Consider the following 56,161-nt stretch of genomic DNA (forward strand, 5'->3'; position numbering starts at 1 on the left):
GCATAGCGAAAAGGTTGTTGAAAATACAGTTAGTCGAAGTGCTCAAGTTTTCGGAATTAAATCAGATGGCGAAACAAATCTTCGTGTCCTATTAGCTCTTGCTTATCGAACTCATTATGGCGATTCAGCTTTTGATAAGTTAAATGTTCCATGTTCACACTATGAAGTTGGCCCAGATGGCAAATCAATGTGTAACCGTCATATTGAATAGAGCAGGTTGATTTAATCACACCTTTTGAGGGCAATCACTCACTTAACACATACCGAGTGCTGACCCTCGCTATTTTCATCTTTCTCACTTCATCTCAAGAGTAGACATACCTCTGTATTGATTTGTATTCAATGCCTAAGAGGGAGAGAGAAATAAATGAAACGTAGAACCTTTGACAAGCTAGTCTCATATGTCGGCCTGGGATTAGCTGTACTTCTATTGGTCTTTGGTGGAATGTTGAAGTTTGGCGCAGCATTTGCAAATGATTCAGTCCAAACGCAACTTGCAAATCAAAACATTTCATTCCCAATTGAAGCTGGCCTACCTTCCGAAACTCGCGATCAACTCGCTAAGTGGGCAGGTAAGCAAGTGACTTCTGGTGAAATGGCTCGTGATTACTCAGACTTGTTTATTTGGGAACACATGAAGGCATCAGCAACATCTGTAATGGGAAAGCCTGCAACCTACTCAGAGGTTTCATCTGCTTATCTAGCAGCACAGCGCGATAGCACTACAGATCCTGCTTACCTTCAAAAATTAGCGGATTTGCAAGACACACTGTTTATGGGAAACACGCTTCGCGGAATGCTTCTTGAGGCATACGCATTCGGAACTATGGGAGTAATCGCAGGATATGCAGCCATCGCTGCATTTGCTGGCGGAATTTTATTCCTGTTGTTAGCGATAGCTGGGTTAATGCATATTCGTCGCACTCCTGAGGATGCGACGATTTAACCCTCAACTCTCCGTGAGGGGTTAAAAAAGCGCCCCTGGGTTTTCCCAGGGGCGCTTTCTCATACAGTTTTTAAAGCTTAGCGATCAAGCTTTCCTGAGATGAAATCCTCAGTCTTCTGATGAGCTGCCTCATCTGTGTACTGAGTTGGTGGTGTCTTCATGAAGTAGCTTGAAGGTGAAAGTAGCGCTCCACCAATCTTGCGATCAAGACCGATCTTTGCGCAACGAAGTGCATCGATGATTACACCAGCTGAGTTTGGTGAATCCCACACTTCTAGCTTGTACTCAAGGTTTAGAGGAACATCGCCAAATGCACGGCCTTCGAGGCGAACGTAGGCCCACTTGCGATCATCTAGCCATGGAATGTAATCAGAAGGTCCGATGTGAACATTCTTCTCACCAAGATCATGGTGCAACTGTGAAGTCACAGAGTTTGTCTTAGAGATTTTCTTTGATTCAAGGCGATCACGCTCGAGCATGTTCTTGAAGTCCATGTTTCCACCAACATTGAGCTGGTAGGTACGGTCTAGGTGAACTCCGCGATCCTGGAACAACTTAGCCATGATGCGGTGAGTGATTGTCGCACCAACCTGGCTCTTAATGTCATCTCCAACGATTGGAAGTCCTGCATCAGCAAACTTCTTTTCCCATACAGGGTCTGATGCGATAAATACTGGCAGTGCGTTAACAAATGCAACGCCTGCATCAATTGCACACTGTGCGTAGTACTTAGCAGCAACTTCTGAACCTACAGGTAGGTAGCAAATCAAAACATCAATCTGCTCATCCTTAAGAACCTGTACAACATCTACTGCTGGAGCATCTGACTCCTTGATTGTCTCGCGGTAGTACTTACCAAGACCATCATTTGTAACACCGCGAAGAACTGGAACACCAGTCTTTGGGACATCACTAAACTTAATTGTGTTGTTCTCGCTTGCCCAGATTGCATCTGCAAGATCGAGGCCAACCTTCTTTGCATCCACGTCGAAAGCTGCAACGAACTTGATGCTAGAGATGTGGTATCCCCCAACAACAGCGTGCATAAGACCTGGGATCTCTTGATCAACAGCAGCGTTCTTGTAGTACTCAACGCCCTGAACTAATGAGTTAGCGCAGTTTCCAACGCCAACAATTGCAACACGGATGTCGCCTTTACCGGTTGTGATGTTCACTCTATTTCCTCTCGGTTTTGATCATGTCTTCCAGCCAAGCGATCTCTCGATCAGCTGTCTCCAGTGAATGACGTCGCCACTCCTCTAGATATTTGTCGATACCAACAGGTGACTTCTCGAGTTCACCACGAAGGATTTCGGCTTTCTCCTTAAGGCGACGATGGCGCCCCTCAAGAATTCTTACTCTGTTATTTGCTGAGGTTGGAGAAAAGAATGCGAAACGAATTTCGAAACCTTCATCCTCCCAAGTTTCTGGTGTGACCGATTCAGTGAGATCCTCAAATCGGCGAGCGCCCTTATCTGTAATCGCGTACACAATGCGAGAACGACGAGAGGTTGCATCGACAACCGACTCTTCAATTAACCCTGCCTCCATCATTCGACGAAGCTGTGGGTACAACACAGAAAAGGACAATGCGCGGAATGGACCGAAGATGGTTCCGATGCGCTTGCGGAGCTCATAGCCATGTAGTGGGGCTTGTGAGAGCAGGCCAAGGAGGGCGAACTCAAGTGACTCTGAACGTGAGCGCATCTGACCCTCCTGACTATGCTGAAAATTGCTCCGTCGAATGTATCCATTCGATATATCGAGCCGTAATCTATTGGGATATAGCTAGCGGTGCAACCTGGACACGCCAAGGGGTGGATCTTCACCCTTGTGAGGGTGTGGCGTACCCGCAAGAACCCCTTCAGGCGGTTCTACCCTTTTTCTCAGTGTCCTACTCCGGATACCCAGATGAAGGGAAGTTTCAAGTGTCTCTACTCTCGTGGAAACTCCATGGAAACGGTAAGTCAGTTAGCTCAGGTGAGGTTGTTTCAACCGATGAGCGCCTTACCTGGCCACGCACCATTGGTGTGGGCTTGCAACACATCGCCGCAATGTTCGGCGCAACATTCTTAGTTCCAATCATTACCGGCTTTCCCCCAACAACAACCTTGTTCTTCTCCGGAATTGGAACACTACTTTTCTTAGCTCTTACTCAGAATAAGGTCCCAAGCTACCTCGGCTCATCATTTGCATTCCTTGCTCCAATCGCTGCTGCAAAGACAAGTGGCGGAATGGGCGCAGCGCTAGGTGGCGTAGTTGTTACTGGTGTGATTCTTGCTGTCGTTGGCTTAATTGTTCGCGCGGCAGGAATCGGTTGGATCAACTGGATGCTTCCACCAGTTGTCACCGGAACAATCGTTATGGTCATCGGACTTAACTTGGCAGGAGCTGCAAAAAATAACTTTGCCGCAGGTCCAGTCGTCGGCGTGATCACATTGGCATCTATTGCTTTGATCGCAGCAATCTCACGTGGCTTCCTAAGTCGTATCAGCATCTTTGCTGGCCTTCTCATTGGATATGTATATGCATATGTCCAGGGCGATGTTAAGACAGATGGAATTACAGCTGCTAAGTGGTTTGCGATGCCAACATTTACTAACCCAACATTTGATGGCAAGGCGATTGTCTTGTTCCTTCCAGTTGTACTTGTTCTGATTGCAGAAAATGTCGGTCATGTTAAGGCTGTAGCTGCAATGACAGGCAAGGATCTTGATGATCAAATGGGAACTGCATTGATGGCAGATGGATTAGCAACAACACTTGCAGGTTTCGGTGGAGGTTCAGGAACAACTACCTACGCAGAAAACATTGGTGTAATGGCTGCTACTCGCGTGTATTCAACAGCTGCATATTGGATCGCTGGTGTAGGTGCGATTGGGCTTTCACTGTCACCTAAGTTCGGTGCAGTTCTTAGTGCAACACCAGTTGGCGCACTAGGTGGCGTTGGCGTTGCACTATTTGGAATGATCGGAGTTCTTGGAGCTCGTATTTGGATCGAAGGTAAGGTTGATTTTGCTAATTCAACGAACTTGATCATCGCAGCTTCTGCGCTAATCATCGGTATCTCAGATATGTCATGGACTCGCGGTGATTACACATTCAACGGAATCATCAACGCTACATTGGTTGCGATTCTTGGATACCGCATCCTTAACTCAATTGCTTCAGCACGAGGTAATAAGTAAAATCCCCAGATGATCATTCCTTCGCGGCTTGTTGAGTACATCATCGCTGCGATGATCATTATCTTGGCGCCTGGCCCGAGCGTATTGTTTGTAATCGCTCGGGCCATCGCGTGGGGACGCAAAACAGCGATATTCACAGTTGCCGGAAATGTTTCAGGATCCTTTGTTCTTTCAACCTTTGTTGCATTTGGCTTAGGTCCAATTTTGCAACGCTCTGATATTGCATACACCGCCGTTCAATGGGGCGGCGGTTTGTACTTAATCTATTTAGGAATTGATGCAATACGACATCGCAAAGTTCATGCAGCTGATATGACTAACCAAGGCGAAGTCGCACCGAGTGTTCGCCGATCTATACGTGATGGCTTCTGGGTTGGTGCTTTAAATCCAAAGGCGATTGTTTTCTACGCCGCCGTGCTTCCGCAATTTATTGATCGCGATCGCGGGCACATCACAGGTCAATTAATTTTGCTCGGCGCAATCTTTTCAATCCTTGCATTTATATCTGATGGCTCGTGGGGGCTTTTGGCTGGTACTGCACGCCAGTGGCTAGCTACAGATCCCAACCGTTTAGAAAAGCTCCGCGCTACAGGCGGAACAATCATGATCTTGCTAGGAATCTCGGTTTTGGTCGCCGCAATTGTCAGTGCCTAAGTACACAATTGCTTCATGATCAAACCAGCAAAACCTGCCCGCGAAAACATCTCTCCATCAGACCTAACCTTTGGACTTTCAACCTGTAAGCGATGCTTATGGATTAAGTATTGGTACAAGGTCACTATGCCTGGTGCTTTTCCACTTGTTGGAACTATGGCGGCGTTACAGGAAGAGCATTTTCAAGGCGCTGATATGCCAACGATTGATCCTTCACTTCGTCCCGGAAAGGTCACTAAGTGGGGCGAATGGGTAAAGAGCAAGCCATTAATTGTTAACGGGGTTGAAACTCGTTGGAGAATTCTTGGAAAGTACGACCTTGTTTCAACAAATGAAGATGGAAGTATCGGATTAATAGATTGCAAGGTTTCAGATAGTCAGCGCGACAGTGGTCAGTTTTACTCACCACAACTTGAGGCGTATGCATATAGCCTAGAGAATCCAGCGGCGGGTAAGTCTCAAACCGTTGCATCAATGGGTCTGCTTGTGTGGAAGCCAACAACTGCAATCGGAACATCTGTTGAAGATTATGGCTTTGGGGTATTTCAAAAGTATGTGCCTGTTGAACGCGATCAAGCTAATTTCTTAAAGGTTATTGGCGAGTTCATTCAAGTTCTAGAAGGTGAACTGCCAGATGCAGGCCCTGAATGCCAAACATGTAACTACCTAGTCGCACGAAACGCTTTGGATTAATCCTCTTCTTGGATTTCGCCAAGCTTAGCTTTTTTAGGTGCGTAGATATCGATGTACTCCTGGCCTGACATTGCGTGAATCGCGTTCATGATCTGATCTGTGACATCACGTAGGTGTTGCAGATCAGTTGAATCGCCCTCAAAGTACATAGGTGTACCAAAGCTCATCCCTACACGCTTTACATTGGGAATGACTTTTCCAGTTGGTTGAATCTTGTCGGTGTTGAACATCGCAACAGGAATTACCGGAGCACCAGATTCGATTGCAAGACGTGCGATACCTGTGCGACCTTTGTATAAACGACCATCAGGTGAACGAGTACCTTCTGGATAAATTCCAATGCAATCACCATCTGCTAAAACTTTTAATCCAGTGATCAGGGCGGCTTCACTTCGACGACCACCTGAGCGATCAACCGGTACCTGACCCAATGCGATGAAGGTCAACTTCTTGATGAATCCTTTTGGCCCTGGAGATGTGAAGTACTCGCTCTTTGCCAAGAAGGTTACTTTGCGAGGAACAACTAGGGGCATAAAGATTGAATCGCTAAATGACAGGTGGTTTGAAGCGATGATCACCGGTCCCTTAGCTGGAACGTTGCGCAACCCGCGAACCTTGGGACGAAAGGCGAGCATCAGAAATGGAGTCAGAAATGCTCGCAAGGTTCCGTATGGCAGGTTGTTGAACACGGGGCCAATTTAGTGGCTATTGACGACTATGACACTATCTGAGGGTGGGCAACGAGAAAAAAGATCGAGATGAGTTCGATGAGGAGGAGCTAATCCGCTCTGAATTCGAATCTATCGTCTCGGGCCTGTCTCTAGATGAGTCTGCTCCCACCACATATTTGGATGATCTCGATCGCATCGATCGAGAAGGATTTATCCAACCTAATCCCCCACGCCAAACTCCAAAGGGTTTCATCGCATCTGCACGCAATGCGATTAACCGTTGGTTACACCGTGGCTATCACGACGATGATGGAGCAGCGCTATGAGTAACTTTAATTGGGGAATTTTAGGTCCGGGTGGAATTGCTAAAGCCTTTGCTGAAGATTTAAAGAGGCTCGATGGACATTCAATCGCTGCTGTTGGTTCTCGAACACTGAGCAATGCACAGAGCTTTGCAAACACCTTTGGCGGAACCGCTTACGGAAGTTATGAAGAGCTAGTTGCAGATCCACAGGTTGATGCAATTTACGTTGCAACTCCCCATCCTGCCCACAAAGAGAATGTAATTCTTGCGCTCAATGCAGGAAAACCTGTTCTGTGCGAAAAACCTTTTGCAGTCAATGCCGTCGAAGCACAACAGATGGTTGATGCAGCACACAAGAACGGTGTTGCTTTGATGGAAGCGATGTGGGCGCGCTTCTTGCCTCATTACGCACAGGTTCGCGAGATTATTGCGAGCGGAGTTCTAGGAAAGATTCACACGATTCAGGCAGATCATGGACAACGCCTTGCAGATCAAAATATTCCTCGGTTGGTCGAACCTTCCCTTGCCGGCGGAGCCTTGTTGGATCTTGGAATTTATCCCGTTTCTTTTGCACATATGATTTTAGGAAATCCTTCAAAGATAACTTCTAGCGCTGTGTTGACTGACAAGGGAGTAGATGCGCAAACTTCGATGATCTTTGATTACGACGATGGCGCACAAGCGGTTTTGAATACAACGATGATTGAGCAGACACCATGTCGCGCAATAGTTGCAGGATTAAATGGCTGGCTTGAAATTGATCGTACTTTTTACAATCCAGCAAGCATGCGTGTTGTATTAAATGATGGAACAACCACTGAATACCCAAGCTCCTATGTAGGTCACGGACTTCGCGAACAAGCTGAAGTGTTTAAGCAACTGGTTACTTCGGATCAACAGCAAAGTCAGATACTTAATTGGCAAGACACTGTCGATATTATGAAAACACTTGATCAGGTACGTTCTCAGATTGGGTTGAAATACCCTTTCGAACTTTAAGCGCGAGCTAAATCAGCAACGCCAACCAGGCCTGCTTCATTTCCTAACTCTGCTGCGATCAAGGTTGGGTACGGATGCTTTCCTGCAAAGGGCATGGTGCGCTCTAGCGCTTCACGTGTTGGCTTGAGCAAGATCTCTCCGGCATCAATTACTCCCCCGCCAATTACTACACATGCAGGATCGAGTAATACTGAAAGCGAAGCAATACCTGCACCTAGCCATTGACCTGTTGTATTAAATGCTGCCAGTGCAACTGGGTCACCTTCGCGAGCAGCATCAGTGATCGCTTTGCCTGTTAAGCCGGCAACTGTGCCATCACCACGAGATAAAAGATTGCGGGCGATTTCAGGGCTTGCGCTAATAGCTTCGCGGGCGTGACGCAAAAGAGCATTACCTGATGCATATTGTTCAAAACATCCACGTGCGCCACATCCACAGAGATGTCCTTCAGGTACAACTCGCAAATGTCCAAACTCTGCTGCAATACCAAAGGCTCCGCGGTACAAATTTCCATTCACAACAATTCCGCCACCAATGCCGGTTCCAACGGTCAACATCATCATGTGATCTTGATTGCGACCTGCACCAAACTTTGCTTCACCCCATGCTGCTGCATTGGCATCATTTTCAATTACAACTGGTAAACCAATTAACTTAGTTAACTCAGAATCTAAATCAACGCCATTCCAATCGGCGATGTTTGGTGTTGCCAACATTGTTTTACGATCAGAGGAAACAAAACCTGCCGCTGAAACTCCAACAGAAGAAACTTCGTATTGGGCCATCAACTCTTTTGCAGTATCTGCAATAGTTTGAGTTAATGCAGCGCCACCTTGTCGCGGAGTGTCCTTGCGAGCGGTTGCAACAATCTTTCCAGTTTCATCAACTACGCCGCCCAGAACCTTTGTTCCACCGACATCGATTCCGATTGTGTAGGACATTAAGAAATTATCCCTCGAGGGCAGATTTCAATTGTGTTAGTGCAGCATCAATCGTTGACTTCTCAGCCTTCTGACGCATCATCGCTGGAACCGGCATTGATAGAGCTACCTCGAGTTCATAAGTAACTTCAGTCGTGTCCTCGTCGATAGCTTTAATTGTGTACACACCATCCATGCCCGTTAAAAGATCGGCTTCATCTAGTGAGAATGAGATTGAGGCTGGAGCCTTGCTCCAGTCGTAATCTAGCGTCAGGCGATCCTTCATCATGCCTGCATCGATGCTCATCTTTACCTTGGTAATGCGTCCCTGGTCATCATGGGAAAGCGCTTCAGAAGATTTGATCTGGGAAGACCACTCTGGGTACTTATCCAGTTCAAAGAGCGCCTTCTGAACGTCGGCGATTGGTGCATCAATAGTGATCGTGGATTTGCTGAATTCGGCCATGGCGCAAGGCTACCCTCTTCCGCTTTGAACCGCGCTCACGCTAGCGTTCGCCCATGAATGAAATCTCAGTCCCACCTCTCGTACCGGCTGCAACAGCTGGAAACCTCACAAATCTGATTGCAGAACGCGCATGGTTTGAACCAGAGCGCATCACTATGTCTCGTCCTTTGGGCGAGGGATGGCAACCGGTAACCGCTCGTGAAGTCGATGAAGAGATCCGAGCTACCGCAAAAGGATTGATCGCCGCAGGTGTTCAAATCGGTGACCGCGTAGCAATTATGGCTCGCACTCGATACGAATGGACCATTCTTGATTTTGCTACCTGGTTTGCTGGTGCAGTTGTTGTTCCAATTTATGACACCTCATCTGCAGAACAGATCGATTGGATTCTAAACGATTCACATTCAGTGGGAATCATTGTCGAGACACCAGCACTACGCGATCTCGTGCAGACTGTTTTGCCATCACACACACGCCACGTATGGACGATGACAGATGATGTTCTGGCAATTTTGCGTGAAGCTGGAAAGCACATTGGTGATGATGAGATCGATCGCCGCCGAAATGCGCTTGTGCCATCATCGCTTGCAACTTTGATTTACACATCAGGTACAACCGGAAAGCCAAAGGGAGTTCAACTAACACATGCGAACTTCCTTGCTGAATGTGGAAATGTAGTTCAAGGCGCAAGTGAACTCTTCCTAAAGCCTGGTGGCTCAACCCTGTTGTTCCTTCCAGTTGCTCACGTATTTGGTCGCATGGTTGAAATCGGGTCAATCGCTGCAGGTTTACATATGGCACATTGCAGCGATCCCGCTGGACGTCTGCCAATGGATCTTGCATCATTTAAGCCGACATTTGTTTTAGCTGTTCCGCGTATTTTTGAAAAGATTTACAACGGTGCAGAGGCTCGCGCTGAAGCCGCTGGTAAAGGAAAGATTTTCAAGAAGGCGGCCGATGTTGCAATTGCATACTCTGAAGCCCTTGATAGAAAGGGTATGTCTCCTATTTTGAAGATTAAGCACGCCCTTTTCGACAAATTGGTTTACAGCAAGATCCGCGCAGGTATGGGTGGACAGGTTGAGGCGGCAATTTCTGGTGGTGCACCACTCGGAGTTCGTCTCGGTCACTTCTATCGTGGTGCTGGTGTAACAATTCTTGAAGGATATGGATTAACTGAAACTACAGCGGGTGCAACTCTTAACTTGTATGGAGCACATCGCGTTGGTTCCGTTGGTCGACCAATTCCAGGTACATCGGTAAAGATTGCTGAAGATGGCGAAGTTCTGATCCGCGGTCCAATCGTGATGCAGGGTTACTGGCAAAATGATGCTGCCAATAGCGAAGTATTTGATGGAGATCGCTGGTTTAAGACTGGTGACCTTGGAAAGTTAGATGATGAAGGTTTCTTGTACATCGTTGGACGTAAGAAGGAGCTGATTGTTACCGCTGGTGGAAAGAATGTTGCACCAGCTGTGCTTGAAGATCGTTTGCGCGCTCATCCTCTAGTAAGCCAGTGCATGGTTGTTGGAGATAACCAGCCATTCATTGCAGCTCTAGTAACAATTGATCCAGATGCGCTTAAAGCGTGGGTGACAAACAACAAGAAGGATGGGGCGTCGATGAATGATCTTGTTAACGATCCTGACCTTATTGCAGTTGTTCAAACCGCAGTAGATGATGCAAATAAGGCGGTAAGTAAGGCTGAATCAATTCGTAAGTTCACAATCTTGCCAAATGATTTCACAATTGCAGGCGGCCACCTAACTGCCAAGCTTTCAGTTAAGCGCCACGTAGTTGCGAAGGAGTTTGCAAAAGAGATCGACGCATTGTTTACAAAATGAACAATGAGCGAGTAGCCCTCGCACAAGAGTTACATGATGGAATAGCCCAGGACTTAGTTGCCCTGGGCTTTTCCATTGATGCGCTTATCTCTACGACCGATTCTGCAGATACTAAAAGTTCTTTGAGATCCTTACGTTTTGCGATTACTGAACTTATAGTCAAAGTACGTAATGAGATTCACTCCCTAAGAAGCGATAGCGAATTACTAGAATCACCAGCTGATACCGATCTGACATATGAGTTACAACGGATTTTTCTCGAAATACTTCGTAATGTTCAAGAGCATTCCCAGGCAACTCTGCTTGCTGTTCAGGTGAGCGATAACGGGGTTGGCGGCGCACAGATAGAACCTGGATCATTCGGTTTAGCTGGGATACAGGAGCGAACAGAAAAACTCAATGGGGAGATCCAGATTGAATCCAGTGAAGAAGGGACGACAATAAAGTTTCAAATCCCATTGGATAGGTGATGAAACGGCTTCTCATTGTTGATGATCACGCGGTAGTAAGACATGGCTTAAAACTTGCCTGCGAACAAAACGGTTTCGAGGTTGTTGCCACGTTACCCACGATTTCTGAAGCTCGTTCGGCTATTGCGGCACTGAACCCTCAAATAGTCGTTGTAGATATCAACCTTCCTGATGGCTCAGGCTTTGAGTTAATTCAGTGGATACGAAAGATCAACAACTCTTTGCCAATAGTTGTTCTGTCCCTGAATGATTCACCTGAATATGTAAGGGCTGCACGTTCAAGTGGAGCAAATGCTTATATTGTTAAATCTGCGCCAATCGAAGAGTTAATTGCAGCAATCCAATTTGCAATTAGTAGTCCGCATTCCTTTAGCAGCAAGGTGAAAGCCTCAACATATGAGTTTGCACTTACTGCACGTGAGTTTGATGTGCTGGCGCTTATGGACAAGGGATTTAGCAACCTTCAAATCTCGGCGCAGTTGCACATAAGTCTTTCAACTGTAAAGACACATGTATCGTCAATACTTCAAAAATTATCTGCAAACAACAGGGTCACAGCGTTAAAGGTCGCGCGAGATACAGGACTACTTACTTAGCAGCGACTCAAATTTCTGAGCCCAAATCTCCCAGCGCCATTCATCAGTAATCCACTGTCGGCCCGCAACGCCCATCTGCTGTGCCTTCGATGGATCAGATAACAAGGCAATCGCAGCTTGAGCAATCTCATCATTGTTAGTTCCATCGACAACTAAACCAGTTGTTCCATCAATAACAGCGTCGGGTGCTCCCCCAGATTTACCGGCCATAACAGGTAAGCCGCAGGCACTTGCCTCTAAATACACAATTCCAAGACCCTCAACTTCAAGGCCCATTAGTCGGGACCGTGATGGCATAGCAAAAATATCTCCGCAACAGATGTATGCAGGCAGTTCTGCATATTGAATGCGACCAATAAAGGAGACCGAATCCTGCAATCCATTCTTTGTTACTAATTTAGCTAAGTGCTCCAAATAAGGTCCTTTGCCTACCAATAAAAGATGGGCATCGGGCTGCACCTTTAAAATTGCAGGCATTGATTCAATTAAGTGATCTTGTCCTTTTCGATGCACTAAACGACCGACTGAAACAATTACTTTCTTGTTAGTTAATCCCAGTTCAGCTCGAAGCGAGGCGGCATCAACTGGCTTGAAATGATCCACATCAATTCCAGGTGCGATTTTGACCATTGCATGTGCAGCCTCTTTAGAAAGTGCTGCAGAGATTGCGTTACGTGTGAATTCTCCAAGGTAGGTTAAAGAATCAACGGTTGAACCAATACGGCGCATTAAAAGATTGAATGGAAATACCTTCGCCCACCACACTTCATGGCCATGAGTAAGTGCCACTGTTCGTTTAACACCAGCTTTTTTCATCGACGCCGACAACAGGCCAAGTGGTGCAGCAGCACCAAATGCAGCTACTTCAATCCGCTCTTTTTCTATTAACTTTCGCAGCGCCCGGGCGACACGTGGTGTTGGCAGCAAAATCTTTGATTTGTCACGAATAACAGTGACGCCAAAATCCTTTAACCATCGTGCATCGTATTCAGCGCTGGCATCTTGAGCAGATGTGTAAACAATGGTTGAACCAAATGGGCGACGTTCTATTAATCCAATGACAAAGGTTTCGATTCCGCCTGCTCGAGGGCCGAAGTCATTGGTTACACATAGAAGCTGCTTAGAAACGGCGCGCTCCAACCAATCGCTTGCTACCGAGTGATCCGCTACTTGCAACCTTTACGCGCGAACCAGAACGTGGAGCATGGACCATCTTTCCGCCACCTAGATAAATACCTACGTGCGAAACTGGTCGGCCAAAGAATAAAAGATCTCCGGGCTTGAGCGCGCTGAGTGAAACCTTCTTACCCATTCGAGATTGTGCAGCAGATGAGTGAGGCAGTGACACACCCGCTGCTTGGTAAGCACGCATAGTCAATCCTGAACAATCCCAGGTTATTAATCCAGCTGATCCGAATACATAGCGGTCACCAATTTGTTTCAAGGCAAACTTCAAGGCTGTTCCTGCACGACCGGAAACACCGCTGGCGCTCTTTGCCGCCTCAAGTGATGATGCCTGATCGGCATTTTCTTGATCCTCCGCAAGCTTTGCTAAACGTTCACGCTCTGCCTTAGTTAACTTAGATAACAAGCTTTCAGCTTCTGCTAATTTCTTTTGTGCAATTGCAGATTGCGCAGCAAACTTTTTCTGCGCCGCTGCAACAAGTGCCACCTTGTCATTAACGGTTAGGGTCGTTGCGTTAAGTCTTTGTTGTGCCGCTTCGAACTTTCGAAGTTGCGCCGACTTTCTGCGGGTGATCGCGTCCAAAGCGCCAGCAGATGAGAGATACAAGGTTGGATCAGATGAAAAGAGAAGTTCGAAACTTTGTCCAAAGCCACCTGATTTGTATTGCTCAATCGCAATCGCACCCAATGATCGTTGCAGGGTGGAAACGGTCTGGCCCTGAATTTCAGCCTTTGCCTTAATTCCATTTAAGGTTTTTGTCAGCGAGGCTAACTTCACCTTGGCTTCTTGAGCACCCTCTGCAGCGGTTGTCGCCTCCTCTTCAAGCTGGCGAACCTTTGCCTGAACCTGCGCCAAGGTTTGCGCCGCATCTGCCTGAGTCGGCAGAAGTACACCTGCCACGAGGGCAAGCGCCAGCACAATGCGCACGGGAAAGGACATGGGTGCAAGGCTAACCGCGCCTATACCCACACCTCAACCTCATCGCCCTGTAAATCGCTGTGAATTACGAGGGAATCACGCTCCGCGAGCGTCAAACTGCAGCGGTGGGGTCAATCCACTGTCAGCAAGCACCGTCAACGCGGAAACAGTTCCATCGCTGATATCTCGCGCAGGTTCTAGGAAGAAGGCCACGACACATGTATTACATGCGATCGTCGCCATGGTGCACTTATTGCAATCAATGATCATGTGCATAAATGTAAAGGCGAGCACTGACAGATTCTGCTGATAATTACACCCCCGTAAGCAATAATTATGGGGTGAGCATCGTTGCAACCTTGGTTGTTGGCAGCGATGGTTCGACCTCCAAAGAGTCCAGGTCAGCCGGTGTGAGCTCGCCCCAGGATCGCCAACTATTCCTGCAACGGCGCCGCGAAGTTGATTGCATCATCGTCGGTGGTAACACCGCTCGTCATGAACCATATAACCGCACGCCAGTGCCCTTGGTTGTTATCTCGCGATCTTTGGTTAATCCAGTACAAGGAAATCACTTGGCGTTATTTTGGAACTGCTCCCCTGTCGATGCCGTTGAAAAGGCCCGTAAATTATTTGGCGAGAAAATCCTAATCGAAGGTGGAATTTCGATGATTAACGATTTGATCGACAACAATAAAATTGATCGTCTAGAACTTAGCGTCACGCCTGCAACTGGTGGCGAGGATAAAATAGATTACAAAGCATTGTTAGCTCGTTTTGCACATTGCGAATCCCGCGAAATCGAAGGAACACATTTTTACTCAGCCAGTAATTAAAAGGCTGAAATTATCGAAACACCTGTAACAGCTAGAGCGATTCCAACATACTGAACTTTATGCAATCTCTCATGTAAAAACTTAAACGCTAAAACGGCGGTTGCGATTGGATACAAACTTCCAAAGACCATTGCGATCGAAACCAGTCCCTTTGTGCATGCTATTCCAAGCAGCAAGTTGGCCAAGAAATCTGCTGCACCAATAAAGATAAGAGCGGGCATTTCCTTTTTACTAAATTTGCCAGTGGTCTTAAATTTGAAAGCTAAGGACATGGTGACAAAGAAGGTTGCACTTCGCATAGAAACCATAGTTAACAATGCGCTGCTCTGAGATCCCATTGCAATAAATGTCAACGCAAATCCAAAGCCAGCTGCCGCACCTAATGCCAGAAGTAGTGGTTTCAGTGGAAGCCCTTGGGAAAGCTCAGGACCACTCGCACAGAAAACTCCCACTAATGCGACAACAACACCAATAGATGTGATGGTTGATAATGAATCACCATTGATTAATGCATAGACAAGTGGAACAACGGTGCTCATCGAACTAATCGGTGACACAACTCCCATGCGCCCCGTTGAGAGCCCTTCGTACAAGCAGGCTAAGCCGATATAACCGCATAAACCTGCAAGTGCTCCTGTTATTAAATACCCATCAAAGCCAAGAACCTTGCCGTGCCAATCACCAGAAATTACAACGATTGCAAGGCCAACAATTAATCCGATTACCTGCGAAAAACCCAGGACTGCGAAGGGATGGTGCTTCTTACTTAATCGTCCGGCAAAGAAATCAGAGGTGCCCCACATTGCACTTGAAAGGAGTGCCAGTAGCGATGCCATTAGCCAAGGTTACCGCCCTGCCTCCCAAGAAATGCTTTGTTACTTCTTTATTCTATGCAGGTGGATGCGAATGCTTTTGAGAGATTAATTGACCATCTCCGCACCTTCACACCTCGATCTGAAATTACCCTTACCGAGGTTCCTGCTCCTCAAAAGTTAGCGACCTTTGCTTTTGCATTCTCTGCAGATGTTTCCAATGGTTTATTTGGCGAGGAAGAGGATGAGATCGCCAATGGGCGTTTTGTTCTACTTCACGAACCCGGCGGACAAACCACCTGGGAAGGCGAATTTCGCTGCGTTACCTTTGTAAGTGCAGATGTTGATCCCATAATGCAGGAAGATCCACTTCTGCCAGAAGTTGGTTGGAGCTGGTTTCTAGAATCCTTGGAAAAGAATGAATGCGCCTTCAACGCTCCTAGTGGAACGGTGACTCGAGTTTCTAGTGCATCTTTTGGAAAATTGTCACCACGCAATGATGAGGCTGAAATTGAAATCCGAGCATCGTGGACACCGCTTATTGCAGAGCCGCACGATCTAATGAAACATATCGATAGCTGGTGCAATTTAATTTCAGATGTTGCAGGCCTTGCTCCTGTACCTGAAGGTGTTTCAGCAATCTCATCTGCGCGCAAACGTTAATCATGACTGAGGAAATAACAGCTGTACCTTTGTTGCAACCAGCAAACGGAACTCCCCCAGTTATTGATACTGAATCAGCATTTGAATCGGCATTAAAGGAACTAGCGGCAGGTCATGGACCTTTTGCAGTTGATGCTGAAAGAGCATCAGGTTTTCGGTATAGCGCACGTGCATATTTGATTCAGATTAAAAGAAATGATGGTGGCTTGCACCTGATTGACCCAATTCCATTTGGACCTGGACATCAATTATTTATTCAATTAAATGACCTTCTCAATACCGACGAGGTTATTTTGCACGCAAGTACGCAAGATCTTCCATGCTTGCGAGAGCTCGGAATCAACCCACAGCTGCTCTTTGATACTGAATTAGCAGGGCGTATCGCTGGTTTACCACGTGTTGGATTAGGGCCACTTTTAGAGTCACTTATGGGCGTAACGCTTGCAAAGGAACATAGTGCAGCTGATTGGTCGGCCCGCCCTTTGCCACAAGAGTGGCTTACCTACGCCGCCTTAGATGTAGAGCTCTTAGTTGAACTTCGCGATCGTATGTATGAAATTCTTAAGGATTCCAAAAAACTTGATTGGGCGGTAGAAGAGTTTGCTTCGATTTTGAAAGCACCACCTGCTCCACCACGTGTTGATCCTTGGCGACGCACTTCAGGAATGCACAAGATTAAAAAGCGCGATCAATTGGCGATCATTAGATCGTTGTGGGTCGCCCGAGATGCGATTGCCTCTGCGCAAGATATCGCTGCTGGAAAACTGCTTAATGACTCTGCAATTGTTGAACTTGCTATTGCAGCACCTGTTACAAAAAAGGATTTTGAAAAAGCACTTCGCCCGCTGGGGCTTCGCGCACGTTGGATGGAGAATTTAAAGGTTTGGCTAGACAGCGTTGCAACAGCTGTAGCGTTACCTGAAGATCAATGGCCACAGATGCGAACAAACGCGGACACATTGCCTCCGATAAAATTGTGGCGAGATAAGTTTCCAGAAAAGTATGCGCCGCTTTCACATGCACGCGCTGCCCTCGAATTAATATCAACAGAAAACAACATCCCCGTTGAAAATTTAATTACGCCAGAACATGTGCGTCGTATTTGTTGGAACCCTCCATCAGGATCTCGGGACTCACTCTCCGTCTCATTGGTAGAGCAAGGGTTGAAATCCTTAGGTGCCCGCCAGTGGCAGATCGATCTAGTCGCCCCCGCCCTGGCCGCCGCCCTGCTTGAGACCGAGCCCATCCCCGTGGAAGTGATCGAAAGCACCCCCGAAGAGGCCTGAATTACGCAACATAACAGTTGCGTAATTCCCCATTACCCCTTAGATTCTCTCTCATGTTGAGCACATTCATAATTGCGTTGCGTGAGGGCCTCGAGGCTTCACTCATTGTGGGAATTTTGGTCGCCTATATCGTCAAAACCAACCGCAAGGGGTATTTAAAGCCTTTGTGGACCGGTGTTATCTCGGCGGTTATCGCCAGCATCGGACTCGGCGCATTTCTGACATTCACATCAGTCTCACTCAGCGATCGCGGACAAGAACTATTCGCGGGAGTTACCTCATTCATCGCAGTAGCACTTGTTACCTGGATGGTTTTCTGGATGAAGCGCACAGCTCGCAACCTTCGCAATGAGTTGCAAGGAAAAGTTGATGCAGCAGCATCTGCAGGTCCCCTAGCCCTTGCTGGAGCAGCGTTTTTCGCTGTTATTCGCGAAGGTCTTGAAACATCATTATTTGTGTACACAAACTTTCAAACAGTTGCAGATACAACAAGTTCAGCAACGGGATTGATTTTAGGTTTCGCTGTTTCGATCACTCTTGGATATTTGATTTACAAGAGCTCGATTAAGTTGAACCTTTCAAAGTTCTTTACATATTCAGGTGTTGCATTGATCATCGTGGCTGCAGGAGTTTTGTCATACGGAGTTCACGAGTTCCAAGAGCTGGGTTACCTTCCCGGCCCAGATGCATTTGCCTGGGACATCACCTCATTTATCGCTAAGGATTCAATCCTTGGGGCATCGCTATCGGGGACAATCGGCTTTGATACAACCACCTCTTGGATGCAGCTAGGCGTCTACGTGCTCTACCTAGGCGCGGTTTTGGTTCCTTACCTATCAAAGCCACGTGCAAAGGCTGTCGTTAACGCCTAATTAGGTACTGTCCTAAACCCTTACTGGCGAGTAACCTTTGGGCTAAGCCCTAGGTAAAGGAAGTTCCATGTCCCGCACAGTTGTCCTTGTCGATGCCGTCCGCACCCCTTTTGGAAAGGCTGGCAGTTTGTATGCCGGTACTCGTGCAGATGATCTGATGGTTCGCGCTATCCGCGGATTACTTGAGCGAAATCCCAAGGTTGATCCTGCATCGATTGAAGATGTTGCGATCGCAGCTGCAACACAAACTGGCGATCAAGGAATGAATATTGGTCGAAGTGCAGCGTTGCTATCGGGACTTCCAAACACTGTTCCTGGTTACTCAGTTGACCGTTGGTGCGCAGGTGCCATGACAGCGGTGACAACTATTGCAGGTGCAATCGCTATGGGAACAAATGAGATTGCAATTGCAGGCGGCGTGGAACACATGGGTAACCACCCAATCGGCGAAGGACTTGATCCAAATCCTCGTTACCTTGCAGAAAGAATTGTTGAACAAGACGCACTTGCAATGGGCGCTACCGCTGAACGTTTACATGATCGTTTTCCTCAATTAACAAAGGAACGCGCAGATCGTTACGCCTTGAATTCGCAGATCAAAACTGCAAAGGCGTATGAAGAAGGAAAGATTCAGCGCGACTTAATTCCAACCGCTGCACGTAGCGCAGAGCTTGGTTGGACTATTGCAACAGTTGATGAACCTCCACGTCCACAAACAACGATGGAGGGTCTTGCAGGACTGAAGACTCCATTTCGTCCAGCAGGTCGCGTTACTCCTGGAAACTCATCTGGATTAAATGATGGTGCAACAGCGGCGCTACTTGCTAGTGAAGAAAAAGCACTTGAACTTGGATTAACAATTAAAGCAAAGTTAGTGACCTTTGCCTTTGCTGGTGTTGAACCTGAAATTATGGGTTACGGACCGGTTCCATCAACACTGAAGGCGTTAAAGCAAGCGGGATTAAAGATAGAAGATATTGGTGCTTTTGAAATCAATGAAGCCTTTGCTGTCCAGGTTATTGCTTTCTTAGACCACTTCGGAATTGCAGATGATGATCCACGTGTAAATCCATATGGTGGAGCGATCGCGGTAGGCCATCCATTGGCATCATCAGGTGTGCGTTTAATGCTCAATTTAGCGCGAACATTTGAGGCGCATCCAGAGGTTCGTTATGGCATCACAACAATGTGTATTGGACTCGGAATGGGCGGCACCGTCATCTGGGAAAACCCTAACTTCAAGGGAGCAAAGTAATTATGAGCGCAGAGATCACACTTCCAGTAGGAGCACCTGAAGAGGTTGTTACCAACGCATTAGTTCGCGACATTGATCTATCTGCCTTTGGTGGCAAAGGAACGATGGCGTTGATTACCTTGGATAACGGCCACGATCACAACCGTCCTAACACCTTTGGACCACAATCTGTAAAGGCGTTAGATGCTGCAATCACCGATGCAATTGGACGCAAGCCTGCAGCCATCGGAATTACTGGAAAACCATTTATCTTTGCAGCAGGTGCCGATTTATCAGCGCTCTCATTCTTGAATGATCGCAGTCAAGCACTTGCTATCGGAAAGCTAGGTCACGATGTATTCCGTCGTCTTGGTGAAAGTTCAATTCCAACCTTTGCATTTATCAATGGTTTAGCTCTAGGTGGCGGACTTGAAGTTGGATTGCATTGTCATTACCGCACAGTGTCATCAACAGCGTTTACCGCTTTGCCAGAAGTATTTCTAGGCTTAGTTCCTGGTTGGGGTGGCGCAACAATTCTGCCTAAGTTGATCGGGCCAGAACGCGCAGTTCAGGTAATCATGCTTAACGCATTAAACAACAACACCATGATGAAGGCGAAGGATGCTTTAAAGCTAGGCGTTGTCGATGCGATGTATGAACCAGCAGATTTTCTAGAACGCTCCATCGGTTTTGCAGTAGGTGTTCTGAATGGCACCACAAAGATCGAGCGCGCTGATTACAGCAATGATCCTGCTTGGGAATCCGCACTTGCAACCGGTAGGGCTGCTGCTCTTAAGAAGTACGGTGGAGCAACAATCGCTTCACCTTTTAAGGCACTTGAATTAATCGCAGCTGCAAAGAGCAACACATTAGGACAGGGCTTTGATGCTGAAGATCAGGTTCTTGCCGATCTAACAATGTCTGATCCTCTACGTTCCTCTTTGTACGCCTTCAATTTGATTCAAAAGAAGCGTAAGAAGGTAGAAGGTGCTCCAAAGCCAGCACTTGCTCGTAAGGTTACAAAGGTTGGTGTTGTAGGTGCCGGATTGATGGCATCACAGTTAGCGCTTTTGATGGTTCGCAATTTGAAGTGCCCTGTTGTTATGACAGATATCGATCAAGCACGCGCCGATAAGGGTGTTGCCTGGGTTAAGAATGAACTGGCGAAGTTAGTTGAAAAGAAGCGCATGAGCGCAGAATCAGCTGGCCGACTATCGCTCTTGATTTCAGGTTCTGCAGATCAGTCGGTATTTGCAGGATGCGATTTTATTATTGAGGCGATCTTTGAAGAGCTTTCGCTAAAGCAAGAGCTATTCAAAAAGCTAGAAACAATTGTGTCTCCTGAGTGCGTGTTGGCAACAAACACCTCTTCCCTATCAGTTGAACGCATGACTGAAGGACTGAGGAATCCAGAGCGCGTAGTTGGTTTCCACTTCTTCAACCCAGTAGCTGTAATGCCTTTGCTTGAGGTTGCTCGCACATCTACTACAGATGATGCAACAACAGCTACCGCAATTGCAGTTGGTAAAGAGCTCAAGAAGACAATGATCATCTGTAAGGATGCTCCAGGCTTTGTTGTTAACCGTCTACTTACTCGCTTTATGGGTGAGGTAACAGATGCGGTTGATGAAGGAACGGCCCCAGCTGTTGCAGACTCTGCGATGATGGAGATCGGTTTCCCAATGTCTCCCTTCCAGCTTCTAGATCTAGTTGGCCCAGGTGTGGCTTTGCACGTATCTGAAACTTTGCACAACAACCTTGGACCTCGTTACCGAATCTCTCCAACTATGCAGCGCATGGTTAAGGAAGGTGTTCGCTACTTCTACATTAAGAATGAGGATGGAACAGTTACTGCAAACCCTGCAGCTCTGGCACTTGTTGAGCAAGGAAGTTCACCATCGACTGCAGAGCAGGTTCGTGCCCGCGCATTGAAGGCGCTTGCAGAAGAGGCTCGTGCAATGCTTGATGAGGGCGTTGTATCAACACCAGCAGAGATTGATCTGTGCATGTTGATGGGTGCAGGTTGGCCAATGCATCTTGGAGGAATCTTGCCGTACCTAGATCGCGAAGGAATTAGCGAATCAGTTACAGGCAAGCGCTTCCATGAAAAGGGCGTTGCATCTCTTCCTGCTTAATAACCAGCGTTATTAATTACAGAAGTGAGCGCAGTACGTACTGCATGATTCCACCGTGGCGATAGTAATCAGCTTCGCCCGGTGTATCGATGCGAACCTTTGCAGTAAATGTCTTATCCCCTGCTGTAACTGTTAACTCCTTTGGAACTCCACCGTTGTTTAACGCTGTGATTCCAGAGATTGCAAAGGTTTCAGTTCCATCAAGTCCGAGGCTGGCCGCTGTTTCGCCATCCTTGAACTGCAATGGCAAGACGCCCATACCGATCAAGTTAGAACGGTGAATGCGCTCAAAGCTTTCAGCAATAACTGCACGCACGCCAAGCAGTGCAGTTCCCTTTGCCGCCCAGTCACGTGATGAACCTGAGCCGTACTCCTTGCCAGCAAGAATTACTAGCGGAACTCCAGCTGCTTGGTAAGCAACAGATGCATCATAAATAGTTGTTTGCTCGCCGCCTGCTAGGAAGTTGCGAGTAAATCCACCTTCAACACCAGCGAGCAACATGTTCTTCAAACGAATGTTTGCAAATGTTCCGCGGATCATTACCTCGTGGTTTCCACGACGTGAGCCATATGAGTTGAAATCTGCACGATCGATTCCGTGATCTGCAAGGTACTTACCTGCAGGTGAATCAGCCTTGATATTTCCAGCAGGAGAAATGTGATCTGTAGTTACAGAGTCCCCCAGAACAGCTAGTACACGTGCACCTGAAATATCAGTTACAGGTGTTGGCTGCTTTGGCATTCCTTCAAAGTAAGGAGGCTTACGTACATACGTGGATTTTGTATCCCACTCAAATACCTTGCCTGTAGGAGTCGCTAATGACTTCCAGCGATGATCGCCTTCAAAGACAGTTGCATAATCCTTAGTAAACATTTCAGATGAGATTGAAGCATCAATCACAGTTTGAATCTCTTGAGGTGTTGGCCAGATGTCCTTAAGGAATACATCATTGCCAGCTGTGTCCTTGCCCAATGAATCAGTTTCGAAATCATGATCCATAGTTCCGGCAATTGCATAAGCAACTACTAGTGGAGGTGAAGCTAAGTAGTTCATCTTCACATCTGGGCTAATGCGACCTTCAAAGTTACGGTTTCCTGAAAGCACCGCTGTAACCGCAAGATCTGCCTCATTGACCGCTTTGCTAATTTCGATTGGCAGTGGTCCTGAGTTACCGATACAAGTAACGCAGCCATATCCAACAAGATTGAAGCCAAGTGCTTCCATGTACTTAGTCAGATCTGCACGATCGTAATAGTCAGTTACAACCTTTGATCCTGGAGCAAGCGTTGTCTTAACCCAAGGCTTTGATTTCAAGCCCTTTTCAACAGCCTTCTTTGCAAGCAAAGCCGCACCGATCATTACAGATGGGTTAGAGGTATTGGTACATGATGTAATTGATGCGATTACAACATCGCCATTCTTTACACGTGTTGATCCTGCAGCAACCTCACCCTTTTGGGTCTTATCGCCCAAGTAGGTTGGAAGAATCTTTTCAAATGCATTCTTTGAATCGCTCAATGAGATGCGATCTTGTGGACGCTTTGGACCAGAAATTGATGGAACAACAGTTGAAAGATCCAGCTCTACCACCTGGGAGAAACGTGGCTCAACTGATGGGTCATGCCACATTCCTTGAGCTTTGGCATACTTTTCAACCAAAGCAACTTGATCCTCATTGCGACCTGTTAAACGTAGGTAGCGAAGAGTTTCTTCATCAATTGGGAAGATTGCACATGTTGAACCGTATTCAGGACTCATATTTCCGATAGTTGTTCGGTTAGCCATTGGTACAGATGTAACTCCAGGGCCAAAGAACTCTACGAACTTACCTACAACGCCAACCTTGCGCAGAATTTCAGTAATTGTCAGTGCCATATCGGTAGCTGTAGTTCCCAAAGGAAGCTGACCTGTTAACTTAAATCCAACAACACGTGGAATTAACATCGAAACTGGCTGTCCAAGCAGAGCAGCCTCGGCCTCAATTCCGCCCACGCCCCAACCAAGAACACCAAGACCATTAACCATGGTTGTGTGTGAATCTGTACCAACAACTGTGTCTGGATATGCACGCAACGTACCTTCGACGGTACGGGTCATTACTACGCGAGCTAAGTATTCAATATTTACCTGGTGAACGATTCCAGTTCCAGGTGGAACTACCTTGAACTCATCAAATGCGGTCTGTCCCCAACGCAAGAAACGGTAACGCTCTTGGTTGCGCTCGTATTCAATATCGGTGTTCTGCTCAAATGAATCCTTAGTTCCAAACTTATCTGCGATAACAGAGTGGTCGATAACCAACTCAGCAGGTGCCAGAGGATTTACCTTTGAAGCATCTCCCCCAAGTTCAACGATCGCTTCACGCATTGTTGCAAGATCTACCACGCAAGGAACTCCAGTGAAGTCCTGCATAACGACACGGGCTGGGGTGAATTGAATTTCAGTGTCTGGCTCTACAGCTGGATCCCATGTTGCTAACGCCTTAATGTGATCAGCGGTGATGTTTGCGCCATCTTCAGTACGAAGTAGGTTCTCAAGCAGAACCTTGAGACTAAATGGAAGATTGGCAGCGCCTTCGATTGAGGAGATATCAAATATCTCAAAACTCTTGCCCGCAACTTCAAGATTCTTTTTTGCGTTGAAAGAGTTTTTACTCATTATCTGCCTTTCGTAGAAGCTTTCAGAGCGCTCAAGATACCTTAGCCCGCGTGTACAGAGCAACACATTCGATGTGATGTGTCATCGGAAAGAGATCAAATGCACGCAGTTTCACGAGTGAATAACTGTGATCTGCAAGATATGCAGTATCTCGGGCTAATGCAGCTGGATCGCATGCCACATACACAATAGATCGTGGTGACAATCTTGCTATATGAGCAATCGCTTCTTTTCCGGCACCATCTCGAGGCGGATCCAAAACAACCACATCTGCAGCGGTAATTCGAGGTAATAACTTGGCAACATCACCTGTAGCAATTGTGACGTTGGGATAGTTTGCAAAATTTCGTGAAGCATCGGCGGTTGCAACTTTGCTACCTTCGATTAAATCAACATATCCAGTTGCACCAATTACATCAACGATCGCCGCAGTAAAAAGACCGACGCCACCATAAAGATCTAAAACATGTTCTCCGTTTTTTAACTGTGCAAAATCCAAAACAGTTTGCGTTAAAACTTCTGGAGCTTTCTCATTGCTCTGCCAAAATGACGCTTGGCTAACTTCTAAAACTTTGCCCAAAACATTCTCATGTAAAACAACTGGACCTTCAGAGATTCGAGCCTTCTCTTCTCCACGTGTTGGCGCAAGCGCAATTGTTCGTTCTCCGGTATTAGAAGAGCTCACTTCCACACGCATATCGCCTTTCAAATGTGAGGCAGCGAGATCCTTCAAATTCATACCTTCTACGCAAATAAGACAATCTGATACCGGTACAACTGTGTGGGATCGTGATTTATAAAAACCTAACTTGCCATTTCGGTTGGTAGTTGCAATCGCACGTGTTCTCCAATGGGTGGATTTACTAACCTCTTCTACTTCAACTTCAATCTGCATCTTTGCGATTCTAGAAAACTGCTCTTTAATGACATCTGATTTCAAAGCTCGCTGGTAAGCAGGATCTATATGCTGAAAATCGCATCCACCGCAGCCGGCACGGTGCGCAAAACGGCACGGAGCTTCAACTCGGTGTTCTGATTTTTCATGCACTTCAACGACATCAGCACGGTTAAAGGAGGAGCCTGTGCTGGTAACTTCAATTGTGCAACGCTCCCCCGGAATTGCATGTCGTACAAATATGACGGCACCTTCGTGGCGGGCGATGAAATGTCCCCCATGCGCCACTTTTTCAATTGTGACCTCGATGAGATCTCCAGTTTTTAGGGTTGAACTCTTGTTTGATGCCATGGATGTAAGCCTATGGGTGTAAGTTACATCCTGTGCACGTAGTCATCATGGGTTGCGGTCGAGTTGGTTCATCACTCGCCACAGAGCTCGAAGCAGCAGGCCACACAGTTTCAGTTATCGACCAGGCCCGCGAAGCTTTTCGCCGTTTAGGTCCTAACTTCAAGGGTCGCACCGTTACAGGTGTTGGCTTTGATCGAGACACACTTCTAGAAGCAGGCATTCAAGATGCCGATGCCTTTGCCGCTGTAAGTAATGGTGACAACTCAAATATTTTGGCGGCTCGAGTCGCCCGCGAAACGTATGGCGTTCAAAATGTTGTTGCTCGTATCTACGATCCAGGTCGCGCGGAGATTTACCAGCGTCTGGGAATTCCAACTGTTGCAACTGTTTTATGGGCAACTGATCAAATTTTGCGTCGCTTAGTTCCTGAGGGTTCGCGATCAGAATGGCGCGATGCAACTGGAATGGTTCAGCTGTGCGAGGTTCACCCTCAGAGCGAGTGGTACGGGCGACCAATTTTGATGATTGATGAGATGACACCTGCTCGCGTTGCCTTTATTACCCGTTTGGGCGAGGGGCTAATCCCTGATGAGCACACAGTTTTGCAGCAGGGCGATTTAATCCACGTCATGGTGTCAGATACAGATTTAGCGCGTACTGAAGAGATCCTTGCAAGTAGCCCAGAAGGTGAACGTTAATGAGAATTGCTATCGCAGGTGCTGGAAATGTAGGTCGCGCGATTGCGCGCGAACTTTTGGATAATGGTCATCAAGTGTTGCTGATCGATAAGGATCCAAAGGCGCTCAAGCTTGAGAGTGTGCCTGATGCTGAATGGCTGATGGCCGATGCTTGTGAAATTACATCTTTGGACAATGCACACCTGAATAATTGCCAGGTTTTAGTTGCAGCAACAGGAGATGACAAAGCAAACCTAGTCACCTCGCTGCTTGGTAAAACTGAATATGGTGTGCCTCGCGTCGTTGCGCGCATTAATCATCCAAAGAATGAATGGCTCTTTGATTCTTCCTGGGGAGTTGATGTAGCGGTATCTACTCCTCGCATCATTGCTGCACTTGTTGAAGAGGCCGTGAGCGTCGGAGATGTTGTTCGTCTATTTTCATTCCGTAAGGGCCAAGCAAACCTTGTTGAACTTACCTTGCCCGATGGCTCTGCATGCATTGGTAAGACTGTTGAAGAGATCGTGCTTCCGGAAAATGCTGCGATCGCTGCAATTGTTCGCGATGGTCGAGTTATCACCGCTAAGGCACATGATGTTTTTGCTGCAGGAGATGAACTTTTGTTTGTTGCATCAGCTGATGCTGAAGCGCAGATTAAAGCCTGCTTTATCTCTTAATTTTCAACGCGTTCTACAGGCGGCTGCGCCTTAATTACTAACCAAGTTCCATACGCCGCGGCGAAAAACAATGGATATCCCATCGCTAAATTAACTGTACCCAAGAGATTTACATTGCCGCTCTTGTAAATTGGATACTGAACTGCAATTCTAGAAAAGAACATTGCAACCCAAATCCAACTTGCCTTCATGTACATCTTTTTGCGAGCTGGATTATTGCGCCAGGTGAAGTTCTCGCCCAACAGCGGGCCTAGAACAACTCCCAAAATCGGCCATCCCGCAAGGTTGGCGATCAAGTACACAGTTCCGTACCCAAGATTTGTCAGTAGCTTTGGGATATAGAAATCAGATGCATTGCCTGATCTGTTGGCAAAGTACGCACAAATCAAAACACCAATTACTCCAGATATTGAATGTTGAATCGTATCTTTACGTGCCAAGCGATAGATCGCCAGCGTGATCGAAAGAGATAAAGCAGCCCAGATTGCGGTGCGCAGCTCCTGCGAAATATTGAAAATTACAAGAAAGAGAATTGATGGCAGGCCTGAATCGATCAGACCCTTCTTTCCACCTAGTGCGCCAATTACCTTGTCGCGATCTTCATGATGCTGGCTCATGAACGACCCGTCGATCCAAAACCACCTGTACCGCGTCCAGAGCCAGGCAGGTTTTCTACCTCTACAAACTCTGCGCGTTCAACCTTTTGAATTACTAACTGTGCGATGCGATCGCCCTTATGAAAGGTGATCGCCTCTTTGGGATCATGATTAATCATGATGCACTGCAACTCTCCACGAAATCCAGCATCAACTGTTCCCGGTGCATTCACCATCGTTACGCCATGTTTTATTGCTAAACCTGAACGAGGATGAACTAACGCTACATATCCATCTGGAAGTGCAATAGAAATACCTGTTGGAACTAAAACGCGCTCCCCTGGTTGCAAAGTGATATCGATTCTCGAAACAATATCTGCGCCAGCGTCTCCGCCCTTTGCATACATCGGCAATGGAATTGATGGATCTAAACGGGTGATTAAAACCTGAACATTATTCATTTACGGATTGACCTCGAAGTTTGGATCTACAAAGGCAAGCAGTTCAGGAGTCTTCGCAAGCTCTTCGAGATACTCCTTAGGAGCGTTGTTCATGAAGTGATCCATCGGAACAGTTATATACAAGGCTGCTGCCTTAACCGCGATTTCTCCTTCTGGCGAACCAATGCGACCAATGGCCGAGGTATAAACCTTGCGATTTACCTGTCCAGTGATCTCTGCGGTGATGTAGAGCGTTGTTCCCATCGGCACTGGTTTTAGAAAATCAGTTTCAAGGCGACCTGTAACTGCAGGTGCACGCAATAACCACATCAATTTTCCAAGCGCTTCATCAAATGCAAGAGATAACAATCCACCATGAGCCAAACCTGGTGCGCCTTGATGATCTTCAGTCACGGTAAATTGCGCTGTGATATCTAAACCTTCACCTGCATAAGCAACTAAATGCAATCCTGTTGGGTGTAAATCGCCGCAACCAAAGCAGTGTCCAAAGTGAGAAGGGATCTTGGATCCGACTGCAGGTGCTTTTGGGTGACGCTCAGGAAGAGGTGCGTCTTCTGGCGCTGTCGTTGATGGAATGCGAGCCATAGTGCAAGGTTACCGCCTGAAATCCGATACGGTAACTCCCATGCGATACCGAGAAGTGATACATGCACCACTATGGCTGCTCACAATCATCTACTTCTTCTTGCTATCAATCGTTATCTCGGTGTGGGCTGCGCTGGGCAACAATCCCGCGCTCATCACCTTGGTCGCAGTAACCCTAATTTTACTTCTGTTCTACTTTAAATCAGCGCTGACTATTGAAGTTGATGAGATCGAAGTACGGGTTGGAAAAGCACATATCGAACACAGATACATCGGTGAAGTTTTATACCTTGATAACTCAGCTGTAAGACGTGTACGGACTCGTGATGCAAATCCCGCTGCTCATCTAGAAATTAGATTTTGGGTTAATAAAGGTGTTCAACTCTTTGTAAAAGATGAACGCGACTCAACGCCATATTGGTTGATTAGCAGCAATAAAGCTTTGGAATTAGTTAAAGCCTTAGAAGATTAAAACAGAAGAGTTAATTACACTCTTTACAAACAGCTTTAGCGCCTTCGCCCTTAGCAAGCTGAGTGATGTGATGAACCAAGAAGCAACGTGAGCATGTGAACTCATCTACCTGCTTTGGAACAACACGAACAGCTAACTCTTCTCCAGAAAGATCTGCACCTGGAAGTTCGAGGTTTTCAGCAGCCTCTGCCTCATCAACATCGATTTGACCGGATTGAGCATCAACACGCTTGGCCTTGAGTTCTTCTAGAGACTCCTCATGAAGTTCCTCATCAGTTTTTCTGGGTGTGTCGTAATCTGTTGCCATTGCTCTCACCACCTTTGCTACCTAATTAACTGCTTGCGGGCGCATCATGGCGCATTTCTCTGAGTTCTACTGGATACAACACGCGGTGTGTCGAACTTATTCCCCGTTGGCTTGGGATTTTTCAATCCTTTGCGCTAATCCCCCATCTACGCGGGCATGTATGGATGTGCCTTCAGCCACATACTCTTCTGTGAAGATCTCACCCCTTTCATGAATCGCATGTACTAAATCTCCACGGTTATATGGAATCACCACATTGATTTCCACTGAAGGTCGCGGCAAAGAGGATTCAATGGCATGCAACAACCCTTCAATTCCAAAACCAGTTCGCACGGAAAATGCGTAGCTATTAGGTTCCTTACGCAAGATCTCCATGATTACCGCGGGGTCTGCGATATCGACCTTGTTAATCGCGATGATTTCGGGGATATCTTTTCCGCCAATTTCATCAATCACTAGCCGCACTGCGCGAATTTGTTCAAATGGATCTGGGTGCGAACCATCAACAACATGCACAATCAAATCTGATTCAGAAACCTCTTCAAGGGTTGATTTAAAGGCGTCAATGAGCTGATGTGGCAAATGGCGTACAAAGCCCACAGTGTCGCTCAGGGTGTACACGCGTCCATCGCTTGTCTCTGATTTACGAACAGTTGGATCTAGCGTTGCAAACAAGGCATTTTCAACTAGTACGCCAGCATTTGTTAACTTATTGAGCAATGATGATTTTCCGGCGTTTGTGTATCCAGCAATTGCGACAGATGGAATATTAAAGCGACGACGTTCTTGGCGTTTGGTATCTCGCGATACCTTCATTTCGGCAATCTCGCGACGCAACTTTGCCATCTTGTCGCGAATACGACGTCGATCAGTTTCAATCTTTGTTTCACCCGGACCGCGACCACCAATACCTGCACCACCGGCTGCACGACCACCAACCTGACGAGACAGTGAGTCTCCCCAACCACGAAGTCGTGGCAACAAGTATGCGATCTGCGCTAGTTCAACTTGAGCCTTACCCTCTTTGCTCTTTGCATGCTGAGCGAAAATATCCAAAATTAAAGCGGTGCGATCTACAACTTTTACCTTTAACTTGTCCTCCAGTTGGCGAAGCTGTGATGGCGATAATTCACCATCACATACAACGGTGTCAGCACCGGTTGTCATAACAACCTGCTTTAACTCCGTCACCTTTCCGGAGCCAATATATGTAGCTGGATCTGGTTTATCGCGGCGTTGAATTAAACCTTCAAGAACTTCTGAGCCAGCGGTTTCTGCAAGTGCCTTTAGCTCTGCAAGTGAGTTTTCAGCATCTTTAATTGTGCCTTCGGTCCACACGCCGACCAAGACAACTCTTTCTAATTGAAGCTGACGGTACTCAGCCTCTGAAATATCTTGAAGCTCAGTTGAAAAACCTTGTACGCGGCGAAGGGCGTGACGTTCTGAGAGTTCTTGAGATTGATCGCTGTGTTCATCCTCTTCGCTGGCATCAAACTCTGCTGCTACTCGCGCGCTTTCGCGCAACAACGCTTCAAACTCGTCGTCAAAATCCTTACTCAACCAGGAACCTCGAAATATCTACATCCCTCACAAGTACTGCAGGCCCGGTAAGTGTTGCATTAGAGTGTCCGTCAATAGAAACTTCAAGTCGTCCTCCGGGTGGATTGATAATCCATGTCGCCGGTAATCTGCCTTTTGTGTGCAAGGTTGCAGCTAACGCAACTGCGCATGTTCCAGTTCCGCATGAACGTGTTTCACCTGAACCGCGTTCAAATACCCGCATATCAATTGAATTGCCTTCGGTGATCTTTACAAACTCAACATTGACGCCTTCTGGGTATGAATCACGTGGGCGCACAACTGGGGGCTCATTCAGCGGACCGATTTCTGACATATCGTTTACAAATACAACGGCGTGAGGGTTGCCGACACTGATGTTGTACCCGTTCCAAATATGCCCATTAGTGCCTGCGGTAATTCCCTCTGCTTCATCTGTCACTTGACCCATGTTGACTGAAATGTCATCAGTTAGCGGCACACGTAAATGTTTAACACCGTCGCGGGTATTGATCGCAAAGATTCCTTCAGGTTGATGACCTCGTTCAACAAGATAACGAGCCATCACGCGAATCCCATTGCCACACATTTCAGCTAAAGATCCATCGGCGTTGCGATAATCCATAAACCACTTGCCATCACGCTTAATCATGCGGATTAATCCATCTGCGCCGATGCCAGTCTCTCGATTACAAATAGCAGCGGTTTGGGCAGTCGTAATCGAATGCTCATCATTAGGATCGAAAACGAGTACAAAATCGTTTTCGGTACCGTGGCCGTATGTTGCAATCATTATTGCTAGTTTAGCGATTCAAGGATGCGTTCGAGGGCGTTTTGTACTGGTGAGATCCAGGTGATGCGCTCATCGCGAGAGAACCAGGTCTCTTGCCGTCTGGCATATTGACGTGTTGCGCGTTTTGTCTCTTCCTGCGCCTCTTCTTGTGTGACCTTTCCTTCAATTTGAGCAATAACCTGGGCGTATCCCAATGCACGTTGCGCTGTTGTGCCTTGCATAATTCCGGCAGCTAGAAGCTGCTCAGCCTCAGCTACCAAACCGCTTTCCCACATTCGATCTACTCGTAATGAAATTCGCTCAGATAAAGTGTCGCGATCCATTACTAATCCAAACTGCTTCGCGTATGGATATCTTGAACTTTCTTCACGTGGAAGATTTGCAGTAAATGGCTTTCCTGTAATTTTGATAACTTCAAGTGCGCGAATCACGCGACGTGAATTAGCTTTATCAATTGCCAAGGCTGCCGCGGGGTCGAGTTTTTCTAACCGCTCAAATAGCGGTTGAATTCCCTTGGTAGCAAACTCCAATTCAAGTTCTGCTCGTACAACAGGATCTGTATCCGGAAAGTTCAATTCATCCAAGATTGCCTTGATGTAAAGACCTGTTCCGCCAACAATGATCGCATTTTTCCCACGGGCGTTAATATCTGTGATCGCAGCTCGCGCCTTTTCTTGATACCAAGCTACATTGGCATCTTCAGTGACCTTTAAGAGATCCATAAGATGGTGCGGCATGCCTTTGCGTTCTGGCATTGTTATCTTCGCAGTTCCGATATCCATCCCCTTGTACAGCTGCATGGAATCTGCATTAATGATTTCAGCGTTGATTTGTAGCGCAAGTTCTACGGCGAGATCACTTTTTCCAGTTGCGGTTGCACCGCAAATTACAAGTAAGTTCATCCCTTAACCGTTGGAATTCCAAGCATTGTCGAAGCAGGAGCTGGGGCTGCGAGCCGTAAGGCATGAGCATCTGCGCCTCGCGTTGCACGCACAGATAGCGGATTACCGATCAAATAATGAGCAGAGGCATCTGTTATCTGAACAGTTACCTCATCTCCTGGCCGCGCGACAAAGGTATTGTCGAAGTGAACAAGTCTGAAATCCTCACTTCGTCCAGTCAATCTAGATTGAGCCTCATCGCGGCGACCTTCGTAATCCCCCACCAAAATCTTATGAGTCGTGCCAATTGCTTCTGTATTCACTGACAATGAGATCGCCTGCTGATGGTTGTGAAGTCGTGTGTACCGCTCTCCAACTACTTCAGGTGCAACTTGATCTGGCATCGTTGCAGCCGGCGTTCCTGGACGCTTTGAGTATTGATAGGTGTATGCCGCGGTAAAGCGTGCAGATGTACATAAATCTAAAGTTGCCTGAAAATCCTCTTCGGTTTCTCCGGGGAATCCAACAATGATGTCAGTTGTAATTGCCGCATGAGGAATAGCTGTGTGTACGCGATCTAAGATTCCTAGATATCTATCGGCGCGATATGAACGACGCATCTGCTGCAGAATTCGATCCGATCCAGATTGCAACGGCATATGCAGATGAGGCATGACATTTGGCGTTTGCGCCATTGCTTCGATGACATCATCGGTGAAATCGCGAGGGTGCGGAGACATGAAACGCACGCGCTCTAGTCCTTCAATCTCTCCGCACTTACGCAGTAATTTTGCAAAAGCTTGGCGATCGCCAAAATCTACGCCGTACGCATTTACATTTTGACCGAGCAAGGTAATTTCGATAACACCTTGATCAACTAAGGCTTTTACCTCGCTCAGAATGTCTGCTTCATTGCGATCTTTTTCGATTCCGCGCAACGCAGGCACAATACAAAAAGTACAGGTGTTGTTACATCCAACAGATACCGATACCCACGATGAAAAAGCTGATAATCGACGTGCCGGTAAAGTCGATGGAAAGTGCTCTAGCGCTTCCAAGATTTCAATCTGAGACTCTTCTTCAACACGTGCGCGCTCTAGCAATACTGGCAATGAACCTACATTGTGAGTTCCGAAGACAACATCCACATACGGTGCCTTCTTCAAGATTGTTGCTTGATCTTTTTGCGCAAGGCAGCCACCAACAGCGATCTGCATATTTGGATTGGCCTTTTTGATTGGAGCTAAGAAACTCAAATTTCCATACAGTTTGTTATCTGCATTTTCACGCACTGCGCATGTATTGAAAACGACGATGTCAGCCTGTTCGCCATCGGTTACCGGAATAAAGCCAGCCTCATCTAACAACCCTGAAATTCGTTCAGAGTCGTGAACATTCATCTGACAGCCATATGTTTCGACTGTGTACGTACGGGTCATAGAGAAGAAATTGTGTACTTCAAGGTCGAACGATCAACGATAAGCATCTGATGGTTATCGAGATGGTTCCAATCACCATTGCCCCAACCCGTAGATGCCACAACTATGTCTGAATCGCGTTGAGTAAAACGAAGCTCGTAATGATCCTCAGCGCTCCATTCAGATTTATTTGCTTCATTAAATTCGCACACTGCAATCAAAGTTTCAGGTGTCTGAACCATGATGTTAAGAGCGGTGTAATCAGCGATCGCACGTATTGAATTGACGGTGCTTCGAACACCCTCAACTAAACCAAGTTCATCTATAGCAGACAAAACAGCGTAGAAGAATCTCTCGCTATCGGTTGTTCCTTGGATAAATCCCTTGTACTTCTCGTTAATAAACTGTTCGGCGGTATTGCCCGGACGAATAGTTCCGTTGTGCATAAAAGTTGTTGTGCCATGAGTAAATGGATGATTGTTGTCGATGTTGACAGTGATTCCTTTAGAAGCAAGGCGTAGGTGAAGTAGCGCGCCATCAGTCTTTACAGAATCAGCAGATGCGCTGAGCTCGGGGCTTTCATGGGCAGGCTTCAGATCTTTAAGGATCTGGCCATCGTGTGCGAAACCCCAGCCATCTTTATGTTCAGCCGCTAAAGCGACGAAGTTATCGAACTCGGTACCAACGACATCGTAAAAACTCTTACGCTCGGTTGATGTAAAGGCTAGCAATCTGCACATGAGGCAACTCTACTTGATGCTTACAGATTCTTCTTTGCGCGCTCTACCGCTTGGGCTGCGCGCCATTTAGCGATTTCGCCATGATTGCCGCTGAGCAAGATCGCTGGCACTTCAATATCGCGCCACACAGATGGTTTTGTGAAGTTTGGATACTCAAGATACCCCTCTTCATTGTGCGACTCTTCAGCTAAAGATTCTGGGTTGCCTAAGACTCCTGGAATTAAACGTGTGATCGCCTCAATCATTACTAGAGACGCAACTTCTCCCCCACCTAAAACATAATCGCCAATCGAAACTTCATGGACACGGAAATTCTTTGATACGTAATGTTGGCGCACGCGATCATCAATACCCTCGTAGCGTCCGCATGCAAAGACAAGATGCTTAGATTCGGCAAACTTTACTGCCATTGGTTGATCAAATCTTTTTCCAGCAGGGGTCAAAATAATTAGATCCGTATCAGTTGTCATTAATGGATCTAGCGCCTTGCCCCACACTTCAGGAAGCATCACCATGCCAGCGCCGCCACCATATGGAGTGTCATCAACGGTGTTGTGATTGTCATTAGAAAAAGCACGAAGATCATGAATTCCGACTTCGACTATTCCTTGCTCCTGCGCCTTGCCCAATAATGAAAGCTGCAATGGTGCGAAGTAATCCGGAAAGATTGTTACTGCATCAATCTTCATTCCATAACCCCCGTAATTGAAGGTGGGATAACGACAACCTTTTTGTTTGCTACATCAACAGTAGGAACTAATTGATGAACAAAGGGAATTAGTTGTTCGCCTTGTGCAGTCTTAATGGCTAATAAATCTTGTCCTGGAAGATTGATGACATCGGTGATTTCGCCAAAGGCCTCGCCTGATTCCAATACAGCTTGGCAGCCAATTAACTGCATGACGTGATACTCATCGTCATCATCATTTTCTTCATTAATATCAACATCGGCATATAGCAATGTATTGCGAAGCTTTTCAATGCCGTTGCGATCTGTTATTCCGTTAAAGCCCAATAACAAAATACCGTTGTGAACACGGCCAGATGTAATGGTTAGCTCGCCATGGGTATCTGTTTGAACAGCTGCACCAATGGCAAAGCGACGATCAGGTTCATCTGTACGAACCTCTATCGTCGCCTCACCAAGAATTCCGTGAGCGCGACCAATTCGCCCCACGAGCAAACGCATTGTTATCTAACTTCGTCGGTCTCGATGAGATCGACGCGGACTGTACGTCCTGCGAGCGCACTTACAACTGTACGAAGCGCTTTTGCAGTACGACCATTACGACCAATGACCTTGCCAATATCTTCAGGGTTTACTCGAACCTCTAAAGTTGTTCCGCGACGTCCTGTCTTTTCAGCGACAACGACATCATCAGGGTTATCGACAATTCCCTTGACCAAATGTTCTAGGGCTTCATCCATCATTGTTATTCTGCAGCCGCTTCTTCAGCTGGAGTTTCAACAACAGCTTCTGTTTCAACCACTGCATCTGCAGTCGCTTCTACAGCTGGAACCTCTGCCACCTCAGCGATAGCTTCTGGTTCGGACACAGGGTTTGCCTTAGCTGCAAGCTTCTCCTGTGCCTTCTTCTTCATTGTTGTTGCGCCTTCAGCTGGTTCATCCGCTGCAGCCTTCATAGCTGCTTCGTATGCAACAACCTTTGATGGCTTAGGAGCTGCAACCTTAAGAGTTCCTTCAGTTCCAGGAAGCTTCTTAAACTTCTGCCAATCGCCAGTCACCTTAAGCAAAGCCTCTACAGCTTCAGATGGTTGTGCACCAACACCGAGCCAGTACAGAGCACGCTCTGAGTTGATCTCGATAAGTGATGGCTCTTGTCCTGGTACGTAGCGACCAATCTCTTCGATTGATAGACCGTTACGTGCCTTGCGTGAGTCTGTAACTACAACGCGGAAAAATGGTGTGCGGATTTTGCCCATGCGCATTAAACGAATTTTTGTAGCCAAGAAAGTTGTACTCCTGTAAATGTGTGTCATGCGTATCAACCGCAGCGGGGTGCGCGATCAATTCAGATGACTATCGAATTGTGGATGTTGCTGGGGGTAGAGGGCCCCGTCAACAGGTGCCCAATTCTGCCATTCATGCGCGAAAGAGGGAAATCGGTGCTTTCTAACCCTCTTCTTGCGCTCGCTTGGCAGGGTTGCCAGATTTGGACTTTTTCTTCTTATTGACCGGGGTTTGAACCTTCGGCAGGGCTGGCATTCCCATGCCTCCCATACCGGCGGGCATGCCCCCATTGCGGACCTGCTTCATCATCTTTTGAGCAGCTGAGAATCGATCCACCAGATTATTTACATCTGACACCTTGCGACCTGAGCCCAATGCAATACGTGCTCGACGAGAACCATTTAATACCTTTGGATCACGGCGTTCTGCTGGAGTCATGGATTGAACAATCGCCTTGGTGCGAACAATCTCGCCCTCATCAAAGTTTTCGATCTGTTTCTTCATCTGGCCGGCACCAGGAAGCATTCCTAATAACTTAGACATGTTGCCCATCTTGGACATCGCCTGCAGCTGATCTAAGAAATCTTCTAGTGTGAAATCTTCTCCGCTTGCAAACTTCGCTTCAAGTTTTGCAGATGTATCGGTATCAAATGCCTTCTTCGCTTGTTCGGCAAGAGTTGCAACATCGCCAAGACCCAAGATTCGAGAAGCCATTCGCTCTGGATAGAAGATGTCGAACTCATGAAGTTTTTCACCAGTTGAGGCAAACATGATTGGACGCTTAGTCATCGAAGCGATTGACAACGCCGCACCACCACGCGCATCACCATCGAGCTTTGTCAGAACAACGCCATCAAAACCAACACCAGCTAAGAATGCTTGCGATGTTCTAACGGCATCTTGTCCAATCATCGCATCGACAACAAACAAGATCTCATCAGGATTCACTGCATCTCGAATATCAGATGCTTGCTTCATCAAATCTTCATCTACGCCCAGACGACCTGCGGTATCAACGATCACCATGTTGTATTGCTTTGACTTTGCAAACTCAATTCCGGCCTTCGCGACCTTTACTGGATCTCCCTGGCCATTCCCTGGTTCTGGCGCAAACACTGGAACATTGACTGAATCACCAACAACCTGCAACTGTGTTACAGCGTTGGGGCGTTGTAAATCAGAGGCAACTAAAAGTGGAGTGTTCCCTTGATCGGCGTAAAACTTTGCCAGCTTTCCAGCCAAAGTTGTTTTACCGGCACCTTGTAAACCAGCCAACATGATCACCGTCGGTGGATTCTTCGCAAAGCGAACTCTGCGTGCCTGTCCCCCAAGGATTTCAATCAGGGATGTATTAACAATTTCAAAGATTACATTTGCTTGATTTGTGCCTGATTGCAGAGTTGGCAGTGCATCTAAAGATTTTTGGCGGATATCGGCGATGAAATCTTCAACAACAGATAAAGCCACATCTGATTCAAGTAAGGCTTGGCGAATTTCCTCGCAGGTAGTTTCGATATCTGAGGATGAGATCTTTCCTCGTGAGCGCAGAGATGAGAATGCTCCACTGAAGCGAGAGGTTAAGGACTCAAACATAAGAGCCGAAGACTACTTCAACGCCTGCTTAAGATGCGAAGCGACCTGGTTTGCTCGCTCAGAGGTAAGCGGTCCGCCCGTTAACTCGGTTACATACAAGGTATCAATAGCCTCGGCGCCAAGGGTTGTAACGATGGCGGATCGAATATCAATCTTTGATTCTGTAATTGCTGCACCGATTCTAAATAGCAATCCTGGACGGTCATGGCTTCGGACTTCAATGATTGTTGCATCTGTTGCAGCATCAGTAAATATCTCAACTTCAGGATCTGGAACCGGAATTGTTGGAATAGATGCGTAGGCAGCTGCGCGGGCGCTGAGCCGTTCTTCCACATCGGTTGAGTCCACCAAAGCTGCTGCGATTAATTCATGCAACTTTGAATCGCTTACTTCTGGTGCATGTGGTTCAGGTGTAACAATCCAATACATAACAGCTGAACTTCCAAGCGTCTTTGTACGAGCAGATTTAACATCTAACCGCGAAATATTGAAGACGCCCGCCACAATAGAAAGCAAGCCTGGCTTATCAGGTGAAATGACTTCGATTGCATAACCACTTGAATGTTCTTCTAACACGACTCGCAAATCACCCTTTTCGGCAAGCGCAACTTGTTCATCAGAAACTTGTGGTTGCTGGGCAACTTCAACACCAGACATTGCTTTGCGAACCCTATTTACTAACTCTGCAACTAGGGTCGCTTTCCAATCACTCCATCCAGCACTTCCGGTTGCTTCCCCATCGGCGATACTCAATGCGTGCAGCAGCTCTAATGTGTTTGCATCCGGAATTAAAGCCAGAACAGATTGAATTGTCGCCGGATCATCTAAATCTCGGCGGGTTGCGGTTGAAGATAGAAGTAAGTGATGCAGCACTAATAACTTAAGGGTTTCAATATCTTTCTCATCAAATCCCACACGTCGTGCAATTGGCTCAATTAAACGAACTCCACGCTCTGAATGATCCTCCTGCGTTCCTTTACCAATGTCATGGAACAAGGCGGCAAACAACAATAAATCTGGTCGATGTACCTTGCGGGTCAAGGTTGCTGCATGCACAGCGGTTTCAACCATGTGGCGATCAACTGTGTGACGATGCAATGCATTTCGTTGCGGAAGTGACCGGACGCTGCGCCATTCAGGAATCCAATGAAAAATGATCTCTTCCTGATCTAAGGACTCGAAAATTCCCACCATCGCTTCGCCTGCGCCAATCAACGAAACTAAGAGTTCGCGTGCTTCGCGAGGCCACGGATTAGGAAGTATGCCTTCACCATTATTGAGCGCTTCAGCCAATTCAGTACATGTATCTAATGACAATGGCAGGCCTAATTGCGCAGCAGTTGCAGCTGCGCGCAATCCAACAACAGGATCATCATTAATCGAAGTAAATGGATCGATAACAATTTCGCGGTTTGCAGCACTTACATTTTTTGCCACGGTAACTACTCGTGGTCGACGCATGATGCGTCCTAAACCATCTTTGCCCTTATGTTCAAAGGCGTGCCAGGTGTAATCCAAAAGGTAATCAACAGATCGTGCTGCTCGAGCTACATCGCTCATCATTGCATCAGCATCTGGATATTCAAGTAACTCTGCAACCTTGTCCTGCTCCTGAAACAACAGGCGATCTTTCCCGCGTCCACTTGCGATATGCAGCGCTTCTCGAACATTATTCAAAGTGGATTCTGCCCAGCTAATTTTCTCTAGCGGAACCCGAACTGCACCTGTTTTAGAAATAGCGCGCAACGCTTGAATATCTCGTAGCCCTCCACGAGCCTCTTTCAAATCTGGCTCTAACAAATAAGCAAGCTCACCTGCTCGTGAATGTCTTTCTTCAAGGTTCTTTTGCAACTTAGGCAAATTGTCCTTAGCGCTCTTTCGCCAATACTCCACAGCATCACTTTGCACGGCTGCTACTAGATCAGCGTTACCTGCTATCAAACGAATATCTAATAAACCTGTTGCTACTCTTAAGTCAGAATCTGCGGATTCTCGAGTTTCGCTTCGGGTACGAACTGAATGATCAACGCTGGTCTTATCCCACAGCGGATATAAAACATCATTAACAACTGCTTTTAACTTCTCTTGCGAGATTTTCCCTGAATGTAAAAACAAGATATCTAAATCTGAACCAGGAGATAACTCGCCGCGGCCATAACCACCAACCGCGGCGAGTGCTATCTCCTTACCCGAATCTATGTCGCAATGGGTGTGCAACGCATTGCTAAATAGTTCTGAAAGAAATCGATCGCTCTCGTTCGATCGATCTCTTCTCTCCCGGGTACTCATAGGAGAAGTCTAGATTGCTTCCGAACCGCGCTCCCCCGTACGAACGCGAATAACCTGATCAACTGGTGTTGTCCAAACCTTTCCATCACCAATTGACCCTGTTGAAGCAGCTTTAACGATCACATCGACCACAGAATCTGAGTCTTTGTCATCAACTAAAACTTCTAGGCGAACCTTTGGCACTAGATCAACTGTGTATTCGGCGCCGCGGTAAACCTCAGTGTGGCCACGCTGACGTCCGAAACCACTTGCCTCTGACACAGTCATACCTGTTACTCCTGCTGCCTGCAGTGCGTTCTTAACATCTTCTAACTTGAATGGCTTCAAGATCGCTGTAATAAGTTTCATTAGAAAGCACCTCCGCGTGATGAGCTAGACATTTCGTACGCTGTCTCAGCATGCTCGCTGAGATCGATACCTTCGACTTCTGCATCCTTAGAGATGCGGAATCCGATGGTCTTTTCGATTGCAAAACCAAGAACAAGTGTTACCAGGAATGAATATCCTGCAACAAAGCCGACTCCAAGTGCCTGCTTTGTGAGCAACGCTGTTCCGCCACCGTAGAACAAGCCATCAAGACCGATGCTGTTTACAACGTGTGTTCCGAAGAGACCGATCGCTAATGAACCCCAGATTCCACCTACAAGGTGAACTCCAACAACATCAAGAGAATCGTCAAAGCCAAACTTGTACTTTAAGCCAACTGCAAGTGCGCAGAAGATGCCGGCGAATAATCCGATAACGACTGCCGCCCATGGAGCAACAAATGCACATGCAGGTGTAATTGCGACAAGTCCTGCTACCGCACCAGATGCGGCACCAAGTGATGTTGGATGACCGTTGCGAATCTTTTCAACTAACAACCAACCACAAACTGCGCCAGCTGTTGCTACTTGAGTATTCATAAATGCGAGTCCTGCAATTCCATTTGCAGCAAGTGCAGATCCAGCGTTGAAGCCGAACCATCCAAACCACAATAGACCAGAACCTAGAAGCACTAGTGGCAATGAGTGAGGACGCATAGCTTCTTTACGCCAGCCAACTCGCTTACCCAAAACAATTGCAAGTGCTAGACCTGCTGCACCTGCGTTGATGTGAACAGCTGTTCCACCCGCAAAGTCTTCAAGACCCTTGCCTGCCAAAAATCCTGTTCCTGTAACTGTGTCGCCAACCTTGTTTCCAAAGGCAAATACCCAGTGTGCAACTGGGAAGTAAACAATTGTTGACCAGATTGCTACAAAGACAGCCCATGCTGTGAACTTTGTACGATCTGCGATTGCGCCAGAAATAAGCGCTGGAGTAATGATTGCGAACATCAATTGGAATGCCGCGAAAACCAAAACTGGAATTGGATAAATTCCACCATTATTTGTGAAGTCATTAACGATTCCACCAAGACCTGAGAATGAAATGTTTCCGTACCAAGGTGAATCAGCCTTGTAACCAAATGCTAATTCGAAACCATAAATAACCCACAAAACGCTGACGATTCCAATAGTTACAAAGGACATCATCATCATGTTTAGAACGCTCTTTGTGCGAACCATTCCACCGTAAAAAAACGCAAGTCCTGGTGTCATAAGAAGAACGAGAGCGGTGCTTGCCAACATCCAGGCTGTATCGCCGGAATTTAAAACAATCTCTTCCATAGTTGTATCTGCTTTCATAAAGGTAAAGAAAGATTCTCGCCTTTGAGATGCCCAAACCTTCTATGAGCGCAGTTACGAAAAGAGACGTTTCGGATTTCAGGGGCGTGACAAAAACCCCTGTTGTGTTACATCTGGGTTACGCCAGCAGCCCTTGGATATAGCTTTCAGCCTCAAACAGGGCGAAATCAGCCTCGGACTCGCCCGTACCCACCCATTTGATCGGGATTCCAAGCTCGGCCTCAATGGCCAAGGCAACCCCGCCCTTTGCGCTGCCATCTAGCTTTGTTAACACGATGCCAGTTACTTCAACACTTTCAGTGAAGATCTTTGCTTGCTGCAAACCATTTTGACCTGTTGTCGCATCAATAACTAATAAAACTTCATTGATCGGCGAAACTTTTTCGACTACGCGTTTTACTTTGCTGAGCTCTGCCATTAAATCATTTTTATTGTGCAAACGACCTGCGGTGTCGATGATGAAAATATCGCTCTGTGACTCATGTGCACTCTTTGCACCATCAAATGCAACTGATGCTGGATCGCCATTCTCTTTTCCCGATACGACCGTTACTCCGATTCGATCTCCCCAAGTGCGAAGCTGATCAACGGCTGCTGCACGAAATGTATCTCCAGCTGCAAGTACAACTGACTTTCCGGATTTCTTATAGAAAGAGGCGAGCTTTGCAACAGATGTTGTCTTGCCGGTGCCATTGACTCCAACAACCATGATGGTCGTGGTTCCTTCAACAATAATTGGCTGGTGTGAATTCTGAGAAAGATTCGAGGTCATAATTTCAATTAGTGCTTGCTCGGCGTTATCGCTCTTTACCTTGCGAGCTGCTTCAAGAAACTCTTTAGTTAATTTAGGTCCCAGATCTGATGCCAGCAACTCTTGTTCAAGTTCAGCCCAATCGGCAGGTGAAAAATCATTAGTGCCTTTTATCTTGGCGATGAACTTACTGAAAAGACCCATCGTGCGAAGCCTTAGCTTGCGTCAGATTCGCGCAAGCGCTGTGAGATAACTTCTGTCACGCCATCCCCGCGCATAGTTACACCGTACAGAGCATCTGCAATTTCCATAGTGCGCTTTTGGTGAGTAATGATGATCAACTGTGAACTTTCACGTAGCTCTTCAAGCACTCCGAGCAATCGTCCAAGGTTCACATCATCAAGTGCGGCCTCAACCTCATCAAGTACGTAGAACGGACTTGGACGAGATTTAAAGATCGCAACCAACATCGCAACAGCTGTAAGAGATTTTTCTCCACCAGAGAGCAAGGAAAGGCGCTTCACACGCTTTCCTGGCGGACGAGCCTCTACATCGACACCGGTAGTTAATGGATTGTCTGGATCTGTCAGGATCAAACGACCATCTCCACCTGGGAACAAGCGAGCAAAAATATCTTCGAAGTGCTTAGCTGTCTCCTCATAGGCTTCCATGAAGATTGATTGCACGCGGTCGTCAACCTCTTTAACAATATCCAGCAGATCCTTTTTGGTGTTCTTTAGATCCTCAAGTTGCTCTGCTAAGAACTTCAAGCGCTCTTCAAGAGATGTGTACTCCTCAAGTGCCAGCGGATTGATCTTTCCAAGTAGGTTCAATGAACGCTCTGCAGAGGCAAGACGTTTTTCTTGCTGATCGCGACGATATGGAACCATCTCAGTTGCAATAATTTCGCCATCTTCAGTCTCGTGAAAGGTTGGAACATCCTTATCGGGACCGTACTCATTTACCAAAGTTGCAGTATCAATTCCGAACTCTTCAACAGTCTTAGCTTCAAGGGTTTCAATACGCAGACGTTGTTCTGCACGAGCAATCTCATCTTTGTGAACACTTGTTGTTAGCTGCTCAAGCTCAGTTGTTAACTCACGTCCACGTGTGCGAACAGTTAAAGTCTCGCCTTCACGTGATGCACGGGACTCTTCTAGGCGACCACGTTCTGTAGCAGCCTTTGCGATAGAGCGTTCAATGTGAATAAGAACTTCATACGCAGCTTCTGCAACTGCTTGTGAAATTACTGCTGCGCGGGCACGTGCACTACGGCGAACAATTGCTCGCTCTGATGCATCTCGCTCTGCTTGCGCTGATTGCTCAAGTGTTAATGCACGTGCAGCGATCGAATCGACGCGCTCTTCAATTGTACGAACCGCAAGTCGGGCTTCTACCTCTGAAGTACGCGCTACTGAAACTAAGTTACGAAGCTCTTCAGTGCGAGAGTGATCTGGCTCTGCAACCTCACCACGCTGCTGCAACTGATTTTGCGCGATAACAATTTCGCCCTCATCGCGAGACTTGGCTGCTGTAGCCTCATTAATGGAGTTGTTTAAGCGCTCAACTTCAGCCATTGCTGACTTCATATTCTGGCCAGACACAGCCAGCTGCTCTGTTAATGCTGCGATTCGTGCATCAGATTCATTGAGCTTAGATAGCGCAACATCAAAATCACTTTGGCGTGAAGCAACTTCATTAGTTGCCGTTGAAATTTCAAACTTCAAGCGATCACAGTTGTGTGTAATCTCTTGTAACTTCGTCTCAAGACCTTCGATGAGCGCCTTAATCTCAATCAAAGATGATGAAGACTTAGAGCCACCACGAGCACGTCCACGTGAAATCACATCTCCATCACGAGTCACAACAGTTACAGCTGGGTGTGAGCGAAGAATTGCCTCTGCAGCGTTGGCATTTTCTGCCACAACAGTTGAAGCAAGTAGAGATGAAATGAGATCACCAATTGAGTTAGAGCGAATATGTGCAGAAAGTGGAGTTAGACCAGCGGGAATATTTCCGTTTCCGCTTTGTCCTGGCTCGTACACAAGTACATCAGCCTGTCCTAAGTTTTCACTGCGCAAAGTCGTAAGTGCGGTTACTGCTGATGAAAGATCCTGCACCACAACCGCATCGGCCAATGACCCAAGCGCCGCAGCGGCGGCTGATTCCCACCCATTATCAATTTCAATTAATCCGGCGATGCTTCCAAGAATCGATACTCCACGTGAATCACGTAGCAGAGCTGATGCGCCATCGCGGTTTTGTGAGGTCAGCTTCATGGCCTCAAGCTTTGACTCCACGGCATTTCGTTCACGATCTGCGGCGCGTTCTGCCTCAACTAACTCATTGAGCTTTGACTTTGCTCCCTCGAGTGAGTTCTTTGCACCTTCGTACTGTGAATCAAGACCGAGTTCACCAGAATCTGCGCTTGCGATTTCTAGTTCATATGAAGAGTACTCACGTTGTGCTTGATCAACACGAGCTTGAGCATCACTTCGAGATTTGTTAAGGCGCTCAATCTCTTCAGCAATAGCCTCTAGTCGCGCCTGTAAAGATTTAATGTGGCCTTCTTGACGGGCAGTTCCTTCGCGCGCATCTGCAATTGCTCGCATTGCTGCAGCAATTGTGTCTTCATCACTCTTTAACGCAGCCTCAGCTGATGCTAATTGAGTTGTTGCGTGAACAAGTGCTTGCTGTGCTTCAACCACATTTGCACGCAGTTGTGACTCTTCAAGACGAAGTGCTGCCGCTTCTGCATCGATAGCTTCTGGATCACGACCTGAAGTTCGTGCTTCTTCCGCCTCTTCATTAAGAAAACGTGAACGCTCCTGAGCCAAGCTTTGAGTTCCGCGGAACTTTTCACGGAGTGAACTGAGGTTGTAATAAGTCTCTTGTGCGGCGATCAATAATGGGCTCTCAAATGCTGCTTGTGCATCTAGTGCTTCTTCGCGGCGTCGAACAGTTTCAAGCTCTGTTTCTACTGAAGTACGTTTTTCACGAAGCGCAGTTTCATCTGCAACTTCAAGTTCGAGTGTCTTTGACATCGAAATGAAATCATCTGCAAGCAAGCGTAGTTTCGCATCGCGCAGATCTGCTTGAATCGTTGCAGCTTTCTTTGCAACCTCTGCCTGCTTACCCAGTGGGCGCAGTTGGCGGCGAAGTTCAACAGTTAAATCCTGAACACGTGCAAGGTTTGCTTGCATTGAATCTAATTTGCGAAGTGCTTTCTCTTTGCGCTTGCGGTGCTTAAGTACGCCAGCTGCTTCTTCAATAAATCCGCGACGCTCTTCTGGAGTTGCCATCAAGATTGCATCGAGTTGACCTTGACCAACGATGACGTGCATTTCGCGACCGATACCTGAATCGCTCAGTAGCTCTTGGATATCTAAAAGACGTGATGCTTCTCCATTGATTTGATACTCGCTCTGTCCATTACGGAAAAGAATTCTGGAAATAGTTACTTCGGTGTAATCGATTGGAAGTGCGCCATCAGAGTTATCAATTGTTAGCGAAACTTCTGCACGTCCTAGTGGTGCACGCCCGCTTGTTCCAGCGAAGATGACATCTTCCATCTTTCCACCGCGAAGAGATTTTGCGCCTTGCTCACCCATAACCCAGGTAAGCGCATCAACAACATTTGATTTACCGGAACCGTTGGGGCCAACCACACAGGTAATGCCGGGTTCGAGACGAAGAGTGGTCGCGGAAGCAAAGGACTTAAAGCCCTTGAGCGTCATACTCTTCAAATACACGCGGCAAACCTATCGCTTCTTGCGCGTGATTTTGGTGAATTTAGGCTTGAGGATTGGCGGTTTTTAACGCCTCGTAAGCAGCACGCGCGGCTACTTGTTCCGCCTCTCGCTTGCTCTTACCGGTGCCCTCACTGAGTGCTTGACCACCCAACATTGCAACAGCGGTGAAATTCTTATCGTGATCTGGGCCTTCTTCGCTAACAACATACTCAGGTGCACCTTTACCAAGGGATGCTGCAAGCTCTTGCAGGGCGGTCTTTCCATCAAGACCTGCACCGCGAGCAACCGCTGAATCCATAGTTGAGGTAATTAACTCGCGCACAATTTCGGTGCACTTTGCAAAACCGAACTGCAAATAAATAGCACCAATCAACGCTTCTAAGGCATCGGCAAGTAATGAGTTTTTATCTCGACCATTTGTTACCTCTTCGCCTTTTCCAAGACGAATATGTTGGCCAAGATTTAATCCGCGTGCGATATCTGCGAGCGCACGCATGTTGACTACACCTGAACGTAATGGAGACAAGCGACTCTCATCAAAATCTGGATATCGTTTGTACAGTTCTTCAGTAACAATTAATCCGAGAACTGAATCTCCAAGAAACTCAAGTCGCTCATTAGTTTCTTTACTACCCGATTCATATGCAAATGAACGATGGGTAAAAGCTAACTCAAGCAAAGCTGGATCGAGTGTGACTCCCAGCTGCTCACTGAGCATGGAACTCAGATCAGACCTCTAATACCTGACGACGGTTGTATGTACCGCAGGTTGGGCATGCTGTGTGCTGCAACTTTGGTTGCTGGCATTGTCCGCATGTGGCTAGAGCTGCTGCAGTAGTTTTCCACTGGCTACGACGTGAACGCGTCTTTGAACGCGACATTTTTCGCTTTGGTACTGGCACTGTTCTAACCTCTTCTCAATCCTTAAGCAACCACTGGGCTGCAGAGGGAAAGTATCCCTCAAAAGGGCTAAATCTTGAAATCGGGATCATCCAGCGTGAGAGAGCCTAGGCTCGCCCAACGGGCATCGATCACTTCATGGGCGTGATCCTCAGGCAGATCGGCCCATTTCCCTCCGCACTCAGGGCATAGCCCAAGGCACTCCTCATCACACAAAGGGTTGATGGGCAGAGATAGAACCACCGCATCGCGGATAGGGGTCTCAAGATCCATGATGTTGCCATCCATCATGAGCTCATCCTCCAGATCTAAATCGATCTCATCCTCATCGCGCTTCTTCTTTTTGCCGCGTTCATTTGTTGGCTCATAGTTGTAGAGCTCTTGAATCTTTCGCTCAATCACAATTTCTACAGGGTCAAGGCAGCGAATGCATTCACCTTTAGCGACCGCATAAACATCAGCGCTTAAAAGCACGCCTTCGGTAACTGATTCGAGCCGAACGTCAACTTCTATGACCTCTCCTGCGGGAACAGAGATAAGTGGAACACCAAAGTTTTCTTTAACAGGAATATCTAATTGATACTCCTTCATCTCCCCCGCACGACGAGGCAGCTCGAATGTATTGAGCTGGAAAGAGTCTTGTTGCTTACTCATCAGCAAGTTGCGACAAGACATCCTTGTCATTTGCGCCAGCTAGGCGATCTCGTCCGCGTGAGACGGCATCCAAAGTCTTATTCAAAATTACTTCTAGTGTTGCAAGTCGGCCATCGATGTAATCCTCAACCTCTTGCTTTTCTAAATCTGCGGTTTCACGAGCATCATCTAAAATCTTGCGTGCTTCATCGCGTGCGATCTGAACGATTGAAGTTTGTTCAACCATTTGCGCAACATCTTCACGGGCGATAGCGATCATTTGCTCAGCGCTGACTCGAGCCTCTTCGATAATCGCATCACGAGTTTCCAGAATTTTTCGAGCAGATTCAAAATCAGTTGGAAGCGCTTCTCGTGCTTCATCAAGAATTTCCAGCATCTCTGCGCGATGTACTACGCAACTTGCCGACAGCGGGACACCGCGTGCCTCTTCGACAAGGGTAATCGCGCTAGTTAATTTCTCAATTGAATCCATTTTATTTCCCTGCTACTCGGGCTTTAAGTGCTTCGTTAATAGATGGTGGAACCATGGTTGAAACATCACCGTTGTAATGGGCCAACTCCTTCACCAATGAAGATGAGAGGAAAGAGTGCGCAGGAGCTGTTGCCATGAACATGGTCTCAACACCTGAACCTTGCAAATTTACTTGAGCCATCTGAAGTTCGTAATCAAAATCTGTAACCGCACGAAGACCCTTAACGATCGCTTGAATTGAATTACTCTTGCAGTAATCCACCAAAAGGCCGCTCCAAGAATCAACTGAGACATTTGAAAACTTGGTTGTGACTTCAGTAATCATTTGAATGCGCTCAGCTACGGTGAACATGCTGGACTTGGTGCGGTTTTCTAGTACGGCAACGACTACATGATCGAACTGCCCCGCTGCTCGTTCAATGATGTCCAAATGCCCATATGTGATGGGATCAAAGGATCCAGGACAAACTGCGCGCTTCATGAGTCAAACGCTAGCAACTGTGTGGCCAGTTATCCATTCTTACGGCTGATAATTGGCGTAATAAATGGTCGCTTGCCCATAATTCCGCTCACGAGCAGGCGCAAATGCATCGGGCCAAATGAATTGGTCCCCACGTGCAGTTCTTTCTACTGCAATAAATGCATCACTATTCAGAAATTCACAATCATGTAAAGCGCTCAAAATATCTTCGACAGCTTGATTTGAAAAATCATAGGGTGGATCGATATACACCAAGTGATACTTATCTTTCGGCGCATCCTTTAAGAAACGTTCAGCGCTCATTCCAAATAATTGGAATTTGCCGGTTGGGTTGGATTTCTTGACTAACTCGTAGTTTGCTTCAATCGTGCGTTGCGCTGCATCATCTTTTTCAACTACATGAACCGAAGTCGCTCCACGAGAAAGTGATTCGAGCCCAATTGCACCTGACCCACCGAAGAGATCAAGCACATGAAGTCCTTCAAAACTTCCAAACTCAGATGTTAACGATGAAAACAAACCTTCACGTGCGCGATCTGATGTTGGTCGGGTTGCATCGGCAACTGCAGACAGGGTTCTGCCCTTTGCAACTCCAGCAATTATTCTCACGGTATTAACCCTTGTCTAAGTAATCAATTGCTTGATCACGTTGAAGTTTAACTAATTCATTCTTGAGAGCAGGATAGTCTGATAAATCATTATCTGTTGCAATTAGTTCCTCAGCATCGTTACGTGCTTGTTCGATTAAATCTTCATCCCTAAGGACGCGCAGCAATCGCAGATGTGATTGAGTTCCGGATTGATTAGCGCCAAGAACATCACCCTCGCGACGTTGCTCAAGATCAATTCTTGAGAGCTCAAAGCCATCCAAAGTGCCGGCAACTGCATTCAGTCGCTCCCGCGCAGAGCTTTCCTCTTCGCAATGTGTCACTAATAAGCACAGCCCCGGTGAGGTGCCACGACCAACTCGGCCACGCAACTGGTGCAGTTGAGAAACGCCGAATCGATCCGCATCCATGATCACCATAATCGTTGCATTTGGAACATCTACGCCCACTTCGATCACAGTTGTAGAAACCAAGACATCAATCTCGCCTTGTGAAAAGGCCTGCATGGTGGCCTCTTTCTCTTCTGCGGGTAAACGTCCATGCAACACAGCAATCTTCAGGCCTTGTAGTGCTCCTGAATGTAAGAGCGGTGCCAACTCTTCTACCGAAGAGATCTGATCGGATTCTTCACCAAAGAGAAAATCTAGATCTGCATTTGCATCGGCATCTGGGTCCGCACTAATTCGTGGAGCCACAACATAAGCCTGATGCCCTTGCTGAACCTCCTCTTTGATGCGCTGCCAAGCCCGCTCCAGATAATTAGGTTTTTCCTTTACGGGCACAACATGCGTTGTTATCGGCTGGCGACCAAGCGGAAGTTCGCGAAGTGTTGAAACATCTAAATCTCCAAACACCGTCATCGCCACTGTACGTGGAATTGGTGTTGCAGTCATAACTAACAAGTGAGGCGGAAGAACCGCTTTTTCCTTCAATGCATCTCGTTGTTCAACGCCAAATCGATGTTGCTCATCCACAACGATCAAACCTAAATCTTTAAAGGCAACCTTTTCTCCAAGTAATGCATGAGTTCCGATCACGATTCCTGCATCTCCGCTAGCAGCTAGCGCAAGCGCCTCTTTTCTAGCTGCAGCGTTTTGAGAGCCAGTTATTAAAGTAACTTGAGTTGCAACTTCAGATCCACCAAGCATGCCGCCTTGTGCCAAATCACCTAACAATTTTTGAATGGTGCGAAGATGCTGCGCTGCTAGTACTTCTGTTGGTGCAAGTAGGGCTGCTTGTCCCCCACTATCGACTACTGCCAGCATCGCGCGTAGAGCAACAATTGTTTTACCTGATCCCACTTCACCTTGTAGTAATCGGTGCATTGGATGAGGTTGTGCTAAATCTGCTTCTATTTCTTTGCACACGGCAATCTGTCCTGCAGTTAATTGAAACGGCAATCTCTTATCGAATGCATCGAGCAATCCCCCAGCTGTCGCTTTGCGGGAGGTTGAGTTAAGTTTCTTTAGTTCGATCCGGCGTAATACCAATAAGGATTGAAGTAAGAATGCTTCATCAAAGGTCAGGCGTTCACGTGCATTTTCTGCATGATCTAAATCTGCAGGTTGATGGAGCTGAACTAGCGCTTGATGTAAGGATGGATAATCGTGCTTGGCGCGAATAGTTTCTGGTAAGAAATCTGCAATCTCATCTAGCGCTCCGATAGCTAGCTGTGCGCATTGCGAAATTTTCCATGAAGGTAACTTTGCTGAGGCTGGATAGACAGGTAAATACTTGCCAGCAAAACCTTCGACCGCGCTATCAACATCTGAGCCGTCAGGAATCATTTCGTAATCTGGATGTGCCAACTGTTTCTTATTGTTAAAAACTCCTACTTTCCCTGCAAACAAGCCTTGTCGGCCGACCTTCAAATCTTTTTCACGCCACGCTTGATTGAAAAATGTTAAGGAGAGCTTGTCGGTTCCATCTGTGACTACAACTTCGAGCATGCTGCCTTTACGCCCACGCATAGGCCTAGTCGACGCTGAATACACCTGCGCAAGAATTGTTGTCTCATCGCCCTCGTGGAGCTCAGAAATATCTGAAAGCTCACCACGGACCATGTAGCGACGTGGGTAATGGCGCATGAGATCGCCGATACTTTTAATGCCAAAGGTTGTTTCGAGAACTTTGGCGGTGCGGTCGCCAACGACCGCCGAAACCTTGTTCTCTAGTTGTGCCACAAGGGCATTCTCTCTCTAAATCGCCTGAAATTCCCTCAACAAGCGTGAATTGGCATTGAACCCCGCCTACGGGGTACCCTTACGCCCTGTTCCCATTGGAACGAGATCAATAGAAGAGTTAAAAGGAGTACCGCTGTGGCATCAACATGCGATATCTGTGGCAAAGGGCCCAGCTTCGGAAACAATGTTTCTCACTCACAGGTTAAGACCCGTCGTCGCTGGAATCCAAACATCCAGCGTGTTCGCACCCTTGTTGGTGGAACACCAAAGCGTCAGAACGTATGTACTTCATGCCTCAAGGCAGGAAAAGTAACTCGTTAATTTATTGTTGATTTAATTGAAATGGCGCCAGGTATCTGGCGCTTTTTTCATGTCTAGCCCCAGAACTCCTGAACCAGCAATAACAGTTCCTATACAGAAGCCATCTAGCTCTTTACCGGTCGCTAAAAAGACATGGTCTTCGCCGCCAGCTAGAACCCATTGCCAAACATCAATGCCTGCGATTTCTGCTAACTCTTTTATTGAATCAAACTCTGGATGAGCTGCGATTAATTGTTGGTCGAATGAGAAACAGATACCTGAAGCAGCGGCCATTTGTTCTGCCTGAATAACAAGTGCATCACTTATGTCGCATAAAGCATTTGCTTTAGCGTTTGAGAATTGAACCGCTGAAACATAATCTACGGTTGGTGCGCAAAATTCAGAGATTGCATGCTGTGCTAAATCGCTTTCTAGATCTTTTTCGATGATAGAAAGACCTGCCGCTGACCAACCAGGTAATGATGAAATATAAATTGAATCACCGATCTGCGCACCAGATCGCAGAATTGCTCGGTCAGTTTCGCCAATTGCTGTAATCGCAATACTTTTACATGGCCCTTTAGCAAGATCCCCACCTACGACGTAAGCCCCACAACTTGATGCTTCATGAGCAATTCCTTCTGCAAGCTCTTCAATCCACTCTAAAGTCTCATCGCCCGTTAAGGTCACTGCAGCTACTAAGTAACGAGGTGATCCCCCCATGGCGTACACATCAGCCAGATTTGCAGCGGTGACCTTGCGGCCAATTTCAAATGCACTGCTCCATGATGTTGAAAAGTGTGTTCCCTCAACTGCGATATCGGTCGTGATCACTGTCTTTTCAGTTGTGGCCACAACCGCGCCATCATCACCAATGCCGATTTCAACTCCGCGATGCGTCTGCCCAAAGATGCGCGTTAGGGCCTTAATTACGCCCGCTTCATCGAAGTTCATATCCGTAGCCTAATCGACTAGTGAGTAAGGGTTGTTCTGCGGTAGCGTTTGAGCCTCAACAAGAAAGGACCTCACATGTCAGTACAAGCTTTCATCTTGATTCAAACAGAAGTTGGCAAGGCAACTGGAGTAGCAGATGCTGTCGCAAAGATTGCGGGAGTAACTCTCTCTGAAGGTGTAACAGGTCCTTACGATGTCATCATGCGTGCAGAAGCAGCAAGCATGGAGGAGTTTGGCCGCGTTGTTCTCTCAAAGGTACAAGCTGTGCCTGGAATTACACGCACACTTACCTGCCCTGTAACTCACCTAAGCTAATGGTTGAGCGCTGAATCAATCAGCGCTGAAATCAAATCTGTATAGGTAACCCCTGTGGCCTGCCACAACTTTGGATATACCGAGGTTCCTGTAAATCCAGGCATCGTGTTGATCTCATTAATGATTACTTCACCATCATTGGTATAAAAGAAGTCACAGCGCGATAATCCTGCGCAACCAATCGCCTCAAAGGCTTGAATGGCAGCAATCTGAATGGCCTGAGCATCTGTTTCTGGAATTCCAGCTGGAATTTTGACGGTAGTTGCATCATCTAAATACTTCGCTTCAAAATCATAAAATTCAAACTTTGGATTGACAACAATCTCACCTACAACAGATGCATAGCTAGTTCCATCTCGCTCCAAAACGGCGCACTCTATTTCGCGGCCATTAATTGCGTTTTCAATAAGTACCTTGTCGTCGTACAAAAATGCATCCTCGATTGCAGCGTGCAATGCATCTGCGGATTTAACTTTGTGGGTTCCGCGGCTTGATCCGCCGCTAGAGGGCTTAACAAAAACCGGGTAAGTGAATGAATCTGGATTTGGTTTGTTATCGTTCTTAACTAACACGATGCCAGTTGCTACCTTCATGCCTGCTGCAGCAAATAACTCTTTTGCTTTCGCTTTATCCATCGCATCAGCTGAGGCCTTGACCCCACTACCTACATATTTAATATCGGCATCTTCCAGTAACTGTTGAATCTCGCCATCTTCGCCAAATTCACCATGCAGGACAGGGAAAACGCAATCAATTGCAATGAACTTGCCGTTAACCAATAATCCGCCCTTAGTTAACTCAACTGCTGAACCATTATCTTCAATTGTCGGCATTGCCTTGTTATTAATCTTTAATGGGTACTTTTCATCGAGTGCAACCCACTTGCCCGCTTTAGTTATTCCAATCAAAATGGGTTCAAAGGATTTTTTATCTAATCCACCTAGAACTCCCCCAGCAGAAACACATGAAACTTCATGTTCGCTACTTGGGCCGCCGCAGATAATTGCGATTTTCAACTTACTCATCTAATAAAGTTTTCTGCTTTTGTGGTGATCTCCATCAGGCGATCTAGAGCTTGTGCGGGCGTCAACGCACCTGAAACAACATCGGCTACCGCCTCAATTACCGGAACTTCTACACCGACGCGGTGAGCAATTTCGAGAACCGCGTTAGAGGATGCAACTCCTTCAACGGTTTTAGCCACCTGCGTGCGTGCAACTTCCATAGATCCGCTCTTGCCTAAAACCTCGCCAAATGTTCGGTTACGAGAAAGTGGTGAGCCGCAACTTGCTACAAGGTCACCCATGCCAGCTAAACCAGCAGCACTTAGTGGATCGGCATAGTGCGCGGCGCATAAACGGGCAACTTCATTGAGTCCGCGAGTAATAAGCATCGCTTGAGTATTTTCACCAAAGCCCATACCGATTGAAATTCCAACTGCAAGTGCGATGACACTTTTGATCGCTCCTGCAAGCTCGCACCCTAAAACATCCACCGATGTGTAAACGCGATAGTAAGGAGTCGCAAAAAGTTGCTGAACCTTTTCAGCTAACGCCATTGTTGATGCAGCAGAAACAGCTCCTGCCGGTTGGCGCAGTACTAACTCATTAGCCAGATTTGGCCCAGTAATGATTGCAACATTGTCGGTCTCCATAACCTCTTGAATGATCTCGGTCATGCGAGACATGGTGCTGACTTCAATACCTTTTAAAGTACTTACATAAATTGCGTTGGGCTGAACAAAGGGCTTCCAGGCAGTTAAATTTTCACGTAGCGTTTGCGCAGGTACCGCTAAAACATAAATATTGGAGTAATTAAAGGCTTCTTGCAGATCTGTGGTTGCCTTCAGGCCAACCGGAAGTGTGTTGTCATCTAAGTACTTCGAGTTTGTGTGCTTGCTATTAATCTCATCAATCACATCTTGATTGCGACCCCACATCAATACATGGTTACCCGCATCGCATAACACCTGGGCCATCGTGGTTCCCCATTGGCCTGCACCTAATACGACTACCTTGCTCACTTCTTCTTTGCCTTTTTAAAGTTTCCAGTGCGGGGTAGATCAGAGTTGTGCGGATCAAAGATTGTTTCTGGACGTTTTTCGCCGCGAAGTTGTTCAAGCAAGGTTGTGAGCTCGCGCATGACAAAAGCCGTTGCTTCGCGCAAAGCTTCAGGGTCTCCTTCTTTTCCATGCCATGCAGAAAGATCGATTGGATCTCCAACTAAAACCTTGATCGGCGTGCGTGGGAAAAATTTTATTTTCTTTTCATAGGTTGGCATAACTATCTGCGATCCCCATTGCGCGATTGGAATGATTGGGGTTTTGGTAGCTATTGCTAAACGAGCTAAACCTGTTTTGGCAACCATCGGCCAACCATCGGGATCGCGGGTCAAGGTGCCTTCAGGATAAACGCCAACGCAATGTCCAACCTCTAAAAGTCGAACAGCGTGATCTAGCGCTTTAGATGCATCTTTACTCTCGCGCGCAACTGGAACCATTCCTGCAGCAAGG

The 56,161-nt window shown here is 47.0% G+C and carries 62 protein-coding genes (2 of these 62 running past the window's edge); 21 read left to right on the forward strand and 41 right to left on the reverse strand.

Annotation, left to right across the window (positions count from 1 at the left end; translation table 11 throughout):
* Positions 1 to 211, forward strand: the 3' portion of a protein-coding gene (locus tag AC8GFU_RS04195; RefSeq protein WP_506625896.1) for a LuxR C-terminal-related transcriptional regulator. The gene continues 110 nt to the left of window position 1, outside the view; only the last 211 of its 321 coding nucleotides appear in the window; its start codon lies beyond the left edge, outside the window; its stop codon occupies positions 209 to 211.
* A gap of 156 nt (positions 212 to 367) precedes the next feature.
* Positions 368 to 946, forward strand: a complete 579-nt coding sequence (locus tag AC8GFU_RS04200) for a hypothetical protein (protein ID WP_506625897.1) — start codon at positions 368 to 370, stop codon at positions 944 to 946.
* 77 nt (positions 947 to 1,023) lie between these two features.
* Here AC8GFU_RS04200 and AC8GFU_RS04205 read toward each other — a convergent pair whose 3' ends face one another.
* Positions 1,024 to 2,121, reverse strand: coding sequence for an inositol-3-phosphate synthase (locus tag AC8GFU_RS04205; protein ID WP_506625898.1), 1,098 nt, complete (start codon positions 2,119 to 2,121; stop codon positions 1,024 to 1,026).
* Position 2,122: 1 nt separating this feature from the next.
* Positions 2,123 to 2,653, reverse strand: coding sequence for a PadR family transcriptional regulator (locus AC8GFU_RS04210; protein ID WP_506625899.1), 531 nt, complete (start codon positions 2,651 to 2,653; stop codon positions 2,123 to 2,125).
* A gap of 221 nt (positions 2,654 to 2,874) precedes the next feature.
* Here AC8GFU_RS04210 and AC8GFU_RS04215 point away from each other — a divergent pair, with 221 nt between their 5' ends.
* The 3 genes from AC8GFU_RS04215 to AC8GFU_RS04225 are packed head-to-tail and all read left to right on the forward strand — an operon-like array spanning position 2,875 to position 5,481.
* Positions 2,875 to 4,134 carry a uracil-xanthine permease family protein gene (locus tag AC8GFU_RS04215; RefSeq protein WP_506625900.1) on the forward strand — a complete coding sequence of 420 codons (1,260 nt, stop codon included), beginning with the start codon at positions 2,875 to 2,877 and terminating at the stop codon, positions 4,132 to 4,134.
* Positions 4,135 to 4,143: 9 nt separating this feature from the next.
* Positions 4,144 to 4,788, forward strand: a complete 645-nt coding sequence (locus AC8GFU_RS04220; RefSeq protein ID WP_506625901.1) for a LysE family translocator — start codon at positions 4,144 to 4,146, stop codon at positions 4,786 to 4,788.
* Between the two features lie 15 nt (positions 4,789 to 4,803).
* Positions 4,804 to 5,481 carry a PD-(D/E)XK nuclease family protein gene (locus AC8GFU_RS04225; RefSeq protein WP_506625902.1) on the forward strand — a complete coding sequence of 226 codons (678 nt, stop codon included), beginning with the start codon at positions 4,804 to 4,806 and terminating at the stop codon, positions 5,479 to 5,481.
* On the opposite strand, the gene AC8GFU_RS04230 is transcribed toward AC8GFU_RS04225, so the two are convergent.
* The gene (locus tag AC8GFU_RS04230; RefSeq protein ID WP_506625903.1) at positions 5,478 to 6,170 is read right to left on the reverse strand and encodes a lysophospholipid acyltransferase family protein; all 693 of its coding nucleotides are present in this window, start codon (positions 6,168 to 6,170) and stop codon (positions 5,478 to 5,480) included. The genes AC8GFU_RS04225 and AC8GFU_RS04230 overlap by 4 nt on opposite strands.
* Positions 6,171 to 6,214: 44 nt before the next feature.
* On the opposite strand from AC8GFU_RS04230, the gene AC8GFU_RS04235 reads away from it, so the two are divergent.
* Both AC8GFU_RS04235 and AC8GFU_RS04240 read left to right on the forward strand, forming a co-directional pair.
* Positions 6,215 to 6,478: a hypothetical protein gene (locus tag AC8GFU_RS04235; RefSeq protein ID WP_506625904.1), complete on the forward strand. Its 264-nt coding sequence runs from the start codon at positions 6,215 to 6,217 to the stop codon at positions 6,476 to 6,478.
* On the forward strand, positions 6,475 to 7,455 hold the full coding sequence (locus tag AC8GFU_RS04240; RefSeq protein ID WP_506625905.1) for a Gfo/Idh/MocA family protein: 981 nt from the start codon (positions 6,475 to 6,477) through the stop codon (positions 7,453 to 7,455). The genes AC8GFU_RS04235 and AC8GFU_RS04240 overlap by 4 nt, the downstream gene beginning before the upstream one ends.
* On the opposite strand, the gene AC8GFU_RS04245 is transcribed toward AC8GFU_RS04240, so the two are convergent.
* Entirely contained in the window at positions 7,452 to 8,396 is a 945-nt protein-coding gene (locus tag AC8GFU_RS04245; protein WP_506625906.1) for an ROK family glucokinase, read from the reverse strand. The genes AC8GFU_RS04240 and AC8GFU_RS04245 overlap by 4 nt on opposite strands.
* A 7-nt stretch (positions 8,397 to 8,403) precedes the next feature.
* Positions 8,404 to 8,841 carry an SRPBCC family protein gene (locus AC8GFU_RS04250; protein WP_506625907.1) on the reverse strand — a complete coding sequence of 146 codons (438 nt, stop codon included), beginning with the start codon at positions 8,839 to 8,841 and terminating at the stop codon, positions 8,404 to 8,406.
* A 53-nt stretch (positions 8,842 to 8,894) separates the two neighbouring features.
* Here AC8GFU_RS04250 and AC8GFU_RS04255 point away from each other — a divergent pair, with 53 nt between their 5' ends.
* Genes AC8GFU_RS04255 through AC8GFU_RS04265 form a run of 3 tightly spaced genes read left to right on the forward strand, consistent with a single transcriptional unit; the run spans position 8,895 to position 11,751 of the window.
* Positions 8,895 to 10,685: an AMP-dependent synthetase/ligase gene (locus tag AC8GFU_RS04255; RefSeq protein WP_506625908.1), complete on the forward strand. Its 1,791-nt coding sequence runs from the start codon at positions 8,895 to 8,897 to the stop codon at positions 10,683 to 10,685.
* A complete protein-coding gene (locus AC8GFU_RS04260) occupies positions 10,682 to 11,155 on the forward strand; it encodes a sensor histidine kinase (protein ID WP_506625909.1) in 474 nt (157 codons plus the stop codon). Before AC8GFU_RS04255 ends, AC8GFU_RS04260 begins: the two co-directional genes overlap by 4 nt.
* Entirely contained in the window at positions 11,155 to 11,751 is a 597-nt protein-coding gene (locus AC8GFU_RS04265; protein WP_506625910.1) for a response regulator transcription factor, read from the forward strand. The genes AC8GFU_RS04260 and AC8GFU_RS04265 overlap by 1 nt, the downstream gene beginning before the upstream one ends.
* Here AC8GFU_RS04265 and AC8GFU_RS04270 read toward each other — a convergent pair.
* From AC8GFU_RS04270 to AC8GFU_RS04280, 3 genes are all read right to left on the reverse strand, one after another.
* Positions 11,740 to 12,891 carry a glycosyltransferase family 4 protein gene (locus AC8GFU_RS04270; RefSeq protein ID WP_506625911.1) on the reverse strand — a complete coding sequence of 384 codons (1,152 nt, stop codon included), beginning with the start codon at positions 12,889 to 12,891 and terminating at the stop codon, positions 11,740 to 11,742. The genes AC8GFU_RS04265 and AC8GFU_RS04270 overlap by 12 nt on opposite strands.
* Positions 12,872 to 13,876 (reverse strand): C40 family peptidase, encoded by a 1,005-nt coding sequence (locus AC8GFU_RS04275; protein ID WP_506625912.1) that lies wholly within the window; start codon positions 13,874 to 13,876, stop codon positions 12,872 to 12,874. Before AC8GFU_RS04275 ends, AC8GFU_RS04270 begins: the two co-directional genes overlap by 20 nt.
* Before the next feature lie 75 nt (positions 13,877 to 13,951).
* Positions 13,952 to 14,125 (reverse strand): hypothetical protein, encoded by a 174-nt coding sequence (locus AC8GFU_RS04280; RefSeq protein ID WP_506625913.1) that lies wholly within the window; start codon positions 14,123 to 14,125, stop codon positions 13,952 to 13,954.
* A 71-nt stretch (positions 14,126 to 14,196) separates the two neighbouring features.
* On the opposite strand from AC8GFU_RS04280, the gene AC8GFU_RS04285 reads away from it, so the two are divergent.
* The gene (locus AC8GFU_RS04285) at positions 14,197 to 14,688 is read left to right on the forward strand and encodes a dihydrofolate reductase family protein (RefSeq protein WP_506625914.1); all 492 of its coding nucleotides are present in this window, start codon (positions 14,197 to 14,199) and stop codon (positions 14,686 to 14,688) included.
* Here AC8GFU_RS04285 and AC8GFU_RS04290 read toward each other — a convergent pair.
* Entirely contained in the window at positions 14,685 to 15,524 is an 840-nt protein-coding gene (locus AC8GFU_RS04290) for an EamA family transporter (RefSeq protein WP_506625915.1), read from the reverse strand. The genes AC8GFU_RS04285 and AC8GFU_RS04290 overlap by 4 nt on opposite strands.
* A 54-nt stretch (positions 15,525 to 15,578) precedes the next feature.
* On the opposite strand from AC8GFU_RS04290, the gene AC8GFU_RS04295 reads away from it, so the two are divergent.
* From AC8GFU_RS04295 to AC8GFU_RS04315, 5 genes are all read left to right on the forward strand, one after another.
* On the forward strand, positions 15,579 to 16,163 hold the full coding sequence (locus AC8GFU_RS04295) for a DUF3000 domain-containing protein (protein ID WP_506625916.1): 585 nt from the start codon (positions 15,579 to 15,581) through the stop codon (positions 16,161 to 16,163).
* 2 nt (positions 16,164 to 16,165) lie between these two features.
* Positions 16,166 to 17,449, forward strand: a complete 1,284-nt coding sequence (locus AC8GFU_RS04300) for an HRDC domain-containing protein (RefSeq protein ID WP_506625917.1) — start codon at positions 16,166 to 16,168, stop codon at positions 17,447 to 17,449.
* Positions 17,450 to 17,502: 53 nt separating this feature from the next.
* The gene (gene efeU, locus AC8GFU_RS04305; protein WP_506625918.1) at positions 17,503 to 18,321 is read left to right on the forward strand and encodes an iron uptake transporter permease EfeU; all 819 of its coding nucleotides are present in this window, start codon (positions 17,503 to 17,505) and stop codon (positions 18,319 to 18,321) included.
* Positions 18,322 to 18,388: 67 nt separating this feature from the next.
* Complete coding sequence (locus AC8GFU_RS04310) at positions 18,389 to 19,576, forward strand: thiolase family protein (RefSeq protein ID WP_506625919.1); 1,188 nt, start codon at positions 18,389 to 18,391, stop codon at positions 19,574 to 19,576.
* Positions 19,577 to 19,578: 2 nt separating this feature from the next.
* Complete coding sequence (locus tag AC8GFU_RS04315) at positions 19,579 to 21,690, forward strand: 3-hydroxyacyl-CoA dehydrogenase NAD-binding domain-containing protein (protein ID WP_506625920.1); 2,112 nt, start codon at positions 19,579 to 19,581, stop codon at positions 21,688 to 21,690.
* Positions 21,691 to 21,706: 16 nt separating this feature from the next.
* Here AC8GFU_RS04315 and acnA read toward each other — a convergent pair whose 3' ends face one another.
* Entirely contained in the window at positions 21,707 to 24,349 is a 2,643-nt protein-coding gene (acnA, locus tag AC8GFU_RS04320; protein WP_506625921.1) for an aconitate hydratase AcnA, read from the reverse strand.
* 31 nt (positions 24,350 to 24,380) lie between these two features.
* Positions 24,381 to 25,595, reverse strand: a complete 1,215-nt coding sequence (locus tag AC8GFU_RS04325; protein ID WP_506625922.1) for a class I SAM-dependent RNA methyltransferase — start codon at positions 25,593 to 25,595, stop codon at positions 24,381 to 24,383.
* Between the two features lie 32 nt (positions 25,596 to 25,627).
* On the opposite strand from AC8GFU_RS04325, the gene AC8GFU_RS04330 reads away from it, so the two are divergent.
* Both AC8GFU_RS04330 and AC8GFU_RS04335 read left to right on the forward strand, forming a co-directional pair.
* The gene (locus AC8GFU_RS04330) at positions 25,628 to 26,293 is read left to right on the forward strand and encodes a potassium channel family protein (RefSeq protein ID WP_506625923.1); all 666 of its coding nucleotides are present in this window, start codon (positions 25,628 to 25,630) and stop codon (positions 26,291 to 26,293) included.
* Positions 26,293 to 26,949, forward strand: coding sequence for a potassium channel family protein (locus AC8GFU_RS04335; RefSeq protein ID WP_506625924.1), 657 nt, complete (start codon positions 26,293 to 26,295; stop codon positions 26,947 to 26,949). The genes AC8GFU_RS04330 and AC8GFU_RS04335 overlap by 1 nt, the downstream gene beginning before the upstream one ends.
* Here AC8GFU_RS04335 and AC8GFU_RS04340 read toward each other — a convergent pair.
* Genes AC8GFU_RS04340 through AC8GFU_RS04350 form a run of 3 tightly spaced genes read right to left on the reverse strand, consistent with a single transcriptional unit; the run spans position 26,946 to position 28,591 of the window.
* Positions 26,946 to 27,566: a DUF3159 domain-containing protein gene (locus AC8GFU_RS04340; RefSeq protein WP_506625925.1), complete on the reverse strand. Its 621-nt coding sequence runs from the start codon at positions 27,564 to 27,566 to the stop codon at positions 26,946 to 26,948. The genes AC8GFU_RS04335 and AC8GFU_RS04340 overlap by 4 nt on opposite strands.
* Positions 27,563 to 28,006 carry a dUTP diphosphatase gene (gene dut, locus AC8GFU_RS04345; RefSeq protein ID WP_506625926.1) on the reverse strand — a complete coding sequence of 148 codons (444 nt, stop codon included), beginning with the start codon at positions 28,004 to 28,006 and terminating at the stop codon, positions 27,563 to 27,565. Before dut ends, AC8GFU_RS04340 begins: the two co-directional genes overlap by 4 nt.
* Entirely contained in the window at positions 28,007 to 28,591 is a 585-nt protein-coding gene (locus AC8GFU_RS04350) for a PaaI family thioesterase (protein ID WP_506625927.1), read from the reverse strand.
* A 40-nt stretch (positions 28,592 to 28,631) separates the two neighbouring features.
* Between AC8GFU_RS04350 and AC8GFU_RS04355 the strand changes: the two genes are divergently transcribed.
* Complete coding sequence (locus AC8GFU_RS04355) at positions 28,632 to 29,063, forward strand: DUF3093 domain-containing protein (protein WP_506625928.1); 432 nt, start codon at positions 28,632 to 28,634, stop codon at positions 29,061 to 29,063.
* A gap of 10 nt (positions 29,064 to 29,073) precedes the next feature.
* Here AC8GFU_RS04355 and AC8GFU_RS04360 read toward each other — a convergent pair whose 3' ends face one another.
* From AC8GFU_RS04360 to recG, 23 genes are all read right to left on the reverse strand, one after another.
* The gene (locus AC8GFU_RS04360; RefSeq protein ID WP_029168537.1) at positions 29,074 to 29,370 is read right to left on the reverse strand and encodes a DUF4193 domain-containing protein; all 297 of its coding nucleotides are present in this window, start codon (positions 29,368 to 29,370) and stop codon (positions 29,074 to 29,076) included.
* 96 nt (positions 29,371 to 29,466) lie between these two features.
* Positions 29,467 to 30,930 carry a GTPase HflX gene (gene hflX, locus AC8GFU_RS04365; RefSeq protein WP_506625929.1) on the reverse strand — a complete coding sequence of 488 codons (1,464 nt, stop codon included), beginning with the start codon at positions 30,928 to 30,930 and terminating at the stop codon, positions 29,467 to 29,469.
* Positions 30,923 to 31,720: a diaminopimelate epimerase gene (dapF, locus tag AC8GFU_RS04370; RefSeq protein WP_506625930.1), complete on the reverse strand. Its 798-nt coding sequence runs from the start codon at positions 31,718 to 31,720 to the stop codon at positions 30,923 to 30,925. Before dapF ends, hflX begins: the two co-directional genes overlap by 8 nt.
* A gap of 5 nt (positions 31,721 to 31,725) precedes the next feature.
* Positions 31,726 to 32,622, reverse strand: a complete 897-nt coding sequence (gene miaA, locus AC8GFU_RS04375; protein ID WP_506625931.1) for a tRNA (adenosine(37)-N6)-dimethylallyltransferase MiaA — start codon at positions 32,620 to 32,622, stop codon at positions 31,726 to 31,728.
* Entirely contained in the window at positions 32,619 to 34,040 is a 1,422-nt protein-coding gene (miaB, locus tag AC8GFU_RS04380; protein WP_506625932.1) for a tRNA (N6-isopentenyl adenosine(37)-C2)-methylthiotransferase MiaB, read from the reverse strand. Before miaB ends, miaA begins: the two co-directional genes overlap by 4 nt.
* On the reverse strand, positions 34,037 to 34,759 hold the full coding sequence (locus AC8GFU_RS04385) for a class II glutamine amidotransferase (protein WP_506625933.1): 723 nt from the start codon (positions 34,757 to 34,759) through the stop codon (positions 34,037 to 34,039). Before AC8GFU_RS04385 ends, miaB begins: the two co-directional genes overlap by 4 nt.
* Before the next feature lie 20 nt (positions 34,760 to 34,779).
* On the reverse strand, positions 34,780 to 35,448 hold the full coding sequence (trmD, locus tag AC8GFU_RS04390) for a tRNA (guanosine(37)-N1)-methyltransferase TrmD (RefSeq protein ID WP_506625934.1): 669 nt from the start codon (positions 35,446 to 35,448) through the stop codon (positions 34,780 to 34,782).
* Positions 35,445 to 35,948, reverse strand: coding sequence for a ribosome maturation factor RimM (gene rimM, locus AC8GFU_RS04395; RefSeq protein ID WP_506625935.1), 504 nt, complete (start codon positions 35,946 to 35,948; stop codon positions 35,445 to 35,447). Before rimM ends, trmD begins: the two co-directional genes overlap by 4 nt.
* Before the next feature lie 2 nt (positions 35,949 to 35,950).
* Positions 35,951 to 36,190: an RNA-binding protein gene (locus AC8GFU_RS04400; protein ID WP_506625936.1), complete on the reverse strand. Its 240-nt coding sequence runs from the start codon at positions 36,188 to 36,190 to the stop codon at positions 35,951 to 35,953.
* Positions 36,191 to 36,192: 2 nt separating this feature from the next.
* Complete coding sequence (gene rpsP / locus AC8GFU_RS04405; RefSeq protein ID WP_506625937.1) at positions 36,193 to 36,729, reverse strand: 30S ribosomal protein S16; 537 nt, start codon at positions 36,727 to 36,729, stop codon at positions 36,193 to 36,195.
* Between the two features lie 163 nt (positions 36,730 to 36,892).
* Complete coding sequence (gene ffh / locus AC8GFU_RS04410; protein ID WP_506625938.1) at positions 36,893 to 38,323, reverse strand: signal recognition particle protein; 1,431 nt, start codon at positions 38,321 to 38,323, stop codon at positions 36,893 to 36,895.
* 12 nt (positions 38,324 to 38,335) lie between these two features.
* Complete coding sequence (locus tag AC8GFU_RS04415; RefSeq protein ID WP_506625939.1) at positions 38,336 to 40,612, reverse strand: [protein-PII] uridylyltransferase; 2,277 nt, start codon at positions 40,610 to 40,612, stop codon at positions 38,336 to 38,338.
* 9 nt (positions 40,613 to 40,621) lie between these two features.
* Entirely contained in the window at positions 40,622 to 40,960 is a 339-nt protein-coding gene (locus AC8GFU_RS04420; RefSeq protein WP_506625940.1) for a P-II family nitrogen regulator, read from the reverse strand.
* Complete coding sequence (locus tag AC8GFU_RS04425; protein WP_506627168.1) at positions 40,960 to 42,261, reverse strand: ammonium transporter; 1,302 nt, start codon at positions 42,259 to 42,261, stop codon at positions 40,960 to 40,962. The genes AC8GFU_RS04420 and AC8GFU_RS04425 overlap by 1 nt, the downstream gene beginning before the upstream one ends.
* 136 nt (positions 42,262 to 42,397) lie before the next feature.
* Positions 42,398 to 43,234, reverse strand: coding sequence for a signal recognition particle-docking protein FtsY (gene ftsY, locus AC8GFU_RS04430; protein ID WP_506625941.1), 837 nt, complete (start codon positions 43,232 to 43,234; stop codon positions 42,398 to 42,400).
* Between the two features lie 11 nt (positions 43,235 to 43,245).
* A complete protein-coding gene (gene smc, locus AC8GFU_RS04435) occupies positions 43,246 to 46,782 on the reverse strand; it encodes a chromosome segregation protein SMC (RefSeq protein WP_506625942.1) in 3,537 nt (1,178 codons plus the stop codon).
* 40 nt (positions 46,783 to 46,822) lie between these two features.
* Positions 46,823 to 47,500: a ribonuclease III gene (rnc, locus tag AC8GFU_RS04440; RefSeq protein ID WP_506625943.1), complete on the reverse strand. Its 678-nt coding sequence runs from the start codon at positions 47,498 to 47,500 to the stop codon at positions 46,823 to 46,825.
* 10 nt (positions 47,501 to 47,510) lie between these two features.
* Complete coding sequence (gene rpmF / locus AC8GFU_RS04445) at positions 47,511 to 47,684, reverse strand: 50S ribosomal protein L32 (protein ID WP_445835835.1); 174 nt, start codon at positions 47,682 to 47,684, stop codon at positions 47,511 to 47,513.
* 67 nt (positions 47,685 to 47,751) lie between these two features.
* On the reverse strand, positions 47,752 to 48,336 hold the full coding sequence (locus AC8GFU_RS04450; protein ID WP_506625944.1) for a YceD family protein: 585 nt from the start codon (positions 48,334 to 48,336) through the stop codon (positions 47,752 to 47,754).
* Positions 48,329 to 48,808, reverse strand: coding sequence for an ATP synthase subunit B family protein (locus AC8GFU_RS04455; protein ID WP_506625945.1), 480 nt, complete (start codon positions 48,806 to 48,808; stop codon positions 48,329 to 48,331). The genes AC8GFU_RS04450 and AC8GFU_RS04455 overlap by 8 nt, the downstream gene beginning before the upstream one ends.
* A 1-nt stretch (position 48,809) precedes the next feature.
* Positions 48,810 to 49,289, reverse strand: a complete 480-nt coding sequence (gene coaD, locus AC8GFU_RS04460; protein WP_506625946.1) for a pantetheine-phosphate adenylyltransferase — start codon at positions 49,287 to 49,289, stop codon at positions 48,810 to 48,812.
* Positions 49,290 to 49,328: 39 nt separating this feature from the next.
* Complete coding sequence (gene rsmD / locus AC8GFU_RS04465) at positions 49,329 to 49,898, reverse strand: 16S rRNA (guanine(966)-N(2))-methyltransferase RsmD (protein ID WP_506625947.1); 570 nt, start codon at positions 49,896 to 49,898, stop codon at positions 49,329 to 49,331.
* A gap of 4 nt (positions 49,899 to 49,902) precedes the next feature.
* Positions 49,903 to 52,080 carry an ATP-dependent DNA helicase RecG gene (recG, locus tag AC8GFU_RS04470; protein ID WP_506625948.1) on the reverse strand — a complete coding sequence of 726 codons (2,178 nt, stop codon included), beginning with the start codon at positions 52,078 to 52,080 and terminating at the stop codon, positions 49,903 to 49,905.
* 135 nt (positions 52,081 to 52,215) lie between these two features.
* Between recG and rpmB the strand changes: the two genes are divergently transcribed.
* Entirely contained in the window at positions 52,216 to 52,401 is a 186-nt protein-coding gene (gene rpmB, locus AC8GFU_RS04475) for a 50S ribosomal protein L28 (RefSeq protein ID WP_506625949.1), read from the forward strand.
* A 12-nt stretch (positions 52,402 to 52,413) separates the two neighbouring features.
* Here the strand turns inward: rpmB and thiL are convergent, their stop codons facing one another.
* The gene (gene thiL, locus AC8GFU_RS04480) at positions 52,414 to 53,334 is read right to left on the reverse strand and encodes a thiamine-phosphate kinase (protein WP_506625950.1); all 921 of its coding nucleotides are present in this window, start codon (positions 53,332 to 53,334) and stop codon (positions 52,414 to 52,416) included.
* Positions 53,335 to 53,409: 75 nt separating this feature from the next.
* Between thiL and AC8GFU_RS04485 the strand changes: the two genes are divergently transcribed.
* Positions 53,410 to 53,649 (forward strand): Lrp/AsnC family transcriptional regulator, encoded by a 240-nt coding sequence (locus tag AC8GFU_RS04485; RefSeq protein ID WP_506625951.1) that lies wholly within the window; start codon positions 53,410 to 53,412, stop codon positions 53,647 to 53,649.
* On the opposite strand, the gene AC8GFU_RS04490 is transcribed toward AC8GFU_RS04485, so the two are convergent.
* The 3 genes in view from AC8GFU_RS04490 to AC8GFU_RS04500 are tightly spaced (each overlapping or abutting the next) and all read right to left on the reverse strand, a layout consistent with a single transcriptional unit that may run on beyond the window.
* Positions 53,646 to 54,674: a D-alanine--D-alanine ligase family protein gene (locus AC8GFU_RS04490; RefSeq protein ID WP_506625952.1), complete on the reverse strand. Its 1,029-nt coding sequence runs from the start codon at positions 54,672 to 54,674 to the stop codon at positions 53,646 to 53,648. The two genes, AC8GFU_RS04485 and AC8GFU_RS04490, sit on opposite strands and share 4 nt — an antisense overlap.
* On the reverse strand, positions 54,671 to 55,672 hold the full coding sequence (locus AC8GFU_RS04495; RefSeq protein ID WP_506625953.1) for an NAD(P)H-dependent glycerol-3-phosphate dehydrogenase: 1,002 nt from the start codon (positions 55,670 to 55,672) through the stop codon (positions 54,671 to 54,673). Before AC8GFU_RS04495 ends, AC8GFU_RS04490 begins: the two co-directional genes overlap by 4 nt.
* Positions 55,669 to 56,161 carry the 3' portion of a lysophospholipid acyltransferase family protein gene (locus tag AC8GFU_RS04500; protein WP_506625954.1) on the reverse strand. Its footprint extends 290 nt past the window's final position, so the window shows 493 of its 783 coding nt (coding positions 291-783); its start codon lies beyond the right edge, outside the window; the stop codon is at positions 55,669 to 55,671. The genes AC8GFU_RS04495 and AC8GFU_RS04500 overlap by 4 nt, the downstream gene beginning before the upstream one ends.

The sequence above is a fragment of the Planktophila warneckei (SeqCode) genome, assembly GCF_965234675.1.
In the GTDB taxonomy this organism is placed as follows: Bacteria; Actinomycetota; Actinomycetes; order Nanopelagicales; family Nanopelagicaceae; genus Planktophila; species Planktophila warneckei.

Bases quoted from the DNA above. Each gene is read 5' to 3' on its own strand.
- trmD (WP_506625934.1), bottom strand. From the start codon at position 35,448: ATGAAGATTGATGCAGTAACAATCTTTCCGGATTACTTCGCACCATTG.
- AC8GFU_RS04240 (WP_506625905.1), top strand. From the start codon at position 6,475: ATGAGTAACTTTAATTGGGGAATTTTAGGTCCGGGTGGAATTGCTAAA.
- AC8GFU_RS04265 (WP_506625910.1), top strand. From the start codon at position 11,155: ATGAAACGGCTTCTCATTGTTGATGATCACGCGGTAGTAAGACATGGC.
- AC8GFU_RS04310 (WP_506625919.1), top strand. From the start codon at position 18,389: ATGTCCCGCACAGTTGTCCTTGTCGATGCCGTCCGCACCCCTTTTGGA.
- AC8GFU_RS04400 (WP_506625936.1), bottom strand. From the start codon at position 36,190: ATGATGGATGAAGCCCTAGAACATTTGGTCAAGGGAATTGTCGATAAC.
- ftsY (WP_506625941.1), bottom strand. From the start codon at position 43,234: ATGGGTCTTTTCAGTAAGTTCATCGCCAAGATAAAAGGCACTAATGAT.
- AC8GFU_RS04360 (WP_029168537.1), bottom strand. From the start codon at position 29,370: ATGGCAACAGATTACGACACACCCAGAAAAACTGATGAGGAACTTCAT.
- coaD (WP_506625946.1), bottom strand. From the start codon at position 49,289: ATGAAGCGCGCAGTTTGTCCTGGATCCTTTGATCCCATCACATATGGG.
- AC8GFU_RS04200 (WP_506625897.1), top strand. From the start codon at position 368: ATGAAACGTAGAACCTTTGACAAGCTAGTCTCATATGTCGGCCTGGGA.
- AC8GFU_RS04250 (WP_506625907.1), bottom strand. From the start codon at position 8,841: ATGGCCGAATTCAGCAAATCCACGATCACTATTGATGCACCAATCGCC.
- rnc (WP_506625943.1), bottom strand. From the start codon at position 47,500: ATGCTCAGTGAGCAGCTGGGAGTCACACTCGATCCAGCTTTGCTTGAG.
- AC8GFU_RS04295 (WP_506625916.1), top strand. From the start codon at position 15,579: ATGCAGGTGGATGCGAATGCTTTTGAGAGATTAATTGACCATCTCCGC.
- AC8GFU_RS04420 (WP_506625940.1), bottom strand. From the start codon at position 40,960: ATGAAACTTATTACAGCGATCTTGAAGCCATTCAAGTTAGAAGATGTT.
- miaA (WP_506625931.1), bottom strand. From the start codon at position 32,622: ATGAACTTACTTGTAATTTGCGGTGCAACCGCAACTGGAAAAAGTGAT.
- acnA (WP_506625921.1), bottom strand. From the start codon at position 24,349: ATGAGTAAAAACTCTTTCAACGCAAAAAAGAATCTTGAAGTTGCGGGC.
- AC8GFU_RS04275 (WP_506625912.1), bottom strand. From the start codon at position 13,876: ATGTCCTTTCCCGTGCGCATTGTGCTGGCGCTTGCCCTCGTGGCAGGT.
- AC8GFU_RS04425 (WP_506627168.1), bottom strand. From the start codon at position 42,261: ATGGAAGAGATTGTTTTAAATTCCGGCGATACAGCCTGGATGTTGGCA.
- AC8GFU_RS04220 (WP_506625901.1), top strand. From the start codon at position 4,144: ATGATCATTCCTTCGCGGCTTGTTGAGTACATCATCGCTGCGATGATC.
- miaB (WP_506625932.1), bottom strand. From the start codon at position 34,040: ATGACCCGTACGTACACAGTCGAAACATATGGCTGTCAGATGAATGTT.
- AC8GFU_RS04260 (WP_506625909.1), top strand. From the start codon at position 10,682: ATGAACAATGAGCGAGTAGCCCTCGCACAAGAGTTACATGATGGAATA.
- AC8GFU_RS04350 (WP_506625927.1), bottom strand. From the start codon at position 28,591: ATGGCTCGCATTCCATCAACGACAGCGCCAGAAGACGCACCTCTTCCT.
- thiL (WP_506625950.1), bottom strand. From the start codon at position 53,334: ATGAACTTCGATGAAGCGGGCGTAATTAAGGCCCTAACGCGCATCTTT.
- AC8GFU_RS04325 (WP_506625922.1), bottom strand. From the start codon at position 25,595: ATGGCATCAAACAAGAGTTCAACCCTAAAAACTGGAGATCTCATCGAG.
- rimM (WP_506625935.1), bottom strand. From the start codon at position 35,948: ATGCGTTTGCTCGTGGGGCGAATTGGTCGCGCTCACGGAATTCTTGGT.
- AC8GFU_RS04245 (WP_506625906.1), bottom strand. From the start codon at position 8,396: ATGTCCTACACAATCGGAATCGATGTCGGTGGAACAAAGGTTCTGGGC.
- ffh (WP_506625938.1), bottom strand. From the start codon at position 38,323: ATGTTTGAGTCCTTAACCTCTCGCTTCAGTGGAGCATTCTCATCTCTG.
- AC8GFU_RS04385 (WP_506625933.1), bottom strand. From the start codon at position 34,759: ATGTGCAGATTGCTAGCCTTTACATCAACCGAGCGTAAGAGTTTTTAC.
- AC8GFU_RS04415 (WP_506625939.1), bottom strand. From the start codon at position 40,612: ATGAGTACCCGGGAGAGAAGAGATCGATCGAACGAGAGCGATCGATTT.
- AC8GFU_RS04340 (WP_506625925.1), bottom strand. From the start codon at position 27,566: ATGAGCCAGCATCATGAAGATCGCGACAAGGTAATTGGCGCACTAGGT.
- AC8GFU_RS04290 (WP_506625915.1), bottom strand. From the start codon at position 15,524: ATGGCATCGCTACTGGCACTCCTTTCAAGTGCAATGTGGGGCACCTCT.
- AC8GFU_RS04355 (WP_506625928.1), top strand. From the start codon at position 28,632: ATGCGATACCGAGAAGTGATACATGCACCACTATGGCTGCTCACAATC.
- efeU (WP_506625918.1), top strand. From the start codon at position 17,503: ATGTTGAGCACATTCATAATTGCGTTGCGTGAGGGCCTCGAGGCTTCA.
- AC8GFU_RS04280 (WP_506625913.1), bottom strand. From the start codon at position 14,125: ATGATCATTGATTGCAATAAGTGCACCATGGCGACGATCGCATGTAAT.
- AC8GFU_RS04210 (WP_506625899.1), bottom strand. From the start codon at position 2,653: ATGCGCTCACGTTCAGAGTCACTTGAGTTCGCCCTCCTTGGCCTGCTC.
- AC8GFU_RS04300 (WP_506625917.1), top strand. From the start codon at position 16,166: ATGACTGAGGAAATAACAGCTGTACCTTTGTTGCAACCAGCAAACGGA.
- AC8GFU_RS04335 (WP_506625924.1), top strand. From the start codon at position 26,293: ATGAGAATTGCTATCGCAGGTGCTGGAAATGTAGGTCGCGCGATTGCG.
- AC8GFU_RS04255 (WP_506625908.1), top strand. From the start codon at position 8,895: ATGAATGAAATCTCAGTCCCACCTCTCGTACCGGCTGCAACAGCTGGA.
- AC8GFU_RS04455 (WP_506625945.1), bottom strand. From the start codon at position 48,808: ATGGATTCAATTGAGAAATTAACTAGCGCGATTACCCTTGTCGAAGAG.
- dut (WP_506625926.1), bottom strand. From the start codon at position 28,006: ATGAATAATGTTCAGGTTTTAATCACCCGTTTAGATCCATCAATTCCA.
- AC8GFU_RS04315 (WP_506625920.1), top strand. From the start codon at position 19,579: ATGAGCGCAGAGATCACACTTCCAGTAGGAGCACCTGAAGAGGTTGTT.
- AC8GFU_RS04225 (WP_506625902.1), top strand. From the start codon at position 4,804: ATGATCAAACCAGCAAAACCTGCCCGCGAAAACATCTCTCCATCAGAC.
- AC8GFU_RS04490 (WP_506625952.1), bottom strand. From the start codon at position 54,674: ATGAGTAAGTTGAAAATCGCAATTATCTGCGGCGGCCCAAGTAGCGAA.
- AC8GFU_RS04485 (WP_506625951.1), top strand. From the start codon at position 53,410: ATGTCAGTACAAGCTTTCATCTTGATTCAAACAGAAGTTGGCAAGGCA.
- dapF (WP_506625930.1), bottom strand. From the start codon at position 31,720: ATGATTGCAACATACGGCCACGGTACCGAAAACGATTTTGTACTCGTT.
- AC8GFU_RS04450 (WP_506625944.1), bottom strand. From the start codon at position 48,336: ATGAGTAAGCAACAAGACTCTTTCCAGCTCAATACATTCGAGCTGCCT.